General features: G+C 64.7%; 55 protein-coding genes, 1 tRNA gene and 1 pseudogene (1 of these 57 only partly in view). 25 read left to right on the top strand and 32 right to left on the bottom strand.

All coding sequences use genetic code 11. From position 1 onward, the window contains the following. The 3 genes in view from eno to AB7F11_RS14435 are tightly spaced (at most 12 nt apart) and all read left to right on the top strand, a layout consistent with a single transcriptional unit that may run on beyond the window. Positions 1-720, top strand: partial view of a phosphopyruvate hydratase gene (gene eno / locus AB7F11_RS14445; protein WP_428289012.1) — the 3' portion only. 567 nt of this gene lie to the left of the window's left edge; the window shows 720 of its 1287 coding nt (coding positions 568-1287); its start codon lies beyond the left edge, outside the window; its stop codon occupies positions 718-720. Positions 721-732: 12 nt separating this feature from the next. Then, positions 733-1017: a cell division protein FtsB gene (ftsB, locus tag AB7F11_RS14440; protein ID WP_428289011.1), complete on the top strand. Its 285-nt coding sequence runs from the start codon at positions 733-735 to the stop codon at positions 1015-1017. Beyond that, positions 1017-1547, top strand: a complete 531-nt coding sequence (locus tag AB7F11_RS14435; RefSeq protein WP_428289010.1) for a hypothetical protein — start codon at positions 1017-1019, stop codon at positions 1545-1547. Before ftsB ends, AB7F11_RS14435 begins: the two co-directional genes overlap by 1 nt. A 671-nt stretch (positions 1548-2218) precedes the next feature. Here the strand turns inward: AB7F11_RS14435 and AB7F11_RS14430 are convergent. Next, complete coding sequence (locus AB7F11_RS14430; RefSeq protein WP_428289009.1) at positions 2219-3196, bottom strand: Hsp33 family molecular chaperone HslO; 978 nt, start codon at positions 3194-3196, stop codon at positions 2219-2221. A gap of 39 nt (positions 3197-3235) precedes the next feature. Then, positions 3236-3760, bottom strand: coding sequence for a gamma carbonic anhydrase family protein (locus AB7F11_RS14425; RefSeq protein WP_428289008.1), 525 nt, complete (start codon positions 3758-3760; stop codon positions 3236-3238). 38 nt (positions 3761-3798) lie between these two features. Here AB7F11_RS14425 and AB7F11_RS14420 point away from each other — a divergent pair, with 38 nt between their 5' ends. The 7 genes and pseudogenes from AB7F11_RS14420 to AB7F11_RS14390 all read left to right on the top strand — a co-directional run. After that, positions 3799-4635: a ferritin-like domain-containing protein gene (locus AB7F11_RS14420; protein ID WP_428289007.1), complete on the top strand. Its 837-nt coding sequence runs from the start codon at positions 3799-3801 to the stop codon at positions 4633-4635. Between the two features lie 98 nt (positions 4636-4733). Next, positions 4734-5762, top strand: a complete 1029-nt coding sequence (locus AB7F11_RS14415; RefSeq protein WP_428289006.1) for a sensor histidine kinase — start codon at positions 4734-4736, stop codon at positions 5760-5762. Further along, on the top strand, positions 5759-7252 hold the full coding sequence (locus AB7F11_RS14410) for a sensor histidine kinase (protein WP_428289005.1): 1494 nt from the start codon (positions 5759-5761) through the stop codon (positions 7250-7252). Before AB7F11_RS14415 ends, AB7F11_RS14410 begins: the two co-directional genes overlap by 4 nt. Beyond that, positions 7249-8643 carry an ATP-dependent RNA helicase DbpA gene (gene dbpA / locus AB7F11_RS14405; protein ID WP_428289004.1) on the top strand — a complete coding sequence of 465 codons (1395 nt, stop codon included), beginning with the start codon at positions 7249-7251 and terminating at the stop codon, positions 8641-8643. The genes AB7F11_RS14410 and dbpA overlap by 4 nt, the downstream gene beginning before the upstream one ends. A 127-nt stretch (positions 8644-8770) precedes the next feature. Next, on the top strand, positions 8771-9757 hold the full coding sequence (locus AB7F11_RS14400) for a hypothetical protein (protein WP_428289003.1): 987 nt from the start codon (positions 8771-8773) through the stop codon (positions 9755-9757). Positions 9758-9822: 65 nt separating this feature from the next. Continuing rightward, positions 9823-10371, top strand: coding sequence for a peroxiredoxin-like family protein (locus AB7F11_RS14395; protein WP_428289002.1), 549 nt, complete (start codon positions 9823-9825; stop codon positions 10369-10371). A 236-nt stretch (positions 10372-10607) separates the two neighbouring features. Continuing rightward, positions 10608-11871 (top strand): annotated as a pseudogene (locus AB7F11_RS14390) (3'-5' exonuclease); the annotation flags it as partial. A gap of 333 nt (positions 11872-12204) precedes the next feature. Here the strand turns inward: AB7F11_RS14390 and AB7F11_RS14385 are convergent. The 3 genes from AB7F11_RS14385 to AB7F11_RS14375 form a co-directional block, all read right to left on the bottom strand. Next, positions 12205-12573, bottom strand: a complete 369-nt coding sequence (locus tag AB7F11_RS14385) for a DUF1428 domain-containing protein (RefSeq protein WP_428289001.1) — start codon at positions 12571-12573, stop codon at positions 12205-12207. 109 nt (positions 12574-12682) lie between these two features. Then, positions 12683-13147, bottom strand: a complete 465-nt coding sequence (locus AB7F11_RS14380; protein ID WP_428289000.1) for a DUF5990 family protein — start codon at positions 13145-13147, stop codon at positions 12683-12685. 31 nt (positions 13148-13178) lie between these two features. Continuing rightward, a complete protein-coding gene (locus tag AB7F11_RS14375; RefSeq protein WP_428288999.1) occupies positions 13179-13607 on the bottom strand; it encodes a VOC family protein in 429 nt (142 codons plus the stop codon). Between the two features lie 91 nt (positions 13608-13698). Between AB7F11_RS14375 and AB7F11_RS14370 the strand changes: the two genes are divergently transcribed. From AB7F11_RS14370 to msrA, 5 genes are read left to right on the top strand one after another with little or no spacing between them, the layout of a single operon-like run. Further along, a complete protein-coding gene (locus AB7F11_RS14370) occupies positions 13699-14412 on the top strand; it encodes a YebC/PmpR family DNA-binding transcriptional regulator (protein WP_428288998.1) in 714 nt (237 codons plus the stop codon). Between the two features lie 31 nt (positions 14413-14443). Next, on the top strand, positions 14444-14704 hold the full coding sequence (locus AB7F11_RS14365) for a DUF3297 family protein (protein WP_428288997.1): 261 nt from the start codon (positions 14444-14446) through the stop codon (positions 14702-14704). Between the two features lie 58 nt (positions 14705-14762). Then, positions 14763-15317 carry a DUF1439 domain-containing protein gene (locus AB7F11_RS14360; protein WP_428288996.1) on the top strand — a complete coding sequence of 185 codons (555 nt, stop codon included), beginning with the start codon at positions 14763-14765 and terminating at the stop codon, positions 15315-15317. Between the two features lie 47 nt (positions 15318-15364). Continuing rightward, positions 15365-15847, top strand: a complete 483-nt coding sequence (gene msrB, locus AB7F11_RS14355) for a peptide-methionine (R)-S-oxide reductase MsrB (protein WP_428289021.1) — start codon at positions 15365-15367, stop codon at positions 15845-15847. Then, the gene (msrA, locus tag AB7F11_RS14350) at positions 15844-16446 is read left to right on the top strand and encodes a peptide-methionine (S)-S-oxide reductase MsrA (protein ID WP_428288995.1); all 603 of its coding nucleotides are present in this window, start codon (positions 15844-15846) and stop codon (positions 16444-16446) included. The genes msrB and msrA overlap by 4 nt, the downstream gene beginning before the upstream one ends. A gap of 435 nt (positions 16447-16881) precedes the next feature. Here msrA and xerD read toward each other — a convergent pair whose 3' ends face one another. Beyond that, positions 16882-17835 carry a site-specific tyrosine recombinase XerD gene (gene xerD / locus AB7F11_RS14345; RefSeq protein ID WP_428288994.1) on the bottom strand — a complete coding sequence of 318 codons (954 nt, stop codon included), beginning with the start codon at positions 17833-17835 and terminating at the stop codon, positions 16882-16884. Between the two features lie 149 nt (positions 17836-17984). Here xerD and AB7F11_RS14340 point away from each other — a divergent pair, with 149 nt between their 5' ends. From AB7F11_RS14340 to AB7F11_RS14315, 6 genes are all read left to right on the top strand, one after another. Beyond that, entirely contained in the window at positions 17985-18944 is a 960-nt protein-coding gene (locus tag AB7F11_RS14340) for a TAXI family TRAP transporter solute-binding subunit (RefSeq protein ID WP_428288993.1), read from the top strand. An 80-nt stretch (positions 18945-19024) separates the two neighbouring features. Then, positions 19025-21070, top strand: coding sequence for a TRAP transporter permease (locus AB7F11_RS14335; RefSeq protein WP_428288992.1), 2046 nt, complete (start codon positions 19025-19027; stop codon positions 21068-21070). 9 nt (positions 21071-21079) lie between these two features. Further along, a complete protein-coding gene (locus AB7F11_RS14330; RefSeq protein WP_428288991.1) occupies positions 21080-21505 on the top strand; it encodes a DUF1850 domain-containing protein in 426 nt (141 codons plus the stop codon). Continuing rightward, positions 21502-22410: an AEC family transporter gene (locus tag AB7F11_RS14325; protein WP_428288990.1), complete on the top strand. Its 909-nt coding sequence runs from the start codon at positions 21502-21504 to the stop codon at positions 22408-22410. The genes AB7F11_RS14330 and AB7F11_RS14325 overlap by 4 nt, the downstream gene beginning before the upstream one ends. A gap of 36 nt (positions 22411-22446) precedes the next feature. Continuing rightward, entirely contained in the window at positions 22447-24234 is a 1788-nt protein-coding gene (locus AB7F11_RS14320; RefSeq protein WP_428288989.1) for an ABC transporter transmembrane domain-containing protein, read from the top strand. A 205-nt stretch (positions 24235-24439) separates the two neighbouring features. Next, a complete protein-coding gene (locus tag AB7F11_RS14315) occupies positions 24440-25771 on the top strand; it encodes a Glu/Leu/Phe/Val family dehydrogenase (protein WP_428288988.1) in 1332 nt (443 codons plus the stop codon). A 256-nt stretch (positions 25772-26027) separates the two neighbouring features. Here AB7F11_RS14315 and AB7F11_RS14310 read toward each other — a convergent pair whose 3' ends face one another. The 26 genes from AB7F11_RS14310 to tsaD form a co-directional block, all read right to left on the bottom strand. Further along, entirely contained in the window at positions 26028-26498 is a 471-nt protein-coding gene (locus AB7F11_RS14310) for a DUF1178 family protein (RefSeq protein ID WP_428288987.1), read from the bottom strand. Next, positions 26495-27109, bottom strand: coding sequence for an NUDIX domain-containing protein (locus tag AB7F11_RS14305; RefSeq protein WP_428288986.1), 615 nt, complete (start codon positions 27107-27109; stop codon positions 26495-26497). Before AB7F11_RS14305 ends, AB7F11_RS14310 begins: the two co-directional genes overlap by 4 nt. Next, entirely contained in the window at positions 27106-27408 is a 303-nt protein-coding gene (locus tag AB7F11_RS14300; RefSeq protein ID WP_428288985.1) for a DUF2818 family protein, read from the bottom strand. The genes AB7F11_RS14305 and AB7F11_RS14300 overlap by 4 nt, the downstream gene beginning before the upstream one ends. 53 nt (positions 27409-27461) lie before the next feature. Beyond that, positions 27462-28958: an NADH-quinone oxidoreductase subunit NuoN gene (gene nuoN, locus AB7F11_RS14295; protein WP_428288984.1), complete on the bottom strand. Its 1497-nt coding sequence runs from the start codon at positions 28956-28958 to the stop codon at positions 27462-27464. Between the two features lie 34 nt (positions 28959-28992). Next, entirely contained in the window at positions 28993-30468 is a 1476-nt protein-coding gene (locus AB7F11_RS14290; protein ID WP_428288983.1) for an NADH-quinone oxidoreductase subunit M, read from the bottom strand. Positions 30469-30484: 16 nt separating this feature from the next. Then, the gene (gene nuoL, locus AB7F11_RS14285) at positions 30485-32518 is read right to left on the bottom strand and encodes an NADH-quinone oxidoreductase subunit L (protein ID WP_428288982.1); all 2034 of its coding nucleotides are present in this window, start codon (positions 32516-32518) and stop codon (positions 30485-30487) included. A 40-nt stretch (positions 32519-32558) separates the two neighbouring features. Beyond that, positions 32559-32876, bottom strand: coding sequence for an NADH-quinone oxidoreductase subunit NuoK (gene nuoK, locus AB7F11_RS14280; protein ID WP_086124412.1), 318 nt, complete (start codon positions 32874-32876; stop codon positions 32559-32561). Next, positions 32873-33529 (bottom strand): NADH-quinone oxidoreductase subunit J, encoded by a 657-nt coding sequence (locus tag AB7F11_RS14275; RefSeq protein ID WP_428288981.1) that lies wholly within the window; start codon positions 33527-33529, stop codon positions 32873-32875. The genes nuoK and AB7F11_RS14275 overlap by 4 nt, the downstream gene beginning before the upstream one ends. A 39-nt stretch (positions 33530-33568) precedes the next feature. Beyond that, positions 33569-34081 carry an NADH-quinone oxidoreductase subunit NuoI gene (gene nuoI / locus AB7F11_RS14270; protein ID WP_428289020.1) on the bottom strand — a complete coding sequence of 171 codons (513 nt, stop codon included), beginning with the start codon at positions 34079-34081 and terminating at the stop codon, positions 33569-33571. Positions 34082-34119: 38 nt separating this feature from the next. Beyond that, complete coding sequence (gene nuoH, locus AB7F11_RS14265) at positions 34120-35202, bottom strand: NADH-quinone oxidoreductase subunit NuoH (RefSeq protein WP_428288980.1); 1083 nt, start codon at positions 35200-35202, stop codon at positions 34120-34122. Next, on the bottom strand, positions 35199-37331 hold the full coding sequence (gene nuoG, locus AB7F11_RS14260; protein ID WP_428288979.1) for an NADH-quinone oxidoreductase subunit NuoG: 2133 nt from the start codon (positions 37329-37331) through the stop codon (positions 35199-35201). The genes nuoH and nuoG overlap by 4 nt, the downstream gene beginning before the upstream one ends. 95 nt (positions 37332-37426) lie before the next feature. Beyond that, positions 37427-38806 carry an NADH-quinone oxidoreductase subunit NuoF gene (gene nuoF, locus AB7F11_RS14255; protein WP_428288978.1) on the bottom strand — a complete coding sequence of 460 codons (1380 nt, stop codon included), beginning with the start codon at positions 38804-38806 and terminating at the stop codon, positions 37427-37429. After that, complete coding sequence (gene nuoE, locus AB7F11_RS14250; protein WP_428288977.1) at positions 38803-39315, bottom strand: NADH-quinone oxidoreductase subunit NuoE; 513 nt, start codon at positions 39313-39315, stop codon at positions 38803-38805. The genes nuoF and nuoE overlap by 4 nt, the downstream gene beginning before the upstream one ends. Next, positions 39312-40565, bottom strand: a complete 1254-nt coding sequence (locus AB7F11_RS14245) for an NADH-quinone oxidoreductase subunit D (RefSeq protein WP_428288976.1) — start codon at positions 40563-40565, stop codon at positions 39312-39314. Before AB7F11_RS14245 ends, nuoE begins: the two co-directional genes overlap by 4 nt. A gap of 87 nt (positions 40566-40652) precedes the next feature. After that, complete coding sequence (locus AB7F11_RS14240; protein ID WP_428289019.1) at positions 40653-41261, bottom strand: NADH-quinone oxidoreductase subunit C; 609 nt, start codon at positions 41259-41261, stop codon at positions 40653-40655. Between the two features lie 63 nt (positions 41262-41324). Next, on the bottom strand, positions 41325-41804 hold the full coding sequence (locus tag AB7F11_RS14235) for a NuoB/complex I 20 kDa subunit family protein (RefSeq protein WP_056273769.1): 480 nt from the start codon (positions 41802-41804) through the stop codon (positions 41325-41327). A gap of 42 nt (positions 41805-41846) precedes the next feature. Next, positions 41847-42206, bottom strand: a complete 360-nt coding sequence (locus AB7F11_RS14230) for an NADH-quinone oxidoreductase subunit A (RefSeq protein ID WP_428288975.1) — start codon at positions 42204-42206, stop codon at positions 41847-41849. Positions 42207-42252: 46 nt separating this feature from the next. Next, positions 42253-42337: transfer RNA gene (locus AB7F11_RS14225), tRNA-Leu, on the bottom strand. A gap of 145 nt (positions 42338-42482) precedes the next feature. Next, entirely contained in the window at positions 42483-42893 is a 411-nt protein-coding gene (gene secG / locus AB7F11_RS14220; RefSeq protein WP_428288974.1) for a preprotein translocase subunit SecG, read from the bottom strand. A 52-nt stretch (positions 42894-42945) separates the two neighbouring features. Then, on the bottom strand, positions 42946-43692 hold the full coding sequence (gene tpiA / locus AB7F11_RS14215; RefSeq protein ID WP_428288973.1) for a triose-phosphate isomerase: 747 nt from the start codon (positions 43690-43692) through the stop codon (positions 42946-42948). A gap of 26 nt (positions 43693-43718) precedes the next feature. Next, positions 43719-44708: an NAD(P)H-quinone oxidoreductase gene (locus AB7F11_RS14210; protein WP_428288972.1), complete on the bottom strand. Its 990-nt coding sequence runs from the start codon at positions 44706-44708 to the stop codon at positions 43719-43721. Positions 44709-44728: 20 nt separating this feature from the next. After that, complete coding sequence (gene pnp / locus AB7F11_RS14205) at positions 44729-46861, bottom strand: polyribonucleotide nucleotidyltransferase (RefSeq protein ID WP_428288971.1); 2133 nt, start codon at positions 46859-46861, stop codon at positions 44729-44731. A gap of 259 nt (positions 46862-47120) precedes the next feature. Next, positions 47121-47387 carry a 30S ribosomal protein S15 gene (gene rpsO / locus AB7F11_RS14200; protein WP_428288970.1) on the bottom strand — a complete coding sequence of 89 codons (267 nt, stop codon included), beginning with the start codon at positions 47385-47387 and terminating at the stop codon, positions 47121-47123. A 143-nt stretch (positions 47388-47530) separates the two neighbouring features. Continuing rightward, the gene (locus tag AB7F11_RS14195; protein ID WP_428289018.1) at positions 47531-48724 is read right to left on the bottom strand and encodes a pyridoxal phosphate-dependent aminotransferase; all 1194 of its coding nucleotides are present in this window, start codon (positions 48722-48724) and stop codon (positions 47531-47533) included. Positions 48725-48750: 26 nt separating this feature from the next. Continuing rightward, a complete protein-coding gene (locus AB7F11_RS14190) occupies positions 48751-50052 on the bottom strand; it encodes a branched-chain amino acid ABC transporter substrate-binding protein (RefSeq protein WP_428288969.1) in 1302 nt (433 codons plus the stop codon). A 92-nt stretch (positions 50053-50144) separates the two neighbouring features. After that, positions 50145-51245 (bottom strand): tRNA (adenosine(37)-N6)-threonylcarbamoyltransferase complex transferase subunit TsaD, encoded by a 1101-nt coding sequence (gene tsaD / locus AB7F11_RS14185; RefSeq protein ID WP_428288968.1) that lies wholly within the window; start codon positions 51243-51245, stop codon positions 50145-50147. Positions 51246-51318: 73 nt separating this feature from the next. On the opposite strand from tsaD, the gene AB7F11_RS14180 reads away from it, so the two are divergent. The 4 genes from AB7F11_RS14180 to AB7F11_RS14165 form a co-directional block, all read left to right on the top strand. Then, positions 51319-52605 (top strand): nitrate- and nitrite sensing domain-containing protein, encoded by a 1287-nt coding sequence (locus AB7F11_RS14180; RefSeq protein ID WP_428288967.1) that lies wholly within the window; start codon positions 51319-51321, stop codon positions 52603-52605. A gap of 351 nt (positions 52606-52956) precedes the next feature. Further along, complete coding sequence (locus AB7F11_RS14175) at positions 52957-54327, top strand: CmpA/NrtA family ABC transporter substrate-binding protein (protein WP_428288966.1); 1371 nt, start codon at positions 52957-52959, stop codon at positions 54325-54327. Between the two features lie 2 nt (positions 54328-54329). Further along, complete coding sequence (locus AB7F11_RS14170; protein WP_428288965.1) at positions 54330-55304, top strand: ABC transporter permease; 975 nt, start codon at positions 54330-54332, stop codon at positions 55302-55304. Between the two features lie 18 nt (positions 55305-55322). Then, the coding region (locus tag AB7F11_RS14165) for an ABC transporter ATP-binding protein (protein WP_428300785.1) at positions 55323-55911 on the top strand (589 nt) is incomplete at its 3' end.

The following is a 55911-nucleotide window of genomic DNA, read 5'->3' as shown; positions in this document are numbered from 1 at the left end:
AAGGCCATCCTGCATGACAAGCACATCAGCACCGCCGTGGGCGACGAAGGTGGTTTTGCGCCCTCGGTCGAGAACCACGAAGCCGCGATCCAGCTCATCCTGCAGGCCATCGACAAGGCCGGCTACACCGCCGGCGACCAGATCGCCCTCGGCCTGGACTGCGCGGCCAGCGAGTTCTTCAAGGATGGCAAGTACGTGCTCGAAGGCGAAGGCGGCATCACCCTCACCGCAGAGCAATGGACCGACATGCTGGCCACCTGGGTCGACAAGTACCCCATCATCAGCATCGAAGATGGCATGGCTGAAGGCGACTGGGACGGCTGGAAGGTGCTCACCGAACGCCTGGGGCAAAAGGTGCAACTGGTGGGCGACGACCTCTTCGTGACCAACACCAAGATCCTCAAGGAAGGCATCGACAAGCGCATCGGTAACTCGATCCTCATCAAGATCAACCAGATCGGCACGCTCACCGAAACCTTTGCTGCCATTGAAATGGCCAAGCGCGCCGGCTACACCGCTGTCATCAGCCACCGCTCGGGCGAAACCGAGGACAACACCATCTCCGACATCGCCGTGGGCACCAACGCCGGCCAGATCAAGACCGGCTCGCTCTCACGCTCGGACCGCATGGCCAAGTACAACCAGTTGCTGCGCATCGAGGAAGACCTGGGCGATGTGGCCGTGTACCCAGGGCGCGCTGCGTTTTACAACCTTCGGTGACAATCGCACGACATGGCCCGCCGCTTCATCCCTGCCCTGCTGATTGCACTGCTGCTTGCGGTGCACGCGCAGTTGTGGTTCGGGCGGGGTAGCGTGCCACGGGTGGCCAGCATGAAGCAGCAGTTGGCGACGCAGGAGCAGGCCAACCGCGATGCGCAACTTCGCAACGACCAGTTGGCCAGCGAGGTGCGCGACCTTCAGGAGGGCCTGGACATGGTCGAGGAACTCGCCCGCCAGGAGCTCGGCATGGTCAAACCCAACGAGATCTTCGTGCAGATCGCGCAGAACAAGCGCTGATGGCCACCACCGTGGCGCTGCTCGGAGGCGGGTCCAGCGGCAAGGCCACCCTGGCTGCGGCGCTGCGTCGGGAACTGGCGTTGCAGGCGCCCGATCTCGTGGTGGCGGTGATGGCAACGGACGATATCTCGGCTCTCACCAGACCATGCCCCTGCGACCTGACGCTGCTCATGGGCCTGGACCCACCTGGTGGTCCGCTCGGCGCAAGCGCCGCCACCGGTGAAGCCACCGATGCGCGGCTGCGCCACGATTTGCATGCCGCAGGCGTTGCCTTCCAGATCCTGTACGGCGACCTGGCAGCGCGCGTGCAGCAAGCGCTGCGCGCCATCGGGCATGTGCTAGGGCGAACGCTGGTGCAGGCCGACCCTTCACTCACAGCAGGCCGCGGAAGATGGACGTGCGAGAACTGCAGCGACCCGGAATGTGAGCACCGGATGTTCACAGGGCTGCTTGCCCGTCGCCCCGACCTCGCGCCCCTCATTCAGGCCGAGTCACCCTCCATTTGGGTTGAGCCTCCCCGTTTGGATTGAGCCTCCCCGTTCGGGTTGAGCCGCTCCCGTTCGGGCTGAGTCTCTCCCGTTCGGGCTGAGCCGCTCCCCCGTTCGGGCTGAGTCTCTCCCGTTCGGGCTGAGCCGCTCCCCCGTTCGGGCTGAGCTTCTCCCCCGTTTGGGCTTAGCCGCTCCCCCGTTCGGGCTGAGCCTCTCCCCCGTTCGGGCTTAGCCGCTCCGCCGTTTGGGCTTAGCCGCTCCGCCGTTTGGGCTTAGCCGCTCCGCCGTTTGGGCTTAGCCGCTCCCCCGTTCGGGCTGAGCTTCTCCCCCGTTCGGGCTGAGCTTCTCCCCCGTTTGGGTTTAGCCGCTCCCCCGTTTGAGCATAGCCGCTCCCCCGTTCGGGCTGAGCTTGTCGAAGCCACGCCCAGGTGTGGGTGAGCCCTTCGACAAGCTCAGGGCGAACGGGGGGGACAAGTTCAGGGCGAACGGGGGGAGGGACAAGTTCAGGGCGAACGGGGGGAGGGACAAGCTCACGGCGAACGGGAGGGACAAGCTCAGCCCGAACGGGGGACAAGCTCACGGCGAACGGGAGGGACAAGCTCAGCCCGAACGGGGGACAAGCTCGGCGCGCAAGGGAGGGACAAGCTCAGCCCGAACGGGGGACAAGCTCGGCGCGCACGGGAGGGTAGAACCTCAGCCCGCTCGGCAGAAGGTCATTGCTTCTGATCGGAGGATGGCGGTTGCTGTGCTGGCTGCAGAAACACCTGTGCTGCGTCCACCGGATCAAACCTGTATTGCGCACCGCAGAACTCGCACCCCACCTCCACCTGCCCTTGCTCGGACAGGATGGACTCCACTTCGTCGCGCCCCAGGCCGCGCAGCATGTTGCCCACGCGTTCGCGTGAGCAGGTGCAGGCAAACCGCGGTCCCTGCACGCCCGTGAGCGGCTCGAAGCGGCGCAGGTCTTCTTCCCAGAAAAGGCGGTGCAGGATGGTGTCGGCGTCCAGGCTCAGCAACTCTTCGCGCTGGAGGCTGGCCGCCAGGATGGCGATGCGGTTGTAGTCTTCGTTGTGTCCGATCTGGTCTTCGTCGCGCTGGTGCGAAACGCCAGAGAGGTTGGTGACGCCCTGCAGCGGCAGGCGCTGAATGAGCAGGCCAGCGGCCATGTGCTCATTGGCCGCGAGCACCAGCCTCGTGTCGAGCTGCTCGCTTTGCAGCATGTAGTGCTCGATCACCTCACTCAGCTTTTCCAGCTTCTCACGCCGATCCCCAAACAGCGGCACCACGCCCTGGTAGGGTTGCTGGCCGGGCAGGCGGTCCTTGGGGTCGAGTGTGATGGCGCAACGGCCCTGGTTGGTCACATTGACCATGTGGGAGAGCGGCGCGTCGACCGCCACCTCGCCCACCACCGTGGCGGTGGCGCGCAGGCTCAGGTCGGGCTGCACCTCTGCCACGGCCAGCTTCACCGGCCCGTCGCCCATGATCTGCATGATCAGCGCGCCATTGAACTTGATATTGGCCTGCATCAGCGTGGCCGCCGCCGTCATTTCGCCGAGCAGCTCCGTGACAGCCGTGGGATAGCCACCGCCATCGCGGTGGCGCTGCAAGATCTCCTGCCAGGCGTCCGTCAGGCGCACCAGCATGCCCCGCACCGGCAGGCCCTCAAAGACGAATTTGTGGAGTTCGGACAAGCGTTTCCTTCAGAAAAATCGAATCGTTGCACATCGGGGTCAGACGATCTTTTTCAAGCCCTTGCGGTAGCGCTCGGCGTTCTCGATGTAGTGCTCCGCGCTGCGGCGCAGGCCTTCGATCTGTTCGGGCGTGAGCGCGCGCACCACCTTGGCGGGGCTGCCCAGGATCATGCTGCCGTCGGGAAACTCCTTCCCCTCGGTCACCAGCGAGCCTGCGCCCACCAGGCAGTTCCTGCCGATCTTTGCGCCGTTGAGCACCGTGGCACCAATGCCGATGAGCGATTCGTCGCCGATGGTGCAGCCGTGCAGCATCACCTGGTGCCCCACCGTCACGTGGTGGCCCAGGGTCATGGGGTAGCCCACATCGGCGTGCAGCACGCTGCCATCCTGTATGTTGCTGCCGGCGCCCACGGTGATGGTTTCGGTGTCGCCCCGCAGCACGGCGCCAAACCACACGCTGCTGTTCTCGGCCAGCACCACACTTCCCATGACCTGCGCGCTGTCGGCCACCCAGGCCGAATCCGCTACGCGAGGCGCCGTGCCATCAAGTTCGTAAATTGCCATCTGGGGAGTCTCCGTTCGCGAAACCTAGAATTGTAGGGATGCAAGGCCCCACGCACCTGTCTCCGCCTTCCCTGCGTGCGCAAGCGTTGCAGGCGCTGCTTCTGAGCGACCCCGCTCACAAGGTGGCCGCCACCCATGCGCTGTTCCAGCACGAGCAGGCCGGCCACACCCACCTGGACACGACTGAACACCTGGCGCCAGCCCCAGGCACCGCCCTGCCAGGGCGCCCGGATCGCCCGGCACTGCTGCCGCCGAAAGACGTTTCGCAACGTTCGCCATTCACCCCCGGTGGCCTGGCCATGCTGCTGCACGCGGTCACGCACATCGAGTTCAACGCGATCAACCTCGCGCTCGACGCCGTCTGGCGCTTTCCCGGCATGCCCGCCGAGTTCTACGCCGACTGGCTGCGCGTGGCCCACGAGGAAGCCATCCATTTCAACCTGCTGCGCACCCACCTGCAAGGCATGGGGCACGACTACGGCGACTTCGCCGCCCACAACAGCCTGTGGGAAATGTGCGTGAGGACGCAGCACGACGTGGTGGCGCGCATGGCCCTGGTGCCGCGCACGCTGGAAGCCCGGGGCCTGGACGCCACCCCGCCGATGCAGGCACGCCTGCGCAAGGTGGGCACGCCCGAGGCACAGCGCGCGGTGGAGATCCTGGACGTGATCCTGCGCGATGAGATCGGGCACGTGGGGGTGGGCAACCGCTGGTATGGGTGGCTTTGCGCCCAACGCGGCCTGGAGCCGGTGGCGCACTACCGCGCGCTGGCGCGCCAGTTCAGCGCGCCACGCCTGCGCGCACCGTTCAACGAGTCTGCGCGACTGGCTGCGGGATTCAGTGCCATCGAACTGCAAGAATTGATGAAGGACTGAACGCCCTTTTCAACAAGCGTGGGCTTTTCGTCCTGGACTACTGGAAAGGCAGCAGGAAGCTGCACCGCGCCGACAGGATTCCGAATACGATGCCCGGTATGGCGGAGAAGAGGATTCAACTGGATGAATATCTGGGGCAGGCGTTCGATCGCATTCCGGTGGCCATGATCGTGGTCAACCAGCGCGGCGAAATCACGCGCTTGAACCAGTTGGCGGAGACCACTTTTGGCTACAGCAGCGAAGAGCTGATCGGCCACACCGTGGAAAAGCTGATTCCTTCGCGTTACCACGGCGTGCATCCCACCTACCGCAGTGGCTTTCTGGCCGAGACGAACGCCCGGCCTATGGGCGCAGGCCGCGACCTGAGCGGGCTGCGCAAGGACGGCAGCGAGTTTCCGGTGGAGATCGGCATCAACCCCGTGCAGACCGGCGAGGGCCCCATGGTGCTCTCGGTGATTCTGGACCTGAGCGAGCGCAAGCAGAGCGAAAAGCGGATCCAGGACGCCTTGCAGCAAAAGGAACTGCTGCTCCGGGAAGTGCACCACCGCGTGAAGAACAACTTGCAGGTCATCCACAGCCTGCTGGATCTGCAGGCGCTCAAGACCGAGGACCAGGCGGTGGCCGGCATGTTGCGCGACAGCCAGAACCGCATCCGCTCCATGTCGCTCATTCACCAGACGCTCTACCAGTCGCAGAACTTCGCCCGGGTGGATTTCCAGCGGTTCCTGGACGAACTGCTGCCCCGGCTCACCGAGGCATACGGCTCTGTCTCCAGCCTGGTCAGGATTCGCATCCACGCCCACGAAGTGAGCCTGCCCATCAACGAAGCCATCCCTTGCGGCCTGATCGTCAACGAGCTGGTGAGCAACGCACTCAAGCACGGCTTTTCGGAGCAGCAAAGCGGCACGATTGACGTTGACATCCGGCACGATGCGAACAACCTGGTTGAGCTGTCCATCAGCAATGACGGCAAGCGCATACCCGAAGATCTGGACCTCCTTCGGACCGGCTCGCTCGGTCTGCAACTGGTGCAGCTTTTGACGCGGCAGCTTCACGGCGTGCTCGATATCCAGCGAGAAAATCCAACGCGCTTCTCGCTGCGGTTCCAGCTCAGGGAAGACATATGAAAGCACCCGCCCGCATCCTGATCGTCGAAGACGAAAGCATCGTCGCCTTCAATCTGCAACAACGCCTCGCGCAGCTCGGCTACGACGTGCCCGCCGTGGCGGTCTCCGGCCAGGAAAGCCTGGACCTGATCCTGCAGACCAACCCCGATCTGGTGCTGATGGACATCCACATCGAGGGCGACATGGACGGCATCGACGTTGCGGCCCGCCTCAAGGAAGACAACCCGGTGCCGGTGATCTACCTCACCGCCTATTCGGAAGACTCCACCCTGGAGCGTGCGCGCAAGACCAGTCCCTACGGTTACCTGATCAAGCCCTTCTCCGAACGCGAACTCCACGCCACCATCCAGATGGCACTGGAGCGGCGTGCCGTGGAAGAGGCCCTGGTGGAGAACAAGCGCCTGCTGCAGCAGGCACTGGATGCGGCCAGCATGGGGGTGCTGGAGATGGACACGGTCACGAACGCCATGACGGTCAGCACACAAGCCGCCTCCTTGCTGGGACGGGATGCCGGTCAGCCCCTGACGCTGACGGACTTTCTGGCAGGCGTGGACGAGAAGGATCGCCCGAACGTGGAAGCGAAATTCCGCGAGGCACTGGCGCCGCTGAAGCAGTTCAGCGAAGAGTTCCGCCTGCTCAGCGAGACACGGCTCACACGCTGGATCAAGGTCGACGCCAGGCCCACGTCCCAGCACCGCGTCAGCGGCATTGTTCAGGACATTTCTGCGCGCAAGCACGCAGAAATTCGACTGCAGCGGCTCAACGAAGGCCTGGAACACCTGGTGAACGAACGCACCAGCGAACTGCGCGAGAGCCTCAAGGAGCTGGAAACCTTCAGCTACTCCGTGGCGCACGACTTGCGCTCTCCCATCCGCTCCATCTCGGGCCTCAGCAACATCCTGCTCGAAGAACACCGCAACGCGCTGGGCGACGAAGGTGCCAAGCTGCTGGCGCGCATTGCCGCCAAAAGCACGCAGATGGGCAACCTCATCGACGCGCTCCTGAACCTGTCCAGGCTATCGACGGTGACGCCCCAGCTGAGCGATGTGGACCTGAGCGAAATGGCCTCCGAAATCCTTTCGCAGCAGATGGAGACCGAGCCCGAACGCATGGCCGACGTGAGGGTCGCTCCCGGTCTCACCGCGCATGGCGACCCGGTGCTGGTGCGCAGCGTGCTCGACAACTTGCTGCGCAACGCCTGGAAATTTTGCGCCAAGCGCGAGGTCACCCGCATCGAAGTGGGGCAGGAACTGAAAGACGGCCACCCGGTCTTCTTTGTGCGCGACAACGGCTGCGGATTTGACATGGCCCACGCCGACCAGCTGTTCAGCCCGTTTCGCCGGCTGCACAGCGAGACCGAATTCAAGGGCACCGGCATTGGCCTGAGCATCGTGCAACGCATCGCGGCGCGCCATGGCGGCCGCGTTTGGGTGCAGGCCGAACTCGACCAAGGCGCCACCTTCTACTTCACCCTCGATAATCGGGGATGACCACCGCCTCCCCGACCGCCTTCGCCTCCCTTCCACTTTCCCCGGCCACCCTGGCCAACCTGCAGCGGCTCGGCTATGGCGAAATGACGCCGATCCAGGCCGCCGCATTGCCGCCCGCCTTGCTGGGCAAAGACCTCATTGCCCAGGCCAAGACCGGCAGCGGCAAGACCGCCGCCTTCGCCCTGACGTTGCTGGCCAACCTGAACCCGCGACGCTTTGCCGTGCAGACACTGGTGCTCTGCCCAACGCGCGAACTCGCCGACCAGGTGACCACCGAGATCCGCCGCCTGGCGCGGGCCGAAGACAACATCAAGGTGGTGACGCTCTGCGGCGGCGTGCCGCTGCGCGGGCAGCTGGCCACGCTGGAGCACGGCGCCCACATCGTGGTGGGCACGCCGGGCCGCATCATGGACCACCTGGAACGCGCCAGCCTGACGCTGGACGCCCTCAACACCCTGGTGCTCGACGAAGCCGACCGCATGCTTGACATGGGGTTCTTCGACGACATCGTCACCGTGGCGAAGCAGTGCCCGAAAGACCGGCAGACCCTGCTGTTTTCCGCCACGTATCCCGAAAGCATTGCCAGGCTGAGCGCGCAGTTCATGCGCGAGCCACTCACCGTGAAGGTGGAAGCACAGCACGCGGGTGCGCAGATTGAGCAGCGCTGGTATGAAGTGACGGAAAACCAGCGCCTGGACACCGTGAGCAAGCTGCTGGCTCACTTTCGGCCAGCGAGCACGCTCGCCTTCTGCAACACCAAGGCGCAGTGCCGCGACCTGGTGGCGGTGCTGCAGGCGCAAGGCATCAGCGCGCTGGCACTGTTTGGCGAACTGGAACAGCGCGAGCGAGACCAGGTGCTGGTGCGTTTTGCCAACCGCAGCTGCTCCGTGCTGGTGGCCACCGACGTGGCAGCGCGCGGGCTCGACATTGCCAGCCTGGCCGCCGTCATCAACGTGGATGTGACACCCGACCCAGAGGTGCACATCCACCGCATTGGCCGCACCGGCCGCGCGGGCGAGAGCGGCCTGGCCCTGAACCTGGCCAGCCTGGACGAAATGGGCAGCGTCGGCAAGATCGAACAACTGCAAGGACGCGAATCGGACTGGCACCCGGTGAGCGAGCTGAAAGCCGCGAGCAGCGAACCCCTGGTGCCGCCCATGGTGACGCTGCACATCCAGGGCGGGCGCAAGGAAAAGATCCGCCCCGGCGACGTGCTGGGCGCACTCACCGCCGACCTGGGCTACACCCGCGAGCAGGTGGGCAAGATCAACGTGAACGAATGGTCCACCTATGTGGCGGTGAACCGCGAAATCGCCCAACAGGCCGCCAGCCGGCTGAACGCCGGGCGCATCAAGGGCAAAAGTGTGAAGGTGCGCGTGCTGGAAGACTGAGTGCGACCGATCCGGCTGGCAGCTCCATGGGCTCCACGATGGCCGCGATGAGCCGCTCGGCAGGCGTTGCGGTCGCCGTCGCCGTCGCCGTCGCGTAAGGTTGGGCGCTCAGACACGACGAACGTCCATGCCCGCTGCAACTCAACCGCACCAGTGCTCGCAACAATGCGAACGCGAACCTCTCACCCTCGGTGCCTGTTTCTGGGTGTTCCTGATGGCTTTCTCGCTGCCTCTTGATGCGAGCCCCATGGGCCTGACGGTTGCGCCCCAGGCACAGGCATGCCACCGCGAGGCGAGCACTGCGCATGCACAGCAGCCGCTGCCCGGGCAGACCGCGCAACGCCTGTCCGATAGCCAGATCGCAGCAGGCCGGCAGGACGTGGCCTGGGCCTGGCTCGGGTCGCCGACACTGCGCTACCCGCACCGCGCGCTGGGTTCGCCCACACACGCGGCCAGCGTGCATGCGCTGGTCCGCTCGCGCTCGGGGTCGTGGCAGGTGATCGAGTCGCACCTGCCGCTGCACCGGGTGTACGAAGACCGCGTGCCTCGCATCGTCGACATCGACCGCGATGGCAGCGAGGAGATCTTGCTGGTCGAGGCCGACACACTGAAGGGCGCATCGCTCGTGGTCCTGGGCATCGAGCACACGGCCAACGGGCCTGCCATGGTGGAGCGTGCGCGCAGCGCCTTTGCCGGCTCGACTTTTCGCTGGCTCAACCCGGTGGGGGTGGACGATTTCGACGCCGATGGGCGACTCGACCTGGCCATGGTGCTTACCCCCCACATCGGCGGGGAACTGCAGCTGCTGCACTACCGTCCGCCTTTGCTGGTGCCGTACGCGCGTGCGCTCGATGTGTCGAACCACCGCATGGGTGCCATCGAACAGTCGCTGGCGGTGATCGTGCAGGTGCAAGGACAGCGCCCCACCGTGGTGGTGCCCGACATGACCCTGCGCGCACTGCACGCGCTGCGCTGGGACGCGCCAGGCCGCTGGACCGAACTGGGCGATGTGATGCCGCTGCCCGACCGCATCGAGCGCCTGTCGCCCATGGTGGGGGGCGCCTGCGCCTCACTGGCCAACGGCCAATCGCTGCGCGTGATGCTGGCGCCCTGACGGACGCGAGACAGATACCGACGCGAAGCAGATACGATTTGTACGAACCTCCAAAGGACTTCCCCATGACCGCCACTGCCCTTGTGCCGCGCCAACCGGTTCCCGCCCTTGCCCTGCCCCTCGTGGGTGGCGGTCGATTCGTGCTGGGTGCCGAGCCGCCCGAGCGCTTCGACCTGATCGTGTTCTACCGCGGGCTGCATTGCCCCATCTGCGCCAAGTACCTGCTTGAGCTGGAGCGCCTGGCGCCCGAGTTCAACCAACGCGGCGTGGCCATGATGGCGGCCAGCAGCGACGACGCCGAGCGCGCCCAGGCCATGGCGACCAAGGTGAACGCGCAGGCGGTGAAATTTGGCTACGGGCTGGGTCTGGCCAATGCCCGCCAGTGGGGCCTTTACCTCAGCACCTCGCGCGGCACCACCTCCATCGGCATCGAAGAACCTGCCCTCTTCAGCGAGCCAGGCGTGTTCCTGGTGAAGCCCGACGGCACGCTGTACTACGGCGCGGTACAAACCATGCCCTTCGCACGGCCCGCGTTCCAGGATTTGCTCGGCGCCATCGACTTCGCGATTGCCAAGGACTACCCGGCGCGTGGTGAATACGTGGGCCCGGTCTGACGGCAAGACGCCTCAGAGCTGCCATCAGCTTCAACGCTCGTCGCGCTGCGCTGTCGATTCCAGGGTGGACGATGAGGCGCGAAGACTGAACGTCAACTGGCGCTGCGCAACCTCCATCCCTCTGGACAGGTCCACCACCCCCGACTTCAGGAAAAAAATCACGCCAGCCATCGCACATTCCCGGCACAGATGCGCAATGATGTCTCTCGAGCATCACCGCTGGGGAGGCGACACACACCAAGGACTGGCACCTGGACACGATTCAGGAAGCCACCAGGCAGTACTGGACGATTCTGGTCAACGGCAAGCCCAAGGTGCTGACGAACCCGTTGGCTCAGGCGCGCCACTGCGCGCTGCAGGTGGTGAATGCACTGGAGCGCGATCCGCAGTTGGTGCAGGGCGAGGGTCCGTACCAGGGCAAGCTGGCGTTTCCTTGGGGCCATGGCGTGGTGTTGACGCGAATCACGCGCAAGCAGTTTGACGATGCCGGACTGGGCGAGGCCATGGAGCCGCACCACGTGATCTGCAAGGACGAGATGGAAGAGTCGGTGGATGCCGAACGCTTCCAGCAGCGGCTGTGGGCCATGTTTGTGCATTCGTTTGGCGGCGCCCTGTCTTTGCCCCAGCTCGACCGCGTGCGCTGGATCATGTTTCCACAGGTGCGCGTGGAGCCGCAGGGCTCCTTGTTTGACGACCAGGACGCGGAGGCGGACCTGCCCACCATCATGCGGGTGATGGACCTGCAACAGGAGCAGTTGGCCCGCTCGCTGGGCGATGGGCACCGCGTCATTCACGGTGTGGCGGGCTCGGGCAAGACAATGATTCTGGGCTACCGCGCCGAGTACCTGGCCAGGGCGAGCGCGCCCACGAGCAAGCCGATTCTGATCCTTTGCTACAACGTGCCACTGGCCTTGAAGCTGGCGAGCGTGATGGAAGCCAAGGGGCTTTCAGACCGCGTACACGCCCGCAACTTCCACAAGTGGTGCCGCCAGCAACTGGTGGCTTTCGGGCAGCCCATTCCGCCACAAGGCCCGAAGATGTTCGAGCAAATGGTGGACAACGTGATTCGAGGCGTGGAGCGGCGGCAGATTCCCGGCGGGCAATACCAGGCGGTGCTGATTGACGAGGGCCACGACTTTGCGCCCGAATGGCTCAAACTGGTCACGCAGATGGTGGACCCAAACACCAACAGCCTGCTCCTGCTGTACGACGACGCGCAAAGCATCTACGAGCGGGCACGCTCGCGGCAGTTCAGCTTCAAGAGCGTGGGTGTGCAGGCGCAGGGCCGCACCACCATCCTGAAACGTCATGACGACGATGGTCAGCAAAGGCCTCGAGTTTCCTGTGGTGGCGCTGCCGGGTGTGGGGCACCTGCCAGCGGATGGGAAGGACGCGAGAACGGAAGCGCGCATTTTGTATGTGGCGGCCACCCGCGCCACACAACGGTTGTTGATCACGTTCAGCAGCGATGGGGAGCTGGCGAGGCGTTTGCCGGCGTAACGGCCAGGCGGATGCGTTGCATTCGGCGACGTAAAGCGTCTGGTTGATCCGGTTCAGCCGGTCCACCCCGGTGGCGAGCTTGCAGCTTCCGAGGAGCGCGCCGTCCGGCGTGGCGCCCTTGAGCTTATGGACGCCCGTGCGCAGGTCGTCGACGATGTGTCACCTGCTGGCCAGTGCGTCTCCGTCAACTCGTTGGTGACGCGGCCCTACAGCATGTCTCCGCTGCGGTCCATGTGGCAGGCGAAGAAGGCATGGGGGTCGACGCAGCCCGCCGGTGGGACGCTGATGTTGCAGCAGAAGCAGAAGCAGAAGCGTCCCAGGGTGTCCCGTCACTCAAGCCTTCACTTCGACCACTTGTTCGAAGCCGCCGAAGATCATGCGTTTGCCGTCAAAGGGCATGGGCGGGTTGGCGGGATTGGTCGGGTCCATGCGGGGGTCTTCCATCATCTTTTTCATGGCCGCGTCGCGCGTGGCCTTGTCTGGCCACTCGACCCACGAAAAGGCCACCGTCTCCTCGGCCTTGGCCTGCACGGCGCGGCGAAAGTCGGTGACCTTGCCATCAGGAACGTCGTCGCCCCAAGCTTCGATCACCCGGATGGCGCCCAACTCGATGAACATGGGGTCGAACTGGCGCGCGTGCTCGATGAACTTCTGCTTGTGGGCAGTGGGGACCGCAATCACGAAACCATCTATGTAGGACATGTCTGTACTCCTGTTGGGTTAAACACCATCCGACGTGCCCACCTGTGAGCACCCCGTATCCCCTCGACGAACGGGAGGCGGCCAGATCGACACGCGTTCGTCGAAAGCATCACCCGGCGCACTGGAAGCGAGTCACCAGGTGCCAGTTGATCGCTTGTGGAGGAACGCTCGCACACACCGGCCCGCCATCTTTGGCCGTACCGAGAATGCGACCCTCGATGGCGGAGTTGGCATCGCCTGCTGCGGTCTCCACCAGGTGCCGGGGGATGCCAGCCAGCTTGATTTTGGCCCGGCGTTCCCACGGGCAGTTCTCCTGACCTGCGTAGTTGCCGGAATTCACATAGACAAAGCGGTCGGCCGGCGTACCTTGTGCAAACGGACCACGGAAGTTGAACGATCCATCCGCCTGTGGTGGGCCGAGGCTCAAGGTAAAGGCAAACGATAGGAACGCTGCCGTCGATGAATACGGTTGCAGCAAGCCGTCGCGCCCGATCTGCACGGCAAACAGGACGCCCGGTGGTGGCGCCGTGAGGACCAGGATGACTTGGAGTTCGGGTGTGGCTGGGCTCTGCATGGTGACGGGAAGACAAGCTCCGATGAATGTTTCAGAACGACACCACCACGGAGTCGGCACTTCGCTTGGCCTCCCCATGGAACACCGCCTCGATGTTGTTCCCGTCGGGGTCGATGACGAAGGCGGCGTAGTAGCCGGGGTGGTACTTGCGGATGCCCGGTGCGCCATTGTCCTTGCCGCCCGCGGCCAGGGCGGCCTGGTGGAAGGCGTCGACCATGGCCCGGTCTTTGGCCTGGAAGGCCAGGTGGTGACGGCCGGTGGGTTCACCTTGTGCGGCTTCGCTGTCTGGTATGGAGACGAAAAGTTCGTCGGCCCAGAAGAAGCCGGGGCCTGTGCCGCCCATGGGGATGCCGAGCACTTTGAAGATGGCGGTGTAAAAAGCCTGGCTGGCGGGAAGATCTCTCACCACGAGCTGGATGTGGTCGATGAGGCGGCCTCGGTGCAGTTCATGCGTTTCCATGGTGCGAATCTCTCATTGGCAAAAAGATGGAAAGCCGCATGCTAGCGCTATGCTTGCTGCCCCGAAAGAGCAGACAACAAAGGAACACACCATGGGCGCGCAATGGAAAGCCAAGCACAAGGACCTCGCGGCGAACGCCAAGGGCCGGCTGTTCGGCAAGCTGGCCAAAGACATCATGATCGCGGCGCGCCACGGGGCAGACCCGGCGGCCAATGCGCGCCTGCGACTGGTGGTGGAGCAGGCGCGCAAGGTGTCCATGCCCAAGGACACGCTGGACCGCGCCATCAAGAAAGGCGCGGGACTCACGGGCGAGACGGTGCATTTCGACCATGTGATCTACGAAGGCTTCGCGCCGCACCGCGTGCCGGTGATGGTGGAGTGCCTGACCGACAACGTGAACCGCGCGGCTTCCGACATGCGGGTGCTGTTCCGCAAGGGGCAGCTGGGCACGTCGGGCTCGGTATCTTGGGACTTCGACCACGTGGGCATGATCGAAGCGGAACCCGCCGCCAAGGATGCCGATGCCGAGGTGGCGGCCATCGAGGCGGGCGCCCAGGACTTTCACCTGGGCGATGAGGAAGGCACCACGGTGTTTCTGACCGATCCGACCGATCTGGATCTGGTGAGCCGTGCCCTTCCGGCGCAGGGCTTTACGGTGTTGTCTTCCAGGCTGGGCTACAGGCCAAAGAATCCCATCGACCCCGGTAGCCTGAGTGCGGAACAGCTGGAAGAGGTGGAGGCCTTTCTGGCGGCGCTGGATGCCAACGAAGACGTGCAGAACGTGTTTGCCGGCCTGGGCGGGTGAACCCTGGGTGAACTGACGGACAATGCCCGCCATGAGCGACGAATCCACATCCAGCCCCCATCGACCTCCCCTGCCCGACCACCTGGCCATCGACCCGCGCAGCCCGCACCATGTGGCTGCCGTGTTCGAACACGACATCGGCATTCGCTTCAATGGCAAGGAGCGTTTCGACGTGACGGAATACTGCGTGAGTGAAGGCTGGGTGAAGGTGCCCGCCGGCAAGACGCTGGACCGCAAGGGCAATCCGCTCACCATCAAACTCAAGGGCACGGTGGAAGCGTTCTACAAATAGAGACGCCTGGAGACGGTTGAAGCAGAACCTGCGGCGCAAAATCCCGTCCAACCGGTCTATGCAACGCAGATCTCTCCTCATCCACGCGCTGGGCATCTGGGCAACGCTGGGCATCACGCGGGGCGCCTGGGCGGCGGGCTACCGCGTGTCCACCGCGCAAATGCAGGAAGCCCTGGGCCAGCGGTTTCCCCGGCGCTACCCGGTACAGGGGCTGTTGACCCTGGATGTGAACACGCCCCGGCTGCAGATGCTGCCCGACGAAAACCGCCTGCGAGCCGAGATGCCGGTGGAAGCGGCCGGCCCGGCGCTGAACCGCAGCCACCAGGGCAGTTTTGATGTGGACTTCGGCTTGCGCTACGAGGCGAGCGATCGCACCTTGCGCGCGCACCAGTTGCGCCTGTCCAGACTGAAATTCCCCAGCCTGCAACCGGGCGTGGTGGCGCTGCTCAACACCTACGCCCCCGCCCTGGCCGACGAAACACTGAAAGAGGTGGTGTTGCACCGCCTGGAGCCCAAGGACCTGGCTCCGCTGGATGCCATGGGCATGCAGCCCGGCACCATCACCGTGACGCCCAGCGGACTGGTGGTGGCGATGGTGCTCAAGCCGCTGTAAGGTTTGACCATCTGGCCCGACTCACCTGCATGAAACCCCTGCCCACCATGAACCGCCGCCACACCATGAAACTGCTTTCGCTCCTTGGCCTGGGCTCCCAGGCCGCTGTACCCGTGGCCAGCGCGCTGGCTGCGGCCGACCCATGGAAACTGTCTGCCGCCGAATGGAAGAAGCGCCTGACGCCGGCGCAGTTTGACGTATTGCGCGAGGAAGGCACCGAACGCCCGGGCAGCAGCGCGCTGAACGCCGAGAAGCGCAAGGGCACCTACCACTGCGCCGGGTGTGATCTGCCGCTGTTCTCTTCGGAAGCCAAGTACGAGAGCGGCACCGGTTGGCCGAGTTTCCACACGCCTATGCCCGGCGCGCTGGGCACCAGCACGGACTACAAGATGATCCTGCCCCGCACCGAATACCACTGCGTGCGCTGCGATGGTCACCAGGGCCATGTGTTCGGCGACGGCCCCAAGCCCAGCGGCAAGCGCTATTGCAACAACGGGGTGGCGCTGCGTTTTGCGCCGGCAGCAGCATGAAAGCGCAGCGCTGGCTCGCAGCGGCCTTGCTGCCCCTGGTGTGGCTGCTGGCGTCACCCGCGCAGGCGCAGGCCGCCACTGCCAAGGCCACCTTTGCAGGTGGCTGCTTCTGGTGCGTGGAGGCCGATTTCGACAAGGTGCCTGGCGTGGTGTCCACCACCTCGGGCTACATCGGCGGCACCGTGGCCAACCCCACCTATCAGCAGGTCTCGGGCAAAAGCACCGGGCACGCCGAAGCGGTGGAGATCGTGTTCGACCCCGCCAAAGTGAGCTATGAAGCACTGGTGGAAAAATTCTGGCGCACCATCGACCCCACCACGAAAGACCGCCAGTTCTGCGACGCGGGCAGCCCCTACCGCACGGCGATCTTCACGCACGACGCCTCGCAGATGGCGGTGGCCAAAAAATCGCTTGCAGCGCTGGAGAAGTCCAAACCATTCAAGGAACCTATCGTCACCGAGATCGTGCCAGCCGGCCCTTTCTATGCGGCCGAGGATTACCACCAGGACTACTACCTGAAGAATCCCATTCGCTACAAGTACTACCGCACGAGCTGCGGGCGCGATGCCCGGCTGGAGCAGCTCTGGGGCAAGAGGTAGACACCTGCACCGGCTCCGTTCGGGCTGGCGTGGCTCCGTTCGGGCTGGCGTGGCTCCGTTCGGGCTGGCGTGGCTCCGTTCGGGCTGGCGTGGCTCCGTTCGGGCTGGCGTGACTCCGTTCGGGCTGGCGTGACTCCGTTCGGGCTGAGTGCGGCTTCGTTCGGGCTGGCGTGACTCCGTTCGGGCTGGCGTGACTCCGTTCGGGCTGAGCCTGTCGAAGCTCCTGCGCGGGTCTGTATACGCTGCCCTTCGACAGGCTCAGGGCGAACGGGTTCTTTGAGGCTCAGGGCGAACGGGTTCTCTAAGGCTCAGGGCGAGCGGGTTCTCTGGGGCTCTGGGCGAACGGGTTCTCTGGGGCTCAGGGCGAACAGGTTCTCTGTGCATCAGCCCGCACGGGCTGACCAAGCTTCCGGGGAACGGTCGCCTGACAGACTCTCATCCCCGCGGATGGTGCTGCGCCACGATGGTCTTGAGTCTCTCGCGCGCCACGTGGGTGTAGATGGTGGTGGTGGAGATGTCGGCGTGGCCCAGCAGCATCTGCACAGCGCGCAGATCTGCACCGTGGTTGAGCAGGTGCGTGGCAAAGGCGTGGCGCAAGGTGTGGGGTGACAGTGGCGAGTTGATGCCGGCCTGCAAGGCGTATCTCTTCACGAGTTGCCAGAACATCGCGCGCGTCATGGCTTCGCCCGCCCGCGAGCCGCGTGCGGTGACGAACAGGTCTTCGCTCTGCAGGCCTCCCAGAATCTCGCCACGGCTTTGCGCCAGGTAGCGCTGCAGCCACTGCCCGGCCACCTGGCCAAAGGGCACCAGGCGTTCCTTGTTGCCCTTGCCAGTGATGCGCAGCACGTGTTCGTTCATGCCCACGTGCCAGGTCTTGAGCGTGACGAGTTCGCTCACGCGCAGGCCGCTGGCGTAAATGAGTTCGAGCATGCAACGGTCTCGCATGCCCAGTGGGGTGCCGGTGTCGGGCGCGTTGAGCAGGGCTTCCACCTGCGCTTCAGAGAGCGTCTTGGGCACGCGCAGCGGCTGACGCGCGGGTGAGATCCGCAAGGTCGGGTCGACCGCGATCTGCCGTTCGCGCAGCGCCCAGCGAAAGTAGCGCTTGAACACGGTGAGCCGCCGGTTGGCGGTGGTGGCGCGGGTCTGCGTGTGGCGCGCGCTGAAATACCCGTTGAGGTCGGCCTCGGTGGCGTGGGGCAGCTGCCTGCCCTGCACGGCCAGCCACTGGCCGAGCAGCACGAGGTCTCGCCGATAGGCGTCGAGCGTGTTGCGCGAGAGGCCTTCTTCCAGCCAGAGTGCATCCACAAACGCTTCGGCTGCGGCGCTGCTGGCCCTTGCCTGGGGCGATTCCGACGCGGAAGGGTCGGCGGAGCTGGAGCGAACGGACATGGATGGCGGTGGGTGGTGTAGGCACTGTGCAGTGCCCCGATGCTGGGGAAAACCCTGGGCATTGGCCTACGCACTTACCGGGGTTCCCTTCGTATCAACTTGTTGTATTCTGCCCTTTTGCTTTTTTCCAATGACAGGAGACCCTCACCATGCGTTTGTTTCACAAGATCGGCCTGGGCCTGAGCCTGGGAGCCGCCCTCATCGCCGGCGTCGCCTCGGCCCAGCAGCAGCAGTTCATCAACGTTCTCACGGGTGGCCAGAGTGGCGTGTACTACCCGATGGGCGTGGCGCTGTCGCAAATCTATGGCAAGGCCATTCCCAACGTGCGCTCCACTGCACAGGTGACGAAGGCATCGGCCGAGAACCTCAACCTGCTGCAGGCCGGTCGCGGTGAGCTGGCCATGTCGCTGGCCGACGCGGTTTCAGACGCATGGCGCGGCAACGCCGAAGCCGGTTTCAACACCAAGCTGGACAAGCTTCGCGGGCTCTCGGCCACCTACAACAACTACATCCAGATCGTGGCCAGTGCCGACTCCGGCATCAAGACGCTGGCCGACCTCAAGGGCAAACGCGTTTCGGTGGGTGCGGCCAAATCGGGCACCGAACTCAACGCACGCGCCATCTTCAAGGCGGCGGGCCTGGCCTACACCGACCTTGCCAAGGTGGAGTACCTGCCTTTCGGCGAGTCGGTCGAACTCATCAAGAACCGCCAGCTCGACGCCACGCTGCAGTCTGCCGGCCTGGGTGTGGCCTCCATCCGTGACCTGGCCACGGCGGTGAAGATTGTCGTGGTGGCCGTGCCGGCCGACGTGGTGGCCAAGGTGGGCGACCCGGCGTACCAGCCCGCCGTCATTCCGGCCAACACATACACCGGCCAGACAGCCGACGTGGCCACCGCCGCCATCCCCAACTTCCTGATCACGCACAGTGGCGTGTCGGATGACCTGGCCTACCAGATGGCCAAGCAGATGTACGAAAACATCGACACCCTCTACGCGGCCCACAACGCGGCCAAGTCGATCAAGCGCGAGAACGCCGTCAAGGGCATGCCGGTGCCGCTGCACCCAGGTGCCGAGCGCTACTACAAGGAAGTGGGCCTGATCAAGTAAGGCCCGCCACGGACATCATTGGACGAGCGATACGGCCCCTTCCCTGGGGCCGTATCCGTTTCTGTTGACACGAGGACCGCATGACCGACAACAACAACAAGGAAGGCAGCCACCTCAAGGCGCTGCCCATGGGCGTGTTCTGGATCGCCCTGCTTTTCTCCGGCTACCAGATCTGGATGGCCTCGTTTCACCCGCTGTCGAGCCAGGTGATCCGCGCCATCCACGTCGGGTTCGTGCTGCTGATGATCTTCACGCTCTATCCACCCTTCGAAACACGCCGCGCGGCACTGGCGACCTTCGGGCGCATGCTGGGCTGGACCTTGGGCATCGTAGGCTTCGTGTTCGGTCTCTACCACTGGTACTACGAAAGCGACCTGACGCTTCGTGCCGGTGACCTGGTCGCCTCGGACTGGGTGGTGGGCGTGGTCACCATCGCGCTGGTGTTCGAGGCCGCGCGCCGTGTGATGGGCTGGGGCCTGCCGCTGATCTGCGGCATCTTCCTGGCGTATGCGCTGTTCGGCCAGCACCTGCCCGGCACGCTGGCGCACCGGGGCTTCGGCGTGGACCAGGTGGTGAGTGCGCTGGGTTTCGGTACCGAAGGCATCTACGGCACGCCGACCTACGTCTCGTCCACCTACATCTTCCTGTTCATCCTGTTCGGCGCCTTCCTGGAACAGGCCGGCATGATCCGCCTGTTCAACGATTTCGCCATGGGCACGGTGGGCCACACGCGCGGCGGTCCGGCCAAGGTATCGGTGATTTCCTCGGGCCTCATGGGCACCATCAACGGCTCTGGCGTGGCCAACGTGGTGACCACGGGCCAGTTCACCATTCCGCTGATGAAGCGTTTCGGGTACAGCCCCGCGTTCGCGGGCGGCGTGGAGGCCACGGCCAGCATGGGCGGGCAGATCATGCCGCCAGTGATGGGGGCGGTGGCCTTCATCATGGCCGAGACCATCAACGTGCCGTACATCGAGATCGTCAAGGCGGCGCTGATTCCGGCCATACTGTATTTCGTCACCGCCTTCTGGATGGTGCACCTGGAGGCCGGCCGCAAGGGGTTGCTGGGGCTGTCGAAGGAAGAGTGCCCCAATCCATGGACGGCGGTGCGCGAGCGCTGGTACCTGCTGCTGCCCCTGATCGGTCTGGTGGCGCTGCTCTTCTCCGGCTATACGCCCCTGTTCTCGGGCACCGTGGGCCTGGGGCTCACCGTGATCCTGATCTTCGGCGCCGCGGTGATCAGCGGCGTGAATGCGCCGGCCCTGCGCGCGCTGGCCTGGGCCCTGCTGGGCTTTGCCTGCGCGGGCTTCTACCAGTTTGGCGTGGGCACATTCTTCGTGCTCGTTGCGCTGCTGGTGGCGCTCACCTACGTGCTGCGGCGCGGTGGCGATGCACGCGCCCTGGCCGTTCAGGCGCTGGTGGATGGCGCGCGCCACGCGCTGCCCGTGGCCATCGCCTGTGCCCTGGTGGGCGTGATCATCGGCGTGATCAACCTCACTGGCGTGGCCGCCGAGCTGGGCGGCCACATCATTGCCATCGGCAAGGACAGCCTGTTCCTGGCGCTGCTGCTCACCATGATCACCTGTCTGGTGCTCGGCATGGGGATTCCCACCATTCCGAACTACATCATCACCAGTTCGCTGGCCGCGCCGGTGTTGCTGCAACTGGGCGTTCCCCTCATCGTCTCGCACATGTTCGTGTTCTATTTCGGCATCATGGCCGACCTCACGCCGCCGGTGGCGCTGGCGTGCTTCGCAGCAGCGCCCATTGCGAGAGAAACGGGGCTGAAGATCAGCGTGCAGGCGATCCGCGTGGCCATTGCGGGCTTCATCGTGCCGTTCATGGCGGTCTACAGCCCCGCGCTGATGCTGCAGTCCGGCGACTGGCTGGACACGACCTGGATCGTCTTCAAGGCGCTGGTGGCCATCGGCATGTGGGGCGCGGGTGCCATCGGCTTCCTGATCGGACCGCTCAACTGGACAGAGCGCATCGTGGCGATCGTTTCGGCGAGTTTCCTGGTGGTGGCGTTGCCGCTCACCGACGAGATCGGCCTGGGTGCGGTGGCGCTGTTCGTGGCCTGGCACGTCTGGCGCCTGCGGGCACAGCGTGCGCAAGTGGCCCACTGAGCCGACGCCATGGTCTTGATGGGTGTGTGTCTGGCGCTGGCCGCCAAGGCGGCGGCGCCAGCTTTTGTCGACGCCCGCCATTTCACACTGGCCTGGACACACTCCATCGAGAAAGTGCGCTGGGAAGAAGACTACGCGGTGGCGCCGGGCAGCGAGCCGGGTGACGCGCCCGTGTTGAAGGCGCTGCAAGCGCGTGTGCGAGGCTCGGCCGCCGGCATGGAGCCGCCGCCCGACGCGGTGCTCAAGGATGGCTGGTTCGTCTACACACCGACCATCGCGCAGCCCGCCCGGCTGAACCTCACCCGGTCGGAATTCACCGCCGACTACCAACTCTGTGTGCGGGGTGAGTGCCGGGCCATGTCGCACTGGCTGCCATCGGACGGCGGCGTCACTGTTCTGCGGGCCTGCCGCCCGCCCGGTATGCTCAAGCCGTGAATTTTGCCCAGCTCCTCTTCCCCGACTTCTCGCTCATCCTTTGCGGCTACCTGGTGTGCCGCTTCACCGCGCTCAACCGCAAGGTATGGGAACAGGTCGAGAGCCTCGTCTACTACTTTCTGTTCCCGGTGCTGCTGTTCCACAGCATCGTCAAGAGCCCGCTCGACCTGGGCCAGGCGTCCAGCCTCATGGGCGCGGGCGTCACGCTCGGCATCGGTGGCATCGCCCTGGCCTACTCGCTCCCCCAATGGCCCTGGATCGGCCAGCGGATCGACGTGCGCCTTCACGCCGCGAGCGCGCAGGTGGGGTTTCGATTCAATTCCTTCATCGCGCTGGCACTGGCCGACAAAGTGGCGGGCGCCCCGGGTCTGCTGATGATCGCGGTGCTGATCGGCGTGTGCGTGCCGCTGTTCAACGTGGGCGCGGTGTGGCCCATGGCACGGCATGGCAACAAGGGCTTTGTGCGCGAACTGGCGCGCAACCCGCTGATCATTGGCACGGTGTCGGGGCTGGTGGCCAATCTGCTGGGCTTCCAGATGCCGGTGTGGCTCGAACCGACCGTCAATCGCATCGGCCAGGCTTCGCTGGCGCTGGGCCTCATGGCTGCCGGTGCGGGTATGCAGTTCGGCATGCTGTCCAGCGCCAAGCTGCTCGGCGGCCTGGTGCTGGCGGTGAAACACCTGGGCATGCCGCTCATGGCCTTTGGACTGGCGAAGCTGTTCCGGCTGGACGCCACCCAAACCACCATCCTGTTGATGTTCTCAGCGGTGCCCACGGCTTCGAGCTGCTATGTGCTGGCGGCGCGCATGGGCTACAACGGGCCGTATGTGGCCGGGCTGGTCACGCTGTCGACGCTGCTGGGCATGCTCAGCCTCCCATTTGCGCTCGGGGTGCTGGGGGGTTGAAGCCGCATGGCGTAGAAACCCGGCACACTCTCCCCCATGCCCGCCACGCCACCTGCCGACCGACCCAAAGCCACCTCGCCCACCTCACTGGGTGGCTTGCGGCCTTTCATTCGCCCCTACCGCGTGCAGATTGCGCTGGCGCTGCTGTTCCTGGTGCTCGCGGCGGTGGCCACGCTGGCATTTCCGCTGGCGCTGCGGTTCCTCATCGACAGCGGCCTGGCGCCCGCCGGGCGTGGCGAACAGGCGATGGCACTGCGCGGGCATTTCGCCGCGCTGTTCGGTGTGGCGGTGGCGCTGGGCGTTTTTTCGGCGGTGCGCTTCTACCTGGTGAGCTGGCTGGGTGAGCGCGTGACGGCGGACCTGCGCAATGCGGTTTACAGCCACGTGCTGCGCCAGAGCCCGCAGTTCTTCGAGACCACGCAAACCGGTGAAGTGCTTTCGCGCCTGACGACCGACACCACGCTGGTGCAGACGGTGGTGGGTTCTTCGCTGTCGATGGGTCTGCGCAATGGCGTGATGGGCATCGGCGCACTGATCATGCTGGTGTGGACCAATCCGTATGTGATGACACAGGTGCTGCTGATTCTGCTGCTGGTGGTGTTGCCGAGCATGTGGTTCGGGCGCCGCGTGCGCAAGCTCTCGCGCGCCAGCCAGGACCGCGTGGCCGACTCCAGCGCCATCGCGGCGGAGGTGCTCAACGCGATCCCCATCGTGCAGAGCTACACCGCTGAAGATCGCGAGGCCACTCGCTTTGCGGCTTCGACGCAGTTTGCCTTCGAGACGGCGATACGCCGCACGCGGGCGCGTTCGGTGCTGGTGGCCTTCATCATCATCAGTACGGCCGGCCTGCTGCTGTGGGGCCTGTACCAGGGCACGCAGGCGGTGCTGGCGGGCAGCATCAGCCCGGGGCACCTGGGGCAGACGGTGCTGTACGTGATCATTCTGGCCAGCGCGGTGGCGGTGCTGGGCGAGGTGTATGGCGATCTGCTGCGCGCAGCAGGCGCGAGTGAGCGGCTTATGGAATTGCTGGCCATGGAGTCGCCCGTGCAGTCGCCGGTGCGGCCGCTGCAGGCGCCGCAGCCGGCCGGCGGCAGCACGCTCGTCTTTGAAAACGTCAACTTTCACTACCCGTCGCGCCCGGCCCAGCCCGCGCTGGCCGATTTCAGCCTCGCGGTGAGCTCCGGGCAGACCGTGGCGCTGGTGGGGCCCAGTGGCGCGGGCAAGAGCACGGTGTTCAGCCTGCTGCTGCGCTATTACGACCCGGCGCACGGCAGCATCCGGCTGGACGGCGTGGCGATCGACCAGATGAGCCTGCACGATCTGCGCTCGCGCGTGGGCATCGTGCCGCAAGACCCAGTGATTTTTTCCAGCAGCGCGATGGAAAACATCCGCTACGGCCATCCTGGCGCCAGCGACGACGAGGTGCGATCGGCGGCGAAAGCCGCGTTTGCCGACGAGTTCATCGACCAGTTGCCCGAGGGCTACGACACCTTCCTCGGCGAACGGGGCGTGCGGCTCTCGGGAGGCCAGCGCCAGCGCATCGCCATCGCGCGCGCCATGCTGAAAAACCCGCCGCTGCTGCTGCTCGACGAGGCCACCAGCGCGCTGGACGCACAGAGCGAGCGCATGGTGCAGGCCGCGCTGGAGTCGGCCATGAAGGACCGCACCACGCTGGTGATTGCACACCGCCTGGCCACCGTGCAGCGGGCCGACCACATCGTGGTGCTGGACCATGGACGGCTGGTGGAACAGGGAACCCACGCTGAGCTTGTTTCCCAGGGTGGCGTGTACGCCGGGCTGGCTGCCTTGCAATTCAACGCCTAAGTCCGGGAACCCGACGATTCGCCGCTGCGCGGGCCGCTGCCCCGGGGGCCGGGCCTGCCTTGGGAGCGGCTCGGCGGCTGGCCGGGGTCATGCGCGAACGGCATGACCGAATGGCATCCTGGCCTTGGACAAGCCACAGGCGGCTGCTTAAGCTAGCGGGCTGGCTCATTGCATGGGCCAGCACACCCACAAGGAATCCCGCACCATGTCACAAGCACCGCAGTCTCAGGCCGGTGGCGCCACCAGCGCCCCGGCCGTTTTTACACAGGCCCTGCCCTCGTACCTCGATCCCAAACACCTCGGCCCCTGGGGCGTCTACCTGCAGCAGGTGGACCGCGTCACACCGTACCTGGGATCGCTGGCCCGCTGGGTCGACACCTTGAAGCGCCCCAAGCGCACGTTGATCGTGGACGTGCCCATCCACCTGGACAATGGGTCCGTGGCGCACTTCGAGGGCTACCGGGTGCAGCACAACACTTCTCGCGGGCCTGGCAAGGGCGGCGTGCGCTTCCACCAGGACGTGACGCTCTCGGAAGTGATGGCGCTCTCGGCCTGGATGTCGATCAAGAACGCGGCGGTGAACGTGCCGTACGGCGGCGCCAAAGGGGGCATTCGCGTGGATCCGCGCCAGCTCACCATCGGCGAGCTTGAGCGCGTGACGCGCCGCTACACCAGCGAGATCGGCATCATCATCGGCCCAACCAAGGACATTCCGGCGCCGGACGTGAACACCAACGAGCAGGTCATGGCCTGGATGATGGACACGTATTCCATGAACGAGGGCTCGACGGCCACCGGCGTGGTCACCGGCAAGCCGGTGGACCTGGGTGGTTCACTGGGACGGCGCGAAGCCACGGGACGCGGCGTGTTCACCGTGGGCGTGGAAGCGGCCCGGCGCATCGGGCTGGACGTGGCCACCGCGCGCGTGGCTGTACAGGGCTTCGGCAACGTGGGCGGCGTGGCGGGCAAGCTGTTTGCCGAGGCCGGCGCCAAGGTGGTGGCGGTGCAGGACCATGGCGGCACCATCTACCGCGAAGCAGGGCTCGACGTACCCGCCCTGCTCGCCCATGTGGCGCGCGTAGGCTCTGTGGCGGGCTTTGGAGGCGCCGAGGTGATCGACAACGACGCCTTCTGGAGCGTGCCGTGTGACATCCTGATTCCCGCCGCGCTGGAGTCGCAGATCACCGAGGCCAACGCCGGACGCATTCAGGCCCGCATGGTGATTGAAGGCGCCAACGGCCCCACCACGCCACAGGCCGACGACATCCTGCACGACCGCAATGTGCTGGTGCTGCCCGACGTGATCGCCAACGCCGGCGGCGTGACCGTGAGCTACTTCGAGTGGGTGCAGGATTTCTCCAGCTTCTTCTGGAGCGAAGACGAGATCAACGCGCGTCTGGTCAAAATCATGAAAGACGCGTTTGCCGCCGTGTGGCAGGTGGCCGACGAAAACAAGGTAAGCCTGCGCACCGCGACCTTCATCGTGGCGTGCAAACGCATCCTGCACGCACGCGACCTGCGCGGACTGTATCCGTAACTCCCCCCTGCGCCGCTGCGCGGCTTCCCCCCTCTCTGGCGCGCCTTCGGCGCTTGGAGGGGGGACGATGCCTGTGGCCCGGCGGAGCCGGTTCCACGGCATCTCTGGACGCAGGCACACACTCCGGAGAGAAGAGCTGCTCATCAAGAGACAGCAAGGGACGGCTCCGCCGGCCCGAGCTGTCGTCCCCCCTCCAAGCGCCGAAGGCGCGCCAGAGAGGGGGGAAGCCGCGCAGCGGCGCAGGGGGGTGTCCCTGCTACTGCAGAGTTTCCTTGGCCGCGGGTAGCATCGGCAAGGGCATGACGTCGATGCCTTCCTCGATCAGTTCCAGCGCTTCCTGCGCGCTGGCCTGGCCGCGGATCTGGCGGTGCTCCTTCTCGCCATGGTGCATGGCGCGCGCCTCCTCGGCGAAGCGTTCACCCACGTCTTCGGTGTTGGCCACCACCTCGCGCAGCGCCTTGAGCATGCGCGCCTGAAGCTCGCCCAGATCGGGGCTGGGAACGGCGTGGTTGCTGAGCGCCACCGCACCTGCAGATGGCGTGCTTTCATCGCGGCGCGCGGTGCGCAAGTTCAGGCGTGGGGCCGAGAGCTTTTTCTCGATGTGCGAGTCGCCGCACAGCGGGCAACTCACCAGACCACGCTCCAGCTGGCTCGTAAAGTCGTCTTCCGATCCAAACCAGCCTTCGAACCCGTGCTGATGCGCGCATTGCAGGTTGAGGACCTTCATGCGGTGAATTCTCCGGCATCGTCGGTTGCGTCAGCGCCCTGCCAGGACAATGCCCATTCACCGCGCAACACATTCTGCAGCCACATCGAGCCGATCAGAGTCTTGCAGTCGATCACCTTGCCGCCAAAGCACCAGGCGTGAAGCTCGGCCGGCGTGGCCGCGAAGACGTCCAGAAACTCACCCTCATCGAGCTGGCGCTCGCCCAGCGTGAGGCCACGGGCGAACCAGATGTCGATGACCTCGTCGGAGTACGCAATGGTGGGCGCAAGCCGCCCGGCAAAGGCCCATTCGCGTGCGCTGTAGCCGGTCTCTTCCAGCAGCTCGCGTTTCGCGCACAAGAGGCTGCCTTCGCCCGCGTCAAGCTTGCCGGCAGGGAATTCGATCATCACGGCCCGCATCGGGTGGCGAAACTGGCGCTCGAGCACCACGCGCCCGTCGTCCAGCAGGCCGATGATCATCACGGCGCCGGGATGCAACACGAACTCGCGCGTGGCCTCGGCGCCGTTGGGCAGGCGAACCGTATCGCGCACCACATGCAGGAAATGACCACGCAGCAGCTCGGAGCGCGCCAGGGGGGTCTCCTGAAGGTGGGGATCGTCCTCGTGACTCATCCGCGGCGGCGATAGAGGTAACGGTACACGAAGCCGGGAAACGCCAGCGTGAGGAACAGCGCGCCCGTGGTGGCGTAGAACTCCCAGCCTTGCGGGGCAATCTGACCGGCGCGCTGCTCCAGCCCAAGACCCAGTCCACCCACCAGCGCGTACAGCACGACAAGTTCACCCACACGCATCCAGAGAGTCTTGGGCGCGCGGCGCGGCCACACGGCAAGCCAGCGATCGTTGATGAAGGGAATGTTGGCCGCCAGGAAGGCGGCCAACAGGATGAACCAGACAGAGAAGGTGTGCGTCATGAACGTGTGAGCCGGCGCGCACCGGCGAGTTCATCGCCGCACACGCACACGGCTCAGGCGAAGAGCTTGCTCACAGCCTGGGCGCAGAGCGTCATGAGCCCACCGGGCAGTATGCCGAGCACCAGCACCAGGGCGCCATTGAGCGAAAGCACCGAGCGTGCATCCGCCCCGGCTTCAATGTCGGCGGTCTGCGTGGGCGCGTCGAAATACATCACCTTGACGAGGCGCAGGTAATAGAACGCGCCGATCAACGACATGATGACCGCAAACACCGCCAGGCCCACATAGAAGGCGGCTGAAGAGGCCAGCAGCGCCTGTAACACCGCCAGCTTGGCGTAGAAACCGACCAGTGGCGGCACACCGGCCAGCGAGAACATGCAGATGGCCATGACGCCGGCATAGAGCGGGCTGCGTTGGTTGAGGCCGGCCAGATCGCTGACGTTTTCCGACTCGAAGCCGCTGCGCGAAAGCAGCAGGATCACACCGAAAGTGCCCAGTGTGGTGAGCACGTAGGTGATGACGTAGAACATGGACGAGGCGTAGGCGTTGGCCATGTTGCCCGCATCACCCTGCACCACGCCGGCGAGCAGGCCCAGGAGCATGAACCCCATCTGAGCGATGGTGGAAAACGCGAGCATGCGCTTGAGGTTGGTCTGCGCGATGGCGGCGAGGTTGCCCACCAGCAGCGACATGACCGCCAGCACGGCCAGCATCTGCTGCCAGTCCACCGCGAGCGGCTGCATGCCTTCGACCAGCAGGCGGATGACGATAGCGAACGCAGCCAGCTTGGGGGCGCCGCCAATCATGAGCGTGATGGCCGTGGGCGCGCCGTGGTAAACGTCGGGCACCCACATGTGGAAGGGCACCACGCCGAGTTTGAAGGCCAGGCCCGCGACCACGAAAACCAGGCCGAGCGTGAGCACCTGCGGTGAACCCTTGAGAGTGGCTTCGCCACCGGCGATGGCCTGCAGTACCTGGGACAGATCGAGCGATCCCGTGGCCCCGTAGACCATGGACAGGCCATAGAGCAGGAAACCGCTGGCCAGCGCGCCCAGCACGAAGTACTTCATGGCCGCCTCGGTGGCCTGCACGTTGTCGCGGCGCAGCGCCACCAGTGCATAGCTGGAGAGCGTGAGCAGTTCCAGGCCGAGGTAGATCACGAGGAAGTTGTGGCCCGAAATCATGACGAACATGCCCAGCAGCGCGAGCATGGCAAGCGTGAACATCTCGCCGCCGCGCAGCATGTCGCGCTGGCTGGCGTAACCGCGTCCATACACCAGCGTGACCATCACGGCGATGCTGGCAAAGCACTTGAGCCAGTTGCCCATGGGGTCGCTCACGATCATGCCGCCAAACCCGGCAATGGTGTTGCCCGAACTGGCGGCCATGCCCAGCAGCAGCGCCACCACGGCGAGCGTGAGCAAGGTGAGCGCGTAGGTCGCGCCACGCAGCGGCGTCTTCACGGCCAGGTCCACCAGCGCGATCACGCAGGCCATGGTCAGCAGAAGAATTTCAGGGTAGGCCGCAACCCAGCTGAGCTTGTCAATCATGTGAGCGTTCTCTTGTATGGCTTGGGCAACGGGCTCAGTTCAGTTTGGAGATGGCGACGTGGCGCAGCAGTTCAGCCACGGAAGCGTCCATCACGTCGGTGAAGGGCTTGGGATAGACGCCCATGTAGAGCACCGCCAGCGCCAGCACGGCCAGCACCAGGAATTCGCGCGAGTTGATGTCGGTCAGCGCCTTCACGTTGTCGTTGCCCACCGCACCAAGGTAGACGCGCTTGTACATCCACAACGAGTACGCCGCACCGAAGATCAGCGCGGACGCTGCCATCAGGCCGATCCAGAAGTTGGACTTGACGGCGGCGAGGATCACCATCCACTCGCCCACGAAGCCTGCGGTGCCCGGCAGCCCGCAATTGGCCATGGTGAAGAGCAGTGCAAATGCGGCGAAGTTGGGCATGGTGTTGACCACACCACCGTAGTCGGCAATCTCGCGCGAGTGAACGCGGTCATACAGCACACCGATGCCCAGGAACATGGCGGCCGACACAAAGCCGTGCGCAATCATCTGCACGATGGCGCCCGAGACACCCAGATCGCTGAAGACAAAGAAGCCGAGCGTGACGAAGCCCATGTGGGCCACCGACGAATAGGCCACCAGCTTCTTCATGTCCTGCTGCACCATGGCCACCAGGCCCACATAAATCACGGCCACCAGCGAGAGCGCGATCATGAGCCAGGCCCATTCGTGCGAAGCGTCGGGCAGGATGGGCAGCGAGAAACGCAGGAAACCGTAGGCCCCAAGCTTGAGCATGATGGCCGCCAGGACGGCAGAACCACCGGTGGGAGCTTCCACGTGCACATCGGGCAACCAGGTGTGCACCGGCCACATCGGCACCTTGACCGCAAAGGCGGCGAAGAAGGCAAAGAAAAGGAGGGTCTGCGCCGTGCCTCCCAGAGGCAGCTTGTACCAGTCGGCCAGCGCGAAGCTGCCGCCAGCCTGCGTGTACAGGTAGATGAGCGCCACCAGCATGAGCAGCGAGCCCAGCAGTGTGTAGAGGAAGAATTTGAACGCGGCGTAGATCTTGTTCGGACCACCCCAGATGCCGATGATGAGGTACATCGGGATCAGCGTGGCTTCGAAGAACACATAGAACAGCATCGCATCCTGCGCGCTGAACACGCCGATCATGAGCCCCGAGAGGATCAGGAAAGCGCCCATGTACTGATTCACGCGCGAGGTGATCGACTCCCAGCTCGCCACGACCACCACCACATTGATGAAAGCGGTGAGCAACACCAGCCAGAGGGAGATGCCGTCCACGCCCAGGTGGTAGTTCACGCTGAAGCGGTCGATCCAGGGCACGTTCTCCACGAACTGCATGGCCGCGGTGCCAAGCTTGAAGCCGGTGTAGAGCGGCACGGTGACGGCCAGGCCAGCCACTGCACCGATCAGCGCGATCCAGCGCACCATGGGGGCCTGTTCGTCGCGGCCCAGGGCCAGCAGCACGACGCCGAAGAAGATCGGCGTCCAGATTGCAAGGCTCAGCAAACCCATCTTGTTCTTCCTCTTCTTATTTGGCGAGCCACACGAAATACGTCATGAACAGCAGCACGCCCACGATCATCATGAGCGCGTAGTGGTAGAGGTAGCCGGTCTGCGCACGACGCACCACCGAGGACACCAGGCCCACGAGTTTCCAGCTGGCGTTGACCACGCCACCTTCGATCACGCCGCGATCGCCGCCCTTCCACAGGCCGATGCCGAGACCGCGCGCGGCCTTGGCCAGCACGTTCTCGTTGAACCAGTCCATGTAGTACTTGTTCTCCAGCACCACCACGATCGGGCGCAGGGCGCGTCCGATGGCAGCGGGCACCTTCGGATTGATGAGGTACATGTACCAGGCGCTCACCGCGCCAGCCAGCGCAAGGTACAGCGGCGGCGTGAAGAAGGAGTGGGCGGCCATGGCCAGCGCGCCGTGAAACTCCTCGGCGAAGGTCTTCATCGCCGGATGGGCATCCAGGTTGATGAAGATCGCGTCTTTCAGGAACTCGCCGAACAGCATGGGCTGGATCGTCATGAAGCCGATGACCACCGACGGAATGGCCAGCAGAAGCAAAGGCACCGTGACCACCCAGGGAGACTCGTGCGGCTTGCCGTCGCCGTGTCCATGGCCGTGTTCATCGTGGTGGCCGTGGTCGTCATGGTGGGCGTCGGGGTTCTGGTCGTAGCGCTCCTGGCCGTGGAACACCAGGAAATAGAGGCGGAACGAGTAGAACGACGTGACGAACACGCCAGCGAGCACCGCGAAGTAGGCAAAGCCCGAGGCCGGCAGGTTGCTGAAATGAACCGCCTCGATGATGCTGTCCTTGGAATAGAAACCGGCAAACAGCGGCGTGCCGATCAGGGCCAGCGTGCCGAGCAGCGAGGTGATCCACGTGATGGGCATGTACTTGCGCACGCCGCCCATCCAGCGAATGTCCTGATTGTGGTGCAGGCCCATGATGACCGAGCCAGCCGCCAGGAACAGCAGGGCCTTGAAGAAGGCGTGCGTCATGAGGTGGAACACGGCCACCGAATAGGCCGAAGCGCCGAGAGCCACCGTCATGTAACCCAGCTGCGAGAGCGTGGAATAGGCGACCACGCGCTTGATGTCGTTCTGGATGATCCCCAGGAAGCCCATGAACAGCGCAGTGATGGCGCCGATGACCATGATGAAGTTGAGCGCGGTGTCAGAAAGTTCGAACAGCGGCGACATGCGCGCCACCATGAAGATGCCAGCCGTGACCATGGTGGCGGCGTGGATCAGCGCCGAAATGGGCGTGGGGCCTTCCATGGAATCGGGCAACCACACATGCAGCGGAAACTGCGCGCTCTTGCCCATGGCGCCAATGAACAGGCAGATGCAAATGACGGTGATCAGGAGCCAGTCGGTACCCGGGAACCCCAGCTTGCCGAGTTCGGGCGCCTTGGCGAACACCTCGGAGTAGTTCATGGTGCCTGCGTAGGCCACGATGAGGCCGATGCCGAGGATGAAGCCGAAGTCGCCCACGCGGTTGACCAGAAAGGCCTTCATGTTGGCGAAAATCGCGGTGGGCTTGTTGAACCAGAAGCCGATGAGCAGGTACGACACCAGGCCCACCGCTTCCCATCCAAAGAACAGTTGCAACAGGTTGTTGCTCATCACCAGCATGAGCATGGAGAAAGTGAACAGCGAGATGTAGGCAAAGAAGCGGTTGTAGCCTTCATCCTCTTCCATGTAGCCGATGGTGTAGAGGTGCACCATGAGCGAGACGAAGGTGACCACCACCATCATCATCGCGGTGAGGCCATCGACCAGGAAACCGATCTCCATCTTCAGGCCGCCAACGACCATCCAGGTGTAGAGGGTTTCGTTGAAACGGGCACCGTCAATCGCCACGCTCTTGAGGGTGGATGCCGAGAGGATGAAGGCAATGAGCACACCCAGGATCGTGAGGGTGTGAGAAGCCCGGCGGCCAATGACGTTCCCGCCAAAGGTGGTGCCCAGGATGCCGGCCAGCGCGGCGCCGACCAGAGGGGCCAGCGGGACGGCGAGCAAGGTGCTTGCAGAGAGGGTGGTGCTCATGGGTTTACTGCCTGAGTTCGCATGTGTGGTGGCCCTGGCCTCAACCCTTGAGGGTGTTGAGTTCTTCGACGCTGATCGACGACTTGTTGCGGAACAGCAGCACCAGAATGGCCAGGCCGATGGCCGACTCGGCGGCGGCCACGGTCAGGATGAAGAAGACGAACACCTGGCCGTGCATGTCGCCCAGGTAGTGGGAGAAGGCCACGAAGTTCATGTTGACGGCCAGCAGCATGAGCTCGATGGCCATGAGCAGAACGATGAGGTTCTTGCGGTTGAGGAAGATGCCCACGACCGACAGTGCGAAAAGGATCGCACCCACGGAAAGGAAATGACCCAGGGTCAGGCTGGTGAGTGTCATGCCTTGCCCTCCTCGGCGGCGGTGTTTTCAGCGGCGGGTGGTGCCTTCTGCGTCGCGGACATGGGGAGCACCACGAGGCGGTCGCTGGCTCGCACATGCACCTGCAGGGCGGGGTTGATCGCCTTGCTGTCCTTGCGCTGGCGCAGCGTGAGCGCAATGGCAGCAATCATGGCCACCAGCAGGATCACGGCAGCCACTTCCACCGGATAGAGATACTCGGTGTAGAGCAACTGGCCGAGTTCACGCGTGTTCGAATAGTTGGCTGCGTTGACACCCGCACCGGCCGCATCGGGGCTGGCAGACAGCGTGGGGAAGCCGGCCCACAGCACGGCCATGAGTTCGGCTGCGACCAGTCCACCCAGGATGGCGGCAAGCGGGAAATGCTTCCAGAAACCCTGGCGCACCGAGTCCATGTTGATGTCGAGCATCATCACCACGAACAGGAACAGCACCATCACCGCGCCCAGGTACACGAGCACCAGCGTGATGCCCAGGAATTCGGCCTTGAGCAGCAGCCACAGCGCGGCTGCCTGCGAGAACGCCAGCATGAGATAGAGCACGGCATGCACCGGGTTGCGTGCGGTGATCACTCGGTAAGCTGCAAACAGCAGCACAGCGGCGAACAGGTAAAAAAAGCCGGTCTGGTAATCCATGGCGTGGTTCTTGTGTCGTCTAGGCCGGAATTCCCGGCTTCAGCGGTAAGGCGCGTCGGCGGCGCGGGCGGCTGCGATCTCGGCCTCGTATCGGTCGCCCACGGCCAACAGCATCTCCTTGGTGAAATACAGGTCGCCGCGCTTCTCTCCGTGGTATTCAAAGATGTGCGTCTCCACGATGGAATCCACCGGGCAACTCTCCTCGCAGAAGCCGCAGAAGATGCACTTGGTCAGGTCGATGTCGTATCGCGTGGTGCGGCGCGAACCATCGTCGCGGACATCGGATTCGATGGTGATCGCCATCGCTGGACACACAGCCTCGCAGAGCTTGCAGGCGATGCATCGCTCTTCGCCATTCTCGTAGCGGCGCAGCGCATGCAGTCCCCGGAATCGCGGCGACAACGGCGTCTTCTCTTCTGGAAACTGCACCGTGATCTTGCGCTTGAAGGCGTAGCGACCCGTGAGGGCCATGCCCTTGAAAAGTTCGACGAGCAGGAAGCTGTTGAGGAAGTCCCGGAACGAGAACGGCGCCACGACAGCGGGTGAGGCCATGGAATGAGCGGTGGTGGTGGACATGGTCATTCGCCCTCTTATTTCCAGAGGTTCCACGAGGTCTGCATCAACGCACCGACGAGCAGCAGGTAGATGAGCGTGACGGGAATGAAAATCTTCCAGCCCAGACGCATGATCTGGTCATAACGGAAGCGCGGGAAGGTGGCACGGATCCAGATGAACATGGACACCACCAAGCAGGTCTTCAGGCCCAGCCAGATCCAGCCCGGCACCCAGTTGAAGAACACACTGTCGATGGGCGAGAGCCAGCCGCCAAGGAACATGAGCACGCCCAGAACGGACACCAGCCACATGCTGGCGTATTCGGCGAGGAAGAAGATGGCAAAGCCCATGCCCGAGTACTCGACCATATGCCCAGCCACGATCTCGGCCTCGCCTTCGACCACGTCGAAGGGATGGCGGTTGGTCTCGGCCACGCCAGAGATCAGGTAGACCAGAAAGATGGGCAGGAGCGGTAGCCAGTTCCACGACAGGAAGTTCAGGCCCACGTCGGCCGCCATCCCACGCGATTGCGAAGCCACGATTTCACCGAGGTGCAGGCTGCCGGCGGTCATGACCACCACCAGGAAACAGAAGCCGATGGCGATTTCGTAGCTCACCATCTGTGCCGAGGCGCGCAGTGCGCCCAGGAACGCGTACTTGGAGTTGGAGGCCCAGCCTGCAATGATCACGCCATACACCTCGATGGACGTGATGGCCAGGATCACCAGCAGGCCGGCGTTCACGTTGGCGATGATGGCGTCGGGGCCGAAGGGAATGGCCACCCAGGCGGCAAGCGCCGGCATGATGGCCATGACCGGCCCCAGGCGGAAGAGTCCATTGCTCGCAGCGCTCGGGCGGATCAGTTCCTTGGTCAGCAGCTTGACGGCATCGGCGATCGGCTGGAGCAGACCCATGGGTCCTACGCGGTTGGGCCCATGGCGCACCTGGATCCAGCCAAGCAGCTTGCGCTCCCACAACGTGAGATAGGCCACGGCGCCCATCAGTGGCGCGAGCACGGCCACGATCTTGATCAGGTTCCAGATGACGGGCCAGGCGGCCGTGGTCCACCAGGGTGCGGCGATCAGGCCCAGGCCGCCGTTGTACAGGGCTTCGATCACGCGGTGGCTCCTTCCACGGCAAGGGCTGCCCGCGCATCGGCGGTGAGTTGCAGCGAGGTGGCGCGCCGCACCAGACCGTCGAGCTGGTAGATCGACGCCACGCAGGGGGCTGCAGCGTCGGGTGCGAGGTCAACGGCGGCGCTGCCGACGTTGGTGAGGCGTGCGGCGTCCACCAGCGCGCCAGAGGCCAGGCCTGGCAGGGCGCTGGTCAGCACGGCCTGTGAAGAGTCGGCGTCAAAGCCGGGCAGTTCCAGCAGGTTGCCCAACACGCGCAGCACTTTCCAGGCGGGGCGGGTCTCGCCCAGTGGACGCACCACGGCATGGAAGCTCTGCAAACGGCCTTCGGCGTTGACGAAGGAGCCCGAGGTTTCGGTGAACGGCGCGATCGGAAGCAGCACATCGCTCACGTCCAGGTTGGTCTTGAAGGGGCTGAGCGTGACAACCATGCCGGCCTTGGACAGGCCTGCTGCACCTGTAGCGCTGTCGTGCGCCGGTTCGGTGTTCAAGAGAATGGCGGCCTTGAGACCACCAGTCAGCATGCGCCCTGCATTCAGGCCGCCCTGCCCCGGCAGCGCCTCGACGAGCTGCGCGCCCACGGTGTTGGCCGCCTCGGTGAGATAGCCCACCGTGGCGCCGGTCTGCTGAGCGATCCAGTTCGCCAGGCTCAGCAAGCCAGATGCCTTGGCGTGATGAGCAGCGGAATTGCCCAGCAGGATCGCTTTGCGCTCACCACTCAGCAACGACTTCGCCACCGCGCGGTGGGCATCGGACACTTCTGCGCTGACGGGTGCGGAAGCGCCAGTCTCGGCCGCCACTGCCGATGCAATGCCCGCCAGAGCAGGCACCCAGGAGGCGCTGTCGGCCAGCAACACGTTCTTCAGCGGCATGGCCCAGTCTTGCGCAGTGGCGTTCAGCACGCTCACCTGCGCGCCCTTGCGCTGAGCCTGGCGGATGCGCTGGGCGAACAGCGGATGGTCCTTGCGCAGGTTCGACCCCACCACCAGTACGCGCTGCAGCGAGGACAATGCGGCGATGGGCAGGCCCAGCCAGCGCGCCAGGCCCGGCGTCGCTGCGTTCGAGAAGTCGGCGTGACGCAGACGGGTGTCGATGTTCTGGCTGCCCAGGCCGCGAACGAGCGCACCGGCAAGGGCCAGTTCTTCCAGCGTGCTGTGCGGGCTGGCGAGGAGACCGATGGCACCTGCGCCGTGTTCGGCCTTGACCTGCCTGAGGCCATTGGCCACGTATTCCAGCGCGGTCTGCCAGTCCACGGTCTTCCATTCGCCACCTTGCTTGAGCATGGGCGAGGTCAGGCGGTCTTCGCCGTTGAGGGCTTCGTACGAAAAGCGGTCCCGATCGGCGATCCAGCATTCGTTGACGGCTTCATTCTCCAGCGGCAGCACGCGCATGACGCGGTGGTTCTTCACCTGCACGATCAGGTTGGCGCCGGTGGAATCGTGCGGGCTCACGCTCTTGCGGCGCGAGAGTTCCCAGGTGCGGGCGCTGTACCGGAACGGTTTGCTGGTGAGCGCGCCCACCGGACAGATGTCGATCATGTTCCCCGAGAGTTCGGAGTCCACGGTCTCGCCGAGCACGGTGGTGATCTCCGAGTGCTCGCCTCGGTGGATCATGCCGAGTTCCATCACGCCCGCCACTTCCTGGCCGAAGCGCACGCAACGGGTGCAGTGAATGCAGCGGCTCATTTCTTCCATGGAAATGAGAGGGCCTACGTCTTTGTGAAAGACCACGCGCTTTTCTTCTTCGTAGCGCGAACCGGAGCCGCCGTAGCCCACGGCCAGATCCTGCAACTGGCATTCGCCACCCTGGTCGCAGATGGGGCAATCCAGCGGGTGGTTGATCAGAAGGAACTCCATCACCGACTGCTGCGCCTTGATCGCCTTGTCGCTCTTGGTGCGGACGATCATGCCCTGCGTGACCGGCGTGGCGCAGGCGGGCATGGGCTTGGGGGCTTTCTCCACGTCCACCAGGCACATGCGGCAGTTGGCCGCAATGGAAAGTTTCTTGTGGTAGCAGAAATGGGGGATGTAGGTGCCGGCCTTTTCGGCCGCATGCATGACCATGCTGCCCGGGGGCACTTCCACCTTCTTGCCGTCGAGTTCGATTTCAACCATGGTGATGCGCCTTTCGCCGGGCCGCCCCAAGAACGGCGCGCGCCCCCTCGGGGGGCAGTGAACGGATGTGAACGTGGAGGCTCATAGTCGTGTGTTCAGGCAACCTTGGCCGGGATGTTGGCAGTGGCAGCATTGATCTTGGCCTCGAACTCATGCCGGAAGTGTTTGATCATGGCGCGCACCGGCATGGCCGCCGCATCGCCCAGCGCGCAGATGGTGCGGCCCATGATGTTCTCGGCCACGTTGTCGAGCAGCGCCATGTCGGCCGGCTTGCCCAGCCCACGGTCGATGCGATCGACCATGCGCCAGAGCCAGCCAGTGCCTTCGCGGCAAGGTGTGCATTGGCCGCAGGACTCGTGCATGTAGAAATAGGACAGGCGCTTGAGCGACTCGACCATGCAGCGCGAATCGTCCATCACGATCACCGCGCCCGAGCCGAGCATGGAGCCGGCCTTGGCGATGGAGTCGTAGTCCATCGTGCACTCCATCATGATGTGAGCTGGCAGCACAGGGGCAGAAGAACCGCCAGGGATCACGGCCTTGAGCGTGCGGCCCTTGCGCACACCACCGGCGAGTTCGAGCAGCTTGCTGAACGGCGTGCCCAGGGGCACTTCGTAGTTGCCGGGCAATTCCACGTCGCCACTGACCGAGTAGATCTTGGTGCCTCCGTTGTTGGGCTTGCCGCAGGCCAGGTAGGCCGCGCCACCGTTGCGGATGATCCAGGGGACCGCTGCAAAGGTTTCGGTGTTGTTGATGGTGGTCGGCTTGCCATACAGGCCGAAGCTCGCCGGGAATGGCGGCTTGAAACGCGGCTGGCCTTTCTTGCCCTCCAGCGATTCGAGCAACGCGGTCTCTTCGCCGCAGATGTAGGCACCGAAGCCGTGCGCAGCGTGCAACTGGAAATTGAAACTGCTGCCCATGATGCCGTTGCCCAGGAAGCCTGCAGCGCGCGCTTCTTCCAGCGCGGCTTCAAAGCGATCGTAGGCTTCAAAGATCTCGCCGTGGATGTAGTTGTAGCCCACGCTGATGCCCATGGCGTAGGCCGCGATCGCCATGCCCTCGATGACGATGTGCGGGTTGTACAACAGGATGTCGCGGTCCTTGCAGGTCCCCGGTTCGCCCTCGTCCGAGTTGCACACCAGGTACTTCTGGCCCGGGAACTGGCGCGGCATGAAGCTCCACTTCAAGCCAGTGGGAAAGCCCGCGCCACCACGCCCACGCAGTGCCGACTCCTTCAGGGTCGCGATCACCTGGTCCTGCGTCATGCCGACCACAGGCGGATCACCCGCGGGCGGGGATCCGTCCTGGCCGAGCACCTTGCGCAACGCCTGGTAGCCTCCGCGAGCGACATAGTCCTCCAACGACCAGTTGCTGCCGTCGAGGTCCGCGTAGATCTGAGGGTTGATGTGCCGGCCATGGAAACAGGTCTGCACGCCGGTGGCGCGAAACTGGGCGAGGATTTGCTCGGCGTTCATGGCTGTCCTTCCGATGCGCGCAGACCTTCGATCAACTGGTCGAGCTTGTCGTTGCTCATGAAGCTGCACATGTGGCGGTCGTTGACCAACATCACCGGCGAATCGGCACAGGCGCCCAGGCACTCGCTCTGTTGCAAGGTGAACATGCCGTCTGCCGTGGTCTCGCCCATGGAAATGCCGAGCCGGCTCTCCAGGTGGTGCAGTGCATGGGCGCCATCGCGCAACTGGCACGGCAGATTGGTGCAGACATTGAGCTTGAACCTGCCCACCGGCTGCTGGTTGTACATGTTGTAGAAGGTGGTGACCTCATGCACCGCGATCGTCTCCATGCGCAGGTACTCCGCCAGCGAGGCCTCGGCCGCCAGGCTCACGTGGCCACGCTCCTGCTGGATGATCGCCAGGCAAGCCATCACGGCCGACTGGCGTTGTTCGTCGGGGTATTTGGCCACTTCGCGGTCGAAGCGCCGGATCGTGGCGTCTGAAAAGACGACTTGCGTATCGGTGCTCATCGGTCGATCTCTCCGAAAACGATGTCCATGGTGCCGATGATGGCCACGGCATCGGCCAGCATGTGGCCACGCGCCATCTCGTCCATGGTGGCCAGGTGGGCAAAACCAGGCGCGCGGATTTTCAGGCGATAGGGCTTGTTTGCGCCATCGCTCACAAGGTAGATGCCGAACTCGCCCTTGGGGTGTTCGACAGCGGCATAGGCTTCGCCCTCGGGCACGTGGAAACCTTCGGTGAAAAGCTTGAAGTGGTGGATCAGCTCTTCCATGTTGGCCTTCATGGCCTCGCGTGCGGGAGCCGCCACCTTGTGGTTGTCGGTGATCACCGGCCCGGGGTTGGCACGCAGCCATTTCACGCACTGTTCGATGATGCGGTTGGACTGCTTCATTTCTTCCATGCGCACCAGGTACCGGTCATAGCAGTCACCGGTCTTGCCCACCGGAATGTCGAAGGCGACCTGGTCGTAGACGTCGTAGGGCTGCTTCTTGCGCAGGTCCCAGGCGATGCCGGAGCCACGCAGCATGGGACCGGTCATGCCCAGGTTCAGCGCGCGCTCGGGCGTGACCACACCAATGCCCACCGTGCGCTGTTTCCAGATGCGGTTGTCCGTCAGCAGCGTATGGTATTCGGCGAGATACGTTGGAAAACGCTGGGTGAAGTCGTCGATGAAGTCGAGCAGCGAGCCTTGACGGTTCTCGTTGAGCTGCGCGACACCTCGCGCATTGCGCACCTTGCTTGCGCGGTACTGCGGCATGGTTTCGGGCAGGTCGCGGTACACGCCGCCCGGGCGGAAGTACGCCGCATGCATGCGCGCACCCGAGACCGCCTCGTACATGTCGAACAGATCCTCGCGCTCGCGGAACGCGTAGATCAGGATGGTGGAGCTGCCGCAGTCATTGCCGTGCGACCCCAGCCACATGAGGTGGTTGAGCAGGCGCGTGATCTCGGAGAACATCACGCGGATGTATTGCGCGCGCACCGGCACTTCAATGCCCAGCAGCTTCTCGATGGCCAGGCAATAGGCGTGCTCATTGCACATCATGGACACGTAGTCCAGCCGATCCATGTAGGGCAGCGACTGGATGTAGGTCTTGTGCTCGGCCAGCTTCTCGGTGGCACGGTGCAGCAGGCCGATGTGAGGGTCGGCGCGCTGCACGACCTCGCCATCGAGCTCCAGCACCAGGCGCAGCACGCCGTGCGCAGCGGGGTGCTGCGGGCCGAAGTTCAGGGTGTAGTTCTTGATTTCAGCCATGTCAGGGCTCCCGCCGGGCCGTCCCAAGGGAAGCCAGTGCCCCCATGGAAGGCAGCGAATACATGAAGTGATGAGCGTGGGGGTACATCAATGAAGTCCGCCGTAGTTGTCTTCGCGGATGATGCGCGGCGTGATCTCGCGCGGCTCGATGGTCACCGGCTCGTAGATCACGCGCTGGCGCTCTGCGTCGTAGCGCATCTCGACATGACCCGACAGAGGGAAGTCCTTGCGGAACGGGTGCCCGATGAAGCCGTAGTCGGTGAGGATGCGGCGCAGATCCTCATGGCCGTCGAACACAATGCCGTAGAGATCGAAGGCTTCGCGCTCGTACCAGTTGGCGGCCGCCCACAGCGCGGTGACGGAGTCGAGCACGGGAAAGTCGTCTTCCGGGCAGAACACGCGCACGCGCAGACGGTGGTTGTGTTCCACGGAAAGCAGGTGCACCACAGCGGCGAAGCGCTGGCCTTCCCAGCGGCCGTCGCCGTAGGTCTGGTAGTCCATGCCGCAAAGGTCGATAAGCTGCTCGAAACGAGCCTCGGGCGCATCGCGCAGCGTCTGCATGACCGCGTAGTAATCAGCGGCGCGCACGGTGAGCGTGAGTTCTTCCCGGACCACCGTCAGGGACTGGGCACGATCGCCGAGCAATTGGCTCAGTGCGCTCTTGAGCGCCTCCGGTTCGACGGCGTGGGGTGTCATGGCGGACTCGGTCATGAACGTTCTTTCAATGCCCTGGCGCAAGCGGATGCAGGCTGCCCGCGCTCAGGCCCGGGCGATGGTTTGGGTGCGGCGGATCTTCTGCTGGAGCTGGATGATTCCGTACAGCAGGGCCTCGGCGGTGGGCGGGCAGCCGGGCACATACACGTCGACCGGCACGATGCGGTCGCAACCGCGCACCACGGAGTAGCTGTAGTGGTAATAGCCGCCCCCATTGGCACATGAGCCCATGGAGAGCACCCAGCGCGGCTCGGCCATCTGGTCATAAACCTTGCGCAGAGCCGGCGCCATTTTGTTGCACAGGGTGCCGGCCACGATCATCAGGTCGGACTGTCGAGGGCTGGCGCGGAACACCTCGGAACCGAAGCGGCCAATGTCATAGCGCGCCGCCGCAGCGTGCATCATTTCGACCGCGCAGCACGCCAGACCGAAGGTCATGGGCCACAGCGAGCCGGTCTTGGCCCAGTTCACCACCGAGTCGTAGCTGGTGGTGACGAACCCTTCCTTGAATACGCCTTCAATCATGAACCGCTCCGGTGCATTCGCCAGTTTGTGTCAATCTCAATCTCATTCCCAGTCCAGCGCGCCTTTTTTCCACTCATAGGCAAAGCCCACGGTGAGGATGACGAGAAAGACCACGCCAGCAAGGAAGCCGGTCATGCCGATGTCCGAGAATGCGACGGCCCAGGGAATGAGAAACGCGATCTCGAGGTCGAACAGGATGAACAGGATGGCCACGAGGTAGTAGCGCACATCGAACTTCATGCGCGCGTCTTCAAAGGCCTCGAAACCGCATTCGTAGGGAGAGTTCTTCTCGGCATCCGGCAGGTTCGGGCCGAGGATGTAGCCGAGCACCTGCGGGATGATCCCAACGGCAATACCCACCAAGATAAACAGAAGCACGGGAAGGTATTGTTCGAGACTCATCTTGGTCGATTCCGCTGACACGGCGTGGGACCGTGTTGCCAAAGATTGGTGCCGACGGCGAGACTCGAACTCGCACAGCTTTCGCCACTACCCCCTCAAGATAGCGTGTCTACCAATTTCACCACGTCGGCTGGGTCTGCATTGTCGGGCCCGCGAGGAACGGTGCGGGCCTTGCTGACAACCCATAGAGTTTACCCTGAAACAGCAGCGTTTTTTGCAGCGCAGCAGGGGTTTTTCGGAGACACGAGGGCGGTGGCGCTCGCGTCGTCCAGGGAATTACTTCGCGGGGATCTGGGCCGCGCCTTCGGCGGCGGGTTGGGATGCAGCGGGTGCTGGTGCCGGCGCGAGGCCGGGTGTGCTGCCGGGTATCTGCTGTGCTGCGCCGGCAGGTTGAGCGGGTGCCGCCACACCTTCGAGCACACTGCCCGAGCTCGGTGCCGTGCGCAGGTTGCCGAAGTACGCCAGGCCGAGGGTGCAGCCCAGGAACACAGCGGCCAGCACGGCGGTGGTGCGAGAGAGGAAGTTCGCACCACCTGAAGCACCGAACAGGCTGGCCGAGCCTGCACCGCCGCCACCGAAGGCTGCGCCAGCATCGGCACCCTTGCCATGCTGCATGAGGATGAGGCCGATCATGGCCAGCGCCGACAGGATCTGCACCGCCAGCAAGAGGGTCAACACAATGTTCATTTTTTACTCCGGGGAAACTTTGAAAGCCGTGTCCACGGGACACAAGAATGGGTTAGCGGGCCGAGCCCACGATCTGGAGGAAGTCGGCCGCTTTCAACGATGCGCCGCCGATCAGTCCGCCGTCGATATCGGGTTGCGCCAACAGGCTGGCGGCATTGGCTGCATTCATGCTGCCGCCATAAAGAAGGTGCACGCGCTCGGGGTGCTGCGTGGCAGCCGCAATCTGCGCCCGAAGCACCGCATGCACCTGCTGCGCCTGTTCGGGCGTGGCGGTCTTGCCCGTACCGATGGCCCACACGGGCTCATAGGCCACAACGATCTCGCTGGTGCAATGCGCCACCACATGGATCACCGCTGCCAGCTGGCGCTTGACCACAAGTTCGGTCTGACCGGCTTCGCGCTCGGCCAGAGTCTCCCCCACACAGACGATGGGCGTGACGCCTGCCGCCAGCGCACGTTGTGCCTTGTTGGCCACGGTCACGTCGCTCTCTGCGTGGTACTGACGGCGCTCGGAATGGCCCACGATGGCGTAGCGGCAACCGAAGTCGCGCAGCATCGCGGCGGACACTTCGCCGGTGAAGGCGCCTTGCTCATGCGCGGACACGTCCTGCGCACCCCAGGCGATCGGGCTGTCTCGCAACAAGCCCCCCAGTTGCGCCAGGTAGGGCGCGGGCGCGCACAGCACCATGTCGGCGGCCGGCACTGCGCCACCCAGACCTTCGAGCATGGCTTTCACGAGCGCCTCGTTGGCCGCCAGCGAGCCGTTCATCTTCCAGTTGCCTGCGATCAGTTTTTTCATGCCCGTTTGTCTCTCTGCATCCAAGCTCAGGACCAGCTCAGCACCAGCTTGCCAATGTGCTGGTTGGACTCCATCAACGTGTGCGCCGCAGCGGCATCACCAGCCAGGAACACCTGGTGCACCACCGGCTGGATGCGGCCACTGGCGAGCAAGGGCCACACGTTCTTGCGCAAGGCCTGTGCGATCGCAGCCTTGAAGGCCACCGGCCTCGGACGCAGCGTCGAACCGGTGACGGTGAGGCGGCGGCGCAGCACCAGGCCTGCGTTGATCTCGGCCTTCACGCCACCCTGCACCGCGATGATGACCAGCCGACCGTCCTCGGCCAGGCATTCAATCTCGCGAGCAACGTACGCGCCGGCCACCATGTCGAGGATGACGTCGACGCCCTTTTTTTCCGTGAGGCGTGCGACCTCTGCCACGAAGTCCTGCGTCCGGTAGTTGATCGCGTGATCCGCACCGAGTTGCAGGCAGGCGGCGCATTTCTCGTCGCTGCCAGCGGTGGCGATCACGCGCGCGCCCAGGGCCTTGGCCATCTGGATCGCCGTCACACCGATGCCACTGGTGCCCCCCTGGACCAACAGGGTTTCACCCACCTGAAGGCGTCCACGGTCGAACACATTGCTCCAGACGGTGAAGAAGGTCTCGGGCAACGAAGCAGCCGCCACGTCGTCCAGTCCCTGGGGCACGGGCAGGCACTGACCCACTGGCGCCACGCACCACTGCGCGTAGCCTCCGCCCGCAACCAGCGCACAGACGCGGTCGCCGACCTTCAGGCCCGCTTCGGCCATGGCTGCCACATCGCCCGACTCGATGACACCCGCCACTTCAAGACCGGGAATGTCGGAAGCGCCGGGCGGCACCGGGTAGTTGCCGGTGCGTTGCAGCACGTCGGGTCGGTTCACGCCCGACGCGCTCACGCGGATCAGCACCTCGCCCGCACCCGCTGCCGGCACAGGCCGCTCGGCCAGGCGCAGGACTTCGGGCGCGCCAAAAGCGCTGATTTCAACGGCTTGCATGACCGGCACCACCGGAGGCATCAAGACAGCGGCTGGGCTTGCGGCGACTGCTCGCCGGTGTTGCGTTCAGCCAGCGCCTTCATGGACAGCTTGACGCGACCTTTCTCGTCGGTCTCGAGCACCTTCACTCGCACGACCTGGCCTTCGGTCAGGTAGTCGGTAACCTTCTCCACACGCTCGTGAGCGATCTGGCTGATGTGCAGCAGACCGTCCTTGCCGGGCAGCAGGTTGATCAGGGCACCGAAGTCCAGGATCTTGGTGACCGGGCCTTCATAGACCTTGCCTACTTCGACTTCGGCGGTGATTTGCTCGATGCGGCGCTTGGCTTCGTCGGCCTTGGCGGAGTCGGTGGACGCGATGGTGATGGTGCCGTCTTCGTCAATGTTGATTTGCGTGCCGGTCTCTTCGGTCAACGCGCGGATGACGGAGCCGCCCTTGCCGATCACGTCGCGGATCTTCTCGGGATTGATCTTCATGGTGAAGAGCTTGGGTGCGAAGTTGGACACTTCGGTCTTGGCCTCGCCCATCGCTTCCTGCATCTTGCCCAGAATGTGCATGCGTGCTTCCTTGGCCTGCGCCAGAGCGACTTGCATGATTTCCTTCGTGATGCCCTGGATCTTGATGTCCATCTGCAGCGCCGAGATGCCGTTGGTGGTACCGGCCACCTTGAAGTCCATGTCGCCCAGATGATCTTCGTCACCCAGGATGTCGGTCAGCACCGCGAAGCGGTTGCCGTCCTTGATCAGGCCCATGGCGATGCCAGCCACGTGGGCCTTCATCGGCACGCCAGCGTCCATCAGTGCCAGGCAGCCGCCACACACCGATGCCATTGACGAGGAGCCGTTGGACTCGGTGATTTCCGAGACGACGCGCATCGTGTAAGGGAAGTCTTCCTTGCTCGGCAATGCAGCAATGAGGGCCCGCTTGGCCAGACGGCCGTGGCCGATCTCGCGGCGCTTGGGGGTGCCGAAGCGGCCGGCTTCGCCTGTGGCGAAGGGAGGCATGTTGTAGTGGAGCATGAAGCGGTCTTCAAACTCACCGGCCAGCGCGTCGATGCGCTGGGCGTCGCGGTCGGTGCCCAGCGTGGCCACCACCAGCGCCTGCGTTTCGCCGCGGGTGAACAGCGCCGAGCCGTGGGTGCGCGGCAACAGGCCGTTGCGGATTTCGATGGCGCGCACGGTGCGCGTGTCGCGGCCGTCGATGCGGGGCTCGCCGGCCAGGATCTGGCCACGCACGATCTTGGCTTCGATCTCGAACAGCAGGGCTTCAACCGCCACACTGTCGAATGCCACGCCTTCTGCCTTCAGGGCGGCCATCACGTCGGCATAGGCCGTGCGGCAAGCCTGGGTGCGGGCTTGCTTGTTGCGAATCTGGTAGGCGGCTTCGAGCCTGGCCTTGGCCAGACCGTCGACCTTGGCGATCAGCGGCTCGTCCTTGGCCGGCGGCTGCCAGTCCCAGGCGGGCTTGCCTGCATCGCGAACCAGGTCGTTGATGGCTGCAATGGCGATGTTGCCCTGCTCGTGGCCAAACACCACGGCGCCGAGCATGATTTCTTCGGAGAGTTGATCGGCTTCGGATTCCACCATCAGCACAGCGGCTTCGGTGCCAGCGACCACCAGATCCAACTGGCTGTCCTTCAACTGGGTCTGGCCCGGGTTGAGCACGTACTGGCCGTTGATGTAGCCCACGCGCGCGGCGCCAATAGGGCCGTTGAACGGAATGCCGCTCACGGACAGGGCGGCGGAGGTGGCGATCATGGCGGCGATGTCGGCCTGCACTTCCGGGTTCAGGCTGACCACGTGAACGATCACCTGGACTTCGTTGTAGAAGCCTTCAGGGAACAGGGGACGGATCGGGCGGTCGATCAGGCGGCAGGTCAGCGTCTCGAGTTCGCTGGGGCGGCCTTCGCGCTTGAAGAAGCTGCCGGGAATCTTGCCGGCGGCGTACGACTTCTCGGTGTAGTCCACGGTCAGGGGAAAGAAGTCCTGGCCAGCCTTGGCTTCGGTCTTGGCAACCACGGTGGCGAGCACCACGGTGTCGTCGATGTTGACCAGCACGGCGCCGGTGGACTGGCGGGCGATCTCGCCGGTTTCCATGGTGACCGTGTGGGGGCCCCACTGGAAGGTCTTGGTGACTTTGTTGAACATGCTCATGTTGTCTCTCCGTTAAATGCGCCCGCCGCAGGCGGAAGGCTCAGCGTGCAGCGTGGCTGCACAAAACCCGGAAACACAACCCAGAACACGATGCCATTCCAGATGGACTGTGGGTGCCGACTTGGCCTCACAAACCGCCTGGAATGACACAGCTTCGCTCTGTCATCAATGCTTCCGGAATCAAAAAGTCGGGTGACAAGCAAAAAACGCCCGAGCCAGCGAACCAACTCAGGCGTTTTGCGTGTCACAACCGGCCCAATTACTTGCGCAGGCCCAGTTTCTGGATCAGCGCCAAATAGCGATCGGCGTCCTTGGACTTGAGGTAGTCGAGCAGCTTGCGACGGCGGCTCACCATGCGCAGCAGGCCACGGCGGCCGTGGTGATCCTTGGCATGGGTCTTGAAATGGGGGGTCAGCTCGTTGATGCGAGCGGTGAGCAGTGCGACCTGCACTTCAGGGCTGCCGGTGTCGTTGGCAGCACGTGCGTTGGCCGAAACGACCTCGGCCTTGACGGATTGGGCGATCATGAAATTTCCTTGGTTTTGACGTGCGTCCCGTCGCAGCTGGCAGGCTTTCCGGCACTAGGCGGTGCATTCCGGAACCATGGGCCGCAGCGGGCGTGAGTTGCCGTCCGTGAAGACAGCAACCCGCGATTATAGGGCAGAAAGACTCAACGGGCCTGGGTGTCGATCCAGTGGCGAAGGCGCTGTACACCCTGCACCAGCCGTTCCCGGTCGCGGCTGGCGAAGCACCAGCGCAGCCAGCCGGCGGCCTCTGGGCTGAAGGCGCTGCCTGGCGCCAGCCCCAGGCCGGCTTCACGCACCAGGCGTTTGGCGGTATCCAGGCAGTCGGTCCGCCCGTCCAGGCGAAAAAAGGCGTACATGCCGCCCAGTGGTTCGGCCAGGGTCACGCCTGGCAGGCCGCGCAGCAACGGCACCAAGGTGTCGCGGCAGCCCTTGAGGTGTGCGACCAGGGCCGGTGTGACCTCAGCGCCGCGCTGCAGCGCCAGGCTGGCAGCACGCTGCACGAAGACCGGCGCGCACGAGGTGTTGTATTCGATCAGTTTGCCGACGGCGGCGGTCAGCGCGGCGGGCAGCACCAGCCAGCCCAGGCGCCAGCCAGTCATGAGGAAGCTCTTGGAGAAACTGTGGGCGATGACCACCCGGTCTTCGGGCTCGGCGACGTCGAGGAAGCTGCTGGCCGCGCCATTGGGCGTATCTGCAGCGAAATACAGGCGTTCGTAGACCTCGTCAGCCAGGATCCAGGTGCCCGTGCGTCGGCAATGTGCCAGGATCGCGCGCTGCTCGGCGGCCGTGAGCGTCCAGCCGGTGGGGTTGTTGGGCGCGTTGACGATCAGCATGCGGGTGGCTGGGGTGATGGCCGCCAGCAGCGCATCCATGTCCAGCGCCCAGGCGCCGGCGCGCGGGCCGCTGCCGAGAACCTTCAGCGGCACCGATTTCACACGCGCACCCATGATGAGAGGTTGCGCCACCAGATTGGGCCAGGCGGGCGTGACCACCACCACCTCGTCGCCCGCGTCCACCAGCGCCTGCGAGGCCAGCATGAGGCCGTTGACCCCGCCGGACGTGACCGCCAGGCGATCCTGCCAGTGCGCCGCGCCGCGCCCGGGATGCAGCGCATCGGTGTACGACGCCAACGCCTCGCGCAATTCGGGCAGGCCGAGGTTGTGCGCATAGAAAGTTTCACCGGCCTGCAGCGAGGCGATGGCGGCTTCGCGGATGAAAGCCGGCGTGACTTCGTCGCTCTCGCCAAACCAGAACTTCAGCACGCCTTCGCGGCCCAGGCCTTCATTGGCCACCTCGCGAATGCGCGAAGCCTCCAGGTCTTGCACGACCTGGCGCATGAAGGGTGGCGAAGCGAGCTGGTCCATCAGGGACGGATCATGTTGCAACGGTGAGGTTGTTCGGCCTGTTGCGGAGTGAGGCTGCGAATCACGCGAAAGCCGTAGCCGGAGCCTTCGACGTCGAACTGAACGCCTGGGGCACCCTGACGATCCATCACGGCCACAGCCAGCCGCTGCTGGAACTGGTGATCGCTGGCGCGCATGCGCGCCGACTGGCCGGCCAGCGTCACGTCGGCCTTCTCCAGCTGGGCGGCGATGTTCGCGGCGTTGACCTCCGCACCGCTCGCGCCAGCACGCTCGATGGCCTGGGCCAGCGACTCGATCATGAGTTGCATGCGCATGTGGACGTAGTCGTCGGCGGGGCTGGGGAACCGCTGTCTGAACGACCGGTAGAAGGCTGCCGATTCGGGCGTGGGCACGTTGGGGAACCAGTCGGCCACGGCGATCACCTTGCCGATGCCGGCGTCGCCCATCGCAGCAGGCGCGCCCAGTGCATTGCCATAAAAGGTGTAGAAGCTGCCCTCGAAGCCCACTTCGCGCGCGGCCTTGACCAGCAGGGTGAGGTCGTTGCCCCAGTTGCCGGTGAGCACGGCCTGCGCGCCGCTGGCCTTGATCTTGGAGGCATAGGGCAGGAAGTCCTTAACACGCGCCATGGGGTGCAACTCGTCGCCGACGATCTTCACGTCGGGCCGTTGCGCGGCGAGCTGGGTGCGCGCCTCGCGCAACACGGCCTGGCCGAAGCTGTAGTCCTGCCCGATCAGGTAGATGTTCTGGAGCGCCCTGTCCTCTCGCAGCACGCTCATGAGCGCGTTCACGCGCATGTCCGCATGGGCGTCGAAGCGAAAGTGCCAGTAGCTGCATTTCTCGTTGGTGAGCACCGGGTCCACCGCTGAGTAGTTCAGAAACAGCATCTGGCGGGCTGGTTCGCGCTCGTTGTGTTTGGAAATGGCCTCGATCAATGCGCTGGCTGCGGCCGACGAATTGCCTTGGGTGACGATGGTGATGCCCCGGTCGGTGGCGGCGCGCAGGGACGAAAGCGCTTCCTCGGCTTGTCCCTTGCTGTCGAACCGCTCGATGGCCAACGGCCGATTGCCACCAGGCAGCTTGACGCCACCGCGCGCGTTGACCCGCTCAGTGGCCCAGACCAGGTTGCGGAACACGGCTTCGCCGGTGTTGGCGAAGGGGCCCGACAGACCTTCGATCATGGCGATGCGGATGGGAGCGCCGGCGGCCGGCGCGGGTGTCTGGGCCGCCGAAAAGGTGGCGCCAAGCCCTGACAGCAGCAAAACGGCAAGGGAACGGCGACGAAGAAAAGCCAGTGATTTCATGCGGAAGGTTGCTCCTGGTTGCGTCTGGGCCAGATGCCCGCGACCCGCCTGAGAGTCGCATAGGTGACAGGACGCAAGATTCTAATTCATAATTACAGCGCCATGTCCAGCCCGAGATCGGCCAGGGGCCAGCGAGGCCTGACGTCAAACTGGTAGGCGGACGCCGCGGCGCCCTTTTCCCATGCCAGCCCCGCCTGCACCCGCATGCCGGCCGCCAGCGCGATCATGGCGCCGTTGTCGGTACACAGATGCAGCTCGGGGTAATGCACGCGCACCCCGGCCTGGCCGCAGGCGGTGTTCAACTGCTCGCGCAGCAGCGCATTGGCGCCCACGCCTCCGGCCACCACGAGGCGCCGCAATCCGCTCTGTCGCACCGCCGACATGGATTTTTTCACCAGCACCTCGACGATGGCGGCCTGCACGCTGGCCGCCACGTCGGCCTTCTGCTGCGGGCTCAGCGGATCTGCCAGATGGGTGGTGGCCGGGCCTTCCGGACGGGCGTGCGCCAGCTTCTTGACCTGGGTGAGCACCGCCGTCTTGAGGCCGGCGAAGGAAAAGTCCAGGTCGCCGCTGTGCAACAGGGGGCGGGGAAACTGGTAGGCCCGTGGATTGCCCTGCATGGCCAGCCTGGCCAGTGCCGGCCCACCGGGGTAGCCCAGGCCCAGCAGCTTGGCCGATTTGTCGAACGCCTCGCCGGCGGCGTCGTCGATGGTCTCGCCCTGCAGTTCGTAGCGGCCCACGCCTTCCACGCGCATGAGCTGGCTGTGGCCGCCGGAAACGAGCAGCGCCACGAAAGGAAACTCCGGTGGGTCGGCACTGAGAAAGGGCGAGAGCAAATGGCCTTCAAGGTGGTGGACGCCAAGCACCGGCCTGTTCAGCGCAAAGCCCAGCGCGCACGCCACGCCTGAGCCCACCAGCAGCGCGCCGGCCAGCCCGGGGCCACGGGTGTAGGCAACGGTGTCCACTGCCGTCAGCGGCAGACCAGCCTGCGCCAGCACAGCGTCGGTGAGCGGCAGGACGCGCCGTATGTGGTCACGGCTGGCGAGTTCGGGCACCACGCCACCGTAGGCCTGGTGCATGTCGATCTGGCTGTGCAGCGCATGCCCGAGCAGGCGCGGCGTGTCGTTGCCGCTGGCATCGACCAGCGCCACACCGGTTTCGTCGCAAGACGATTCGATTCCGAGAATGAACATGCGGGGAAGTGTACGAGGCGGCATGCTTGTTGCTGGGTAGTGCTCCGGTACTCGAATTCCCTCCCCACGAAAGATGAAAACCGGCCTGAAATTCCTCCTTGCCGCCAAACGCTGCGAAATTGCCGAACTGCAGCAGCTCGCGCTCACCAGCGCGCTGGTGAATGTGACCGGGCGTCTGGTGCACGGCCTGCAGCGCGAGCGCGGCCTGTCCAACCTGCACCTGGGTTCGCTGGGCGTGCGCTTTGCCGACATGCGCGACAGCCAGATTGAGGAATGCCGACTGCTGGAGGCCGAGCTGCGGCAGTGTTTCGACAACCTGGACACGGAGGCCGCACGTGTGGGCCGTGGCGCGCGGCTTTTCAGCCGCATTGCTTACGTGCTGCAGGGCCTGGACGCCCTCGGCGCCCTGCGCGAACGCGTCAAGGCGCTGGACTGGACACCGCGACAGGCCACGGAAGCCTATGTGCGACTGATCGCCGGGCTGCTGGCCGTCGTGTTCGAAGCCGCCGACAGCGCCAGCGACCCTGAGATCTCGCGCCTGCTGGTGGCCCTGTTCAACTTCATGCAGGGCAAGGAGTTTGCGGGTCAGGAACGTGCCGCCGGTTCGGCCTTGTTTGCGGGCGGCCGCGCCGAAGCCGCGGAGCAGCAGCGCCTGCTGCACCTGATCGAGTCCCAGGAACGCTGCCTGCAGGTGTTCAACGAGTTCGCTCATGCCAAGGCGGTGGACCTGTGGGCACTCAACCAGGCCAGCGCCATCCTGGCCGAGCTGGAGCGGCTGCGCCGCGTGCTGTGTACCGCCACCCATGGCGCACCGCTCAACGTCCAGCTCAGCCAGGCCTGGTTCGACTGCTGCAGCCAGCGCATCGACCGCATGAAGACGGTGGAGGACCGCCTCGCGCTGGATCTGCTGCGTGCCTGCGAGGAAAAGATCACCGCAGCGCAGGCGGAGCTGCTGACCTATGACACGCTCTATGCCTCGCCCGCGCGAGAGGCCGACGCCCTGTCTTTCTTCAAGGACATGGGCGCACTCAGGTCGGACCGACAGGCCAGCCCTGCCGCGCTTGGAACCAGCGCCCAGGGCTACGGCCTCGAACTGGACCGCTCCATCCTCGAGCTGGTACAGGAGCAGGCACGACGTCTGCAGACCATGAGTGAAGAGCTGGATACCGTGCGCGCCAGCCTGAACGAGCGCAAGCTGATCGAACGCGCCAAGGGCTTGCTGATGGCGCATCGCCACCTCAGTGAGGAAGAGGCACACAAGACGATGCGCCAGATGGCCATGAACCAGAACCGCCGGTTGATCGAGATCGCGGAAACCGTGCTGTCGCTGGCCGAGGTGCTGCCCGAGCGCCGTCCCTGACGCCTGGGCGGACACCACCGGTGCTGCAGCGCACAAAACCGGTGCACCAGCCGCCCGGCGCACCAGACTGACGCCTAACCAACCCACCAGCCAACCGCTCGGGGCACACCTTGCGTCGGCTTATTTCTTTTCATATCAACGTTTTTCGATCAAGCCGGGGAGATCGAGCGATTGCTGGCACGCTCCCTGCTTTGAACGTGTCATCAGGGTCGGAGCCAAAGGCGGTTCGGACCCGGTCCCCCCAGACACAGGACAACGGCGTCCATTTCCAGCTGATCCAGATCGGCCAGGGAATGGGCGCCGTTGTGCTTTGCAGGCCCGATTTTTTTGACCCTCAGCCAGGAGTTCCCCATGACCTCTTCGTCGCACACACTCAATCGCCGTCGCTTCACCACCGGCGCGCTGGCCCTGGCCGGCGCATCGGGCCTGCCCCTGCAAGCGCTGGCGCAGAAGGCGGGACGACCTGAAAAGGAGTCCCTGAAGTTCGGCTTCATCAAGCTCACCGACTGCGCACCGCTGGTCGTGGCCTACGAGAAGGGCTACTTCGAAGATGAGGGGCTCAACGTGTCGCTGGAAGCGCAGGCCAACTGGAAGGTGCTGCTCGACCGCGTGATCGACGGCCAGCTCGACGGTGCGCACATGCTCGCGGGTCAGCCGCTGGGCGCCACCATCGGTTTCGGCACCAAAGCCGACATCGTCACCGCCTTCAGCATGGACCTCAACGGCAACGCCATCACGGTCTCCAACGCTGTCTGGGCCGAAATGAAGAAACACCTTCCGGTGGAAGGCGGCAAGATCGTGCACCCGATCAAGGCCGACGCGCTCAAGAAGGTCGTGGACGCGTGGAAGAAGGACGGCAAGACTTTCAAGATGGGCATGGTCTTCCCGGTCTCGACGCACAACTACGAGCTGCGCTACTGGCTGGCCGCAGGCGGGCTGAACCCGGGCTACTACACCGCGAGCGACATCAGCGGCACCAGCAAGGCAGACGTGCTGCTCTCGGTCACGCCACCGCCCCAGATGCCGGCCACCATGGAGTCGGGCACCATCCACGGCTACTGCGTGGGTGAACCCTGGAACCAGCAGGCGGTGTTCAAAGGGGTGGGCGTGCCGGTCATCACCGACGACCAGATCTGGAAGAACAACCCGGAGAAGGTGTTCGGCGTGACCGGCGCCTGGGCCAAGGCCAACCCCAACACGCACATCGCCGTGGTCAAGGCGCTGATCCGCGCCGGCCAGTGGCTCGATGCCTCCATGGCCAACCGCATCGAGGCCGTGAAGATGCTGTCCAAGTCGCAGTACGTGGGGGCAGACGAAGCCGTGATCGCCAACAGCATGACCGGCACCTTCGAATACGAAAAGGGGGACAAGCGCCCCTCGCCGGACTTCAACGTCTTCTTCCGCAACTTCGCCACCTACCCGTTCTACAGCGACGCCATCTGGTACCTCACGCAGATGCGGCGCTGGGGCCAGATCACGGAAAGCAAGCCGGACAGCTGGTACCTGGAAACGGCCAGAAAGGTCTACCTGCCCGAGGTGTACATGCAGGCCGCCAACGCACTGATCGCCGAAGGCCGGATCAAGTCCACCGATGTGCCCAAGACCGATGGCTTCAAGGGCGTGCAGGCTGGTTTCATCGACGGCGTGACCTACGACGGCCGCAAGCCCAACGACTACCTCAACAAATTCAAGATCGGCCTGAAGGCCGCGGACAAGGTCTGACCATGGAACTCGTGCAAAAGCTGTTGGGCAGCAGCGCGGCCGCCCTGCGCGATCCTCGCGAACTGGGCCGCGCCTTCATCATGTCGGTCGGCGTGCCGGTGATGGCATTCGCGCTCTTCCTCGTGCTGTGGTCGGTCACCGCCTCGCGCATCAACACCAGCCTGGGCGCAGTGCCGGGGCCGGCACAGGTGGCCGCTCAGGCGGTGGCGCTGGTGCAGGACCATTTCGCCGAACGCGAGCGCGAGTCCGCGTTCTACGCGCGCCAGGCCAGTCGCAACAAGGAGCGCCTGGCCGAAGACCCGACTTACGAACCACGCAACTTCCAGTGGACCGGCAAGCGCACCTACCTCGACCAGATCCTCACCAGCCTGTACACCGTGTTCGTGGGCTTCCTGCTGGCCACCGTGGTCGCGGTACCGCTGGGCATCCTGGCCGGCACTTCCAAGATCGTGCAGGCGGCGATCAATCCGATGGTGCAGATTTTCCGCCCGGTGTCGCCCCTGGCCTGGCTACCCATCGTCACGCTCATTGTCAGCGCGGTCTACGTGACCACGGGCGAGCCGATGTTCCAGAAGTCCTTCCTGATCTCGGCCATCACCGTCACGCTGTGTTCGCTGTGGACCACGCTGATCAACACCGCCGTGGGCGTGACCTCGGTCGACAAGGACCTGGTCAACGTCGGCAAGGTGCTGCAGCTGCCCCTGTCCACGCGGGTGCGCAAGATCGTGCTGCCATCCGCCCTGCCCTTCATCTTCACCGGCATGCGCCTCTCGCTGGGTGTGGGCTGGATGGTGCTGATCGCCGCGGAGATGCTGGCGCAGAACCCGGGCCTGGGCAAGTTTGTCTGGGACGAGTTCCAGAACGGCAGCTCGGAATCGCTCAGCCGAATCATGGTGGCCGTGTTCACCATCGGCCTGATCGGCTTCGCACTGGACCGCCTGATGCAGTTGCTGCAGCAACTGGCCACGCGCCGCTGAGCGCCCGGAGGCCCTTACATGAATCTCGCACTCAAAGCCCGCCCGATGGACGACGTCGAAACGCCCGCAGGGCCCGTTCTCGCGGCGGTGCCCGCCACCGCCGCGCTGGAGCTGCGCGGTGTCTCCAAGTCCTATGGCCAGGGCGTGCAGCGCAGCGTGGTGCTCAAGAGCCTGAACCTGCGCGTGGAGGAAGGTGAATTCGTCGCCATTGTCGGCTTCTCCGGCAGCGGCAAGACCACGCTGATCAGCCTGCTCGCGGGCCTGATCACGGCCGACGAAGGCCAGGTGCTCAAGCAGGGACGGCCGATCACCGGACCGGGGCCCGACCGCGGCATCGTGTTCCAGAGCTACTCGCTCATGCCCTGGCTGAGCGTGCGCGAGAACGTGGCCCTGGCGGTGGACCGAGTGTTCGCCAGTGAAAGCGCCGCCGAGCGCGCAGACCGCGTGAAACGCTACGTCTCGATGGTGGGACTGACCCCGGCCATCGACAAGAAGCCCGCCCAGCTCTCCGGCGGCATGCGCCAGCGCGTCGCGGTCGCGCGCGCGCTCGCCACCGACCCCGACGTGCTGCTGCTCGACGAGCCGCTGTCGGCGCTGGACGCGCTCA

The organism is Hydrogenophaga sp. (genome assembly GCF_050250835.1).
Lineage (GTDB): Bacteria > Pseudomonadota > Gammaproteobacteria > Burkholderiales > Burkholderiaceae_C > Hydrogenophaga.
Note: the sequence above shows the minus strand (reverse complement) of the source record. Positions and strands in the feature narration are given on the sequence as shown.

Bases quoted from the DNA above. Each gene is read 5' to 3' on its own strand.
- ftsB (WP_428289011.1), top strand. From the start codon at position 733: ATGGCCCGCCGCTTCATCCCTGCCCTGCTGATTGCACTGCTGCTTGCG.
- AB7F11_RS14435 (WP_428289010.1), top strand. From the start codon at position 1,017: ATGGCCACCACCGTGGCGCTGCTCGGAGGCGGGTCCAGCGGCAAGGCC.
- AB7F11_RS14425 (WP_428289008.1), bottom strand. From the start codon at position 3,760: ATGGCAATTTACGAACTTGATGGCACGGCGCCTCGCGTAGCGGATTCG.
- AB7F11_RS14420 (WP_428289007.1), top strand. From the start codon at position 3,799: ATGCAAGGCCCCACGCACCTGTCTCCGCCTTCCCTGCGTGCGCAAGCG.
- AB7F11_RS14415 (WP_428289006.1), top strand. From the start codon at position 4,734: ATGGCGGAGAAGAGGATTCAACTGGATGAATATCTGGGGCAGGCGTTC.
- AB7F11_RS14410 (WP_428289005.1), top strand. From the start codon at position 5,759: ATGAAAGCACCCGCCCGCATCCTGATCGTCGAAGACGAAAGCATCGTC.
- dbpA (WP_428289004.1), top strand. From the start codon at position 7,249: ATGACCACCGCCTCCCCGACCGCCTTCGCCTCCCTTCCACTTTCCCCG.
- AB7F11_RS14400 (WP_428289003.1), top strand. From the start codon at position 8,771: ATGCCCGCTGCAACTCAACCGCACCAGTGCTCGCAACAATGCGAACGC.
- AB7F11_RS14395 (WP_428289002.1), top strand. From the start codon at position 9,823: ATGACCGCCACTGCCCTTGTGCCGCGCCAACCGGTTCCCGCCCTTGCC.
- AB7F11_RS14385 (WP_428289001.1), bottom strand. From the start codon at position 12,573: ATGTCCTACATAGATGGTTTCGTGATTGCGGTCCCCACTGCCCACAAG.
- AB7F11_RS14380 (WP_428289000.1), bottom strand. From the start codon at position 13,147: ATGCAGAGCCCAGCCACACCCGAACTCCAAGTCATCCTGGTCCTCACG.
- AB7F11_RS14375 (WP_428288999.1), bottom strand. From the start codon at position 13,607: ATGGAAACGCATGAACTGCACCGAGGCCGCCTCATCGACCACATCCAG.
- AB7F11_RS14370 (WP_428288998.1), top strand. From the start codon at position 13,699: ATGGGCGCGCAATGGAAAGCCAAGCACAAGGACCTCGCGGCGAACGCC.
- AB7F11_RS14365 (WP_428288997.1), top strand. From the start codon at position 14,444: ATGAGCGACGAATCCACATCCAGCCCCCATCGACCTCCCCTGCCCGAC.
- AB7F11_RS14360 (WP_428288996.1), top strand. From the start codon at position 14,763: ATGCAACGCAGATCTCTCCTCATCCACGCGCTGGGCATCTGGGCAACG.
- msrB (WP_428289021.1), top strand. From the start codon at position 15,365: ATGAACCGCCGCCACACCATGAAACTGCTTTCGCTCCTTGGCCTGGGC.
- msrA (WP_428288995.1), top strand. From the start codon at position 15,844: ATGAAAGCGCAGCGCTGGCTCGCAGCGGCCTTGCTGCCCCTGGTGTGG.
- xerD (WP_428288994.1), bottom strand. From the start codon at position 17,835: ATGTCCGTTCGCTCCAGCTCCGCCGACCCTTCCGCGTCGGAATCGCCC.
- AB7F11_RS14340 (WP_428288993.1), top strand. From the start codon at position 17,985: ATGCGTTTGTTTCACAAGATCGGCCTGGGCCTGAGCCTGGGAGCCGCC.
- AB7F11_RS14335 (WP_428288992.1), top strand. From the start codon at position 19,025: ATGACCGACAACAACAACAAGGAAGGCAGCCACCTCAAGGCGCTGCCC.
- AB7F11_RS14330 (WP_428288991.1), top strand. From the start codon at position 21,080: ATGGTCTTGATGGGTGTGTGTCTGGCGCTGGCCGCCAAGGCGGCGGCG.
- AB7F11_RS14320 (WP_428288989.1), top strand. From the start codon at position 22,447: ATGCCCGCCACGCCACCTGCCGACCGACCCAAAGCCACCTCGCCCACC.
- AB7F11_RS14315 (WP_428288988.1), top strand. From the start codon at position 24,440: ATGTCACAAGCACCGCAGTCTCAGGCCGGTGGCGCCACCAGCGCCCCG.
- AB7F11_RS14310 (WP_428288987.1), bottom strand. From the start codon at position 26,498: ATGAAGGTCCTCAACCTGCAATGCGCGCATCAGCACGGGTTCGAAGGC.
- AB7F11_RS14305 (WP_428288986.1), bottom strand. From the start codon at position 27,109: ATGAGTCACGAGGACGATCCCCACCTTCAGGAGACCCCCCTGGCGCGC.
- AB7F11_RS14300 (WP_428288985.1), bottom strand. From the start codon at position 27,408: ATGACGCACACCTTCTCTGTCTGGTTCATCCTGTTGGCCGCCTTCCTG.
- nuoN (WP_428288984.1), bottom strand. From the start codon at position 28,958: ATGATTGACAAGCTCAGCTGGGTTGCGGCCTACCCTGAAATTCTTCTG.
- AB7F11_RS14290 (WP_428288983.1), bottom strand. From the start codon at position 30,468: ATGGGTTTGCTGAGCCTTGCAATCTGGACGCCGATCTTCTTCGGCGTC.
- nuoL (WP_428288982.1), bottom strand. From the start codon at position 32,518: ATGAGCACCACCCTCTCTGCAAGCACCTTGCTCGCCGTCCCGCTGGCC.
- nuoK (WP_086124412.1), bottom strand. From the start codon at position 32,876: ATGACACTCACCAGCCTGACCCTGGGTCATTTCCTTTCCGTGGGTGCG.
- AB7F11_RS14275 (WP_428288981.1), bottom strand. From the start codon at position 33,529: ATGGATTACCAGACCGGCTTTTTTTACCTGTTCGCCGCTGTGCTGCTG.
- nuoI (WP_428289020.1), bottom strand. From the start codon at position 34,081: ATGGCCTCACCCGCTGTCGTGGCGCCGTTCTCGTTCCGGGACTTCCTC.
- nuoG (WP_428288979.1), bottom strand. From the start codon at position 37,331: ATGGTTGAAATCGAACTCGACGGCAAGAAGGTGGAAGTGCCCCCGGGC.
- nuoF (WP_428288978.1), bottom strand. From the start codon at position 38,806: ATGAACGCCGAGCAAATCCTCGCCCAGTTTCGCGCCACCGGCGTGCAG.
- nuoE (WP_428288977.1), bottom strand. From the start codon at position 39,315: ATGAGCACCGATACGCAAGTCGTCTTTTCAGACGCCACGATCCGGCGC.
- AB7F11_RS14245 (WP_428288976.1), bottom strand. From the start codon at position 40,565: ATGGCTGAAATCAAGAACTACACCCTGAACTTCGGCCCGCAGCACCCC.
- AB7F11_RS14240 (WP_428289019.1), bottom strand. From the start codon at position 41,261: ATGACACCCCACGCCGTCGAACCGGAGGCGCTCAAGAGCGCACTGAGC.
- AB7F11_RS14235 (WP_056273769.1), bottom strand. From the start codon at position 41,804: ATGATTGAAGGCGTATTCAAGGAAGGGTTCGTCACCACCAGCTACGAC.
- AB7F11_RS14230 (WP_428288975.1), bottom strand. From the start codon at position 42,206: ATGAGTCTCGAACAATACCTTCCCGTGCTTCTGTTTATCTTGGTGGGT.
- secG (WP_428288974.1), bottom strand. From the start codon at position 42,893: ATGAACATTGTGTTGACCCTCTTGCTGGCGGTGCAGATCCTGTCGGCG.
- tpiA (WP_428288973.1), bottom strand. From the start codon at position 43,692: ATGAAAAAACTGATCGCAGGCAACTGGAAGATGAACGGCTCGCTGGCG.
- AB7F11_RS14210 (WP_428288972.1), bottom strand. From the start codon at position 44,708: ATGCAAGCCGTTGAAATCAGCGCTTTTGGCGCGCCCGAAGTCCTGCGC.
- pnp (WP_428288971.1), bottom strand. From the start codon at position 46,861: ATGAGCATGTTCAACAAAGTCACCAAGACCTTCCAGTGGGGCCCCCAC.
- rpsO (WP_428288970.1), bottom strand. From the start codon at position 47,387: ATGATCGCCCAATCCGTCAAGGCCGAGGTCGTTTCGGCCAACGCACGT.
- AB7F11_RS14195 (WP_428289018.1), bottom strand. From the start codon at position 48,724: ATGCGCCAGGTCGTGCAAGACCTGGAGGCTTCGCGCATTCGCGAGGTG.
- AB7F11_RS14190 (WP_428288969.1), bottom strand. From the start codon at position 50,052: ATGAAATCACTGGCTTTTCTTCGTCGCCGTTCCCTTGCCGTTTTGCTG.
- tsaD (WP_428288968.1), bottom strand. From the start codon at position 51,245: ATGTTCATTCTCGGAATCGAATCGTCTTGCGACGAAACCGGTGTGGCG.
- AB7F11_RS14180 (WP_428288967.1), top strand. From the start codon at position 51,319: ATGAAAACCGGCCTGAAATTCCTCCTTGCCGCCAAACGCTGCGAAATT.
- AB7F11_RS14175 (WP_428288966.1), top strand. From the start codon at position 52,957: ATGACCTCTTCGTCGCACACACTCAATCGCCGTCGCTTCACCACCGGC.
- AB7F11_RS14170 (WP_428288965.1), top strand. From the start codon at position 54,330: ATGGAACTCGTGCAAAAGCTGTTGGGCAGCAGCGCGGCCGCCCTGCGC.